The sequence below is a fragment of the bacterium genome (assembly GCA_026708015.1).
Lineage (GTDB): Bacteria > Actinomycetota > Acidimicrobiia > Acidimicrobiales > Bin134 > Poriferisocius.
This window is the reverse complement of record JAPOVT010000055.1, coordinates 14461-72131: the sequence shown is the minus strand read 5'-3', so window position 1 is coordinate 72131 and position 57671 is coordinate 14461. Positions and strand designations below refer to the sequence as shown.

General features: G+C 64.4%; 61 protein-coding genes and 1 pseudogene (1 of these 62 running past the window's edge). 55 read left to right on the top strand and 7 right to left on the bottom strand.

Annotated elements, in window-relative coordinates:
• Positions 1 to 718: the end of a cation:proton antiporter gene (locus tag OXG30_13630; GenBank protein MCY4135933.1), read on the top strand. It extends 1463 nt beyond the left edge of the window; only the last 718 of its 2181 coding nucleotides appear in the window; its start codon lies beyond the left edge, outside the window; its stop codon occupies positions 716 to 718.
• Positions 719 to 737: 19 nt separating this feature from the next.
• Here OXG30_13630 and OXG30_13625 read toward each other — a convergent pair whose 3' ends face one another.
• Positions 738 to 2186, bottom strand: a complete 1449-nt coding sequence (locus OXG30_13625; GenBank protein MCY4135932.1) for an ATP-dependent helicase — start codon at positions 2184 to 2186, stop codon at positions 738 to 740.
• A 69-nt stretch (positions 2187 to 2255) separates the two neighbouring features.
• Here OXG30_13625 and OXG30_13620 point away from each other — a divergent pair, with 69 nt between their 5' ends.
• The 4 genes from OXG30_13620 (at position 2256) to OXG30_13605 (ending at position 5059) form a co-directional block, all read left to right on the top strand.
• Complete coding sequence (locus OXG30_13620; GenBank protein MCY4135931.1) at positions 2256 to 2615, top strand: metallopeptidase family protein; 360 nt, start codon at positions 2256 to 2258, stop codon at positions 2613 to 2615.
• Positions 2616 to 2702: 87 nt separating this feature from the next.
• On the top strand, positions 2703 to 3839 hold the full coding sequence (locus OXG30_13615) for a CaiB/BaiF CoA-transferase family protein (protein MCY4135930.1): 1137 nt from the start codon (positions 2703 to 2705) through the stop codon (positions 3837 to 3839).
• Positions 3840 to 3875: 36 nt separating this feature from the next.
• On the top strand, positions 3876 to 4676 hold the full coding sequence (locus tag OXG30_13610) for a PIG-L family deacetylase (protein MCY4135929.1): 801 nt from the start codon (positions 3876 to 3878) through the stop codon (positions 4674 to 4676).
• Positions 4673 to 5059 (top strand): hypothetical protein, encoded by a 387-nt coding sequence (locus OXG30_13605; GenBank protein MCY4135928.1) that lies wholly within the window; start codon positions 4673 to 4675, stop codon positions 5057 to 5059. Before OXG30_13610 ends, OXG30_13605 begins: the two co-directional genes overlap by 4 nt.
• An 18-nt stretch (positions 5060 to 5077) precedes the next feature.
• On the opposite strand, the gene OXG30_13600 is transcribed toward OXG30_13605, so the two are convergent.
• Positions 5078 to 5314, bottom strand: coding sequence for an Lrp/AsnC ligand binding domain-containing protein (locus tag OXG30_13600; protein MCY4135927.1), 237 nt, complete (start codon positions 5312 to 5314; stop codon positions 5078 to 5080).
• A gap of 92 nt (positions 5315 to 5406) precedes the next feature.
• Between OXG30_13600 and OXG30_13595 the strand changes: the two genes are divergently transcribed.
• The 3 genes from OXG30_13595 (at position 5407) to OXG30_13585 (ending at position 8466) form a co-directional block, all read left to right on the top strand.
• A complete protein-coding gene (locus tag OXG30_13595; GenBank protein ID MCY4135926.1) occupies positions 5407 to 6966 on the top strand; it encodes a hypothetical protein in 1560 nt (519 codons plus the stop codon).
• 48 nt (positions 6967 to 7014) lie between these two features.
• The gene (gene galE / locus OXG30_13590; protein ID MCY4135925.1) at positions 7015 to 8037 is read left to right on the top strand and encodes a UDP-glucose 4-epimerase GalE; all 1023 of its coding nucleotides are present in this window, start codon (positions 7015 to 7017) and stop codon (positions 8035 to 8037) included.
• 102 nt (positions 8038 to 8139) lie between these two features.
• Complete coding sequence (locus OXG30_13585) at positions 8140 to 8466, top strand: hypothetical protein (GenBank protein ID MCY4135924.1); 327 nt, start codon at positions 8140 to 8142, stop codon at positions 8464 to 8466.
• 45 nt (positions 8467 to 8511) lie between these two features.
• Here OXG30_13585 and OXG30_13580 read toward each other — a convergent pair whose 3' ends face one another.
• Positions 8512 to 10170 carry a phosphoenolpyruvate carboxykinase (ATP) gene (locus OXG30_13580; protein MCY4135923.1) on the bottom strand — a complete coding sequence of 553 codons (1659 nt, stop codon included), beginning with the start codon at positions 10168 to 10170 and terminating at the stop codon, positions 8512 to 8514.
• Positions 10167 to 10406, bottom strand: coding sequence for a hypothetical protein (locus tag OXG30_13575; GenBank protein ID MCY4135922.1), 240 nt, complete (start codon positions 10404 to 10406; stop codon positions 10167 to 10169). Before OXG30_13575 ends, OXG30_13580 begins: the two co-directional genes overlap by 4 nt.
• A gap of 108 nt (positions 10407 to 10514) precedes the next feature.
• Between OXG30_13575 and OXG30_13570 the strand changes: the two genes are divergently transcribed.
• From OXG30_13570 to OXG30_13465, 22 genes are all read left to right on the top strand, one after another.
• Positions 10515 to 12173: a DAK2 domain-containing protein gene (locus tag OXG30_13570; GenBank protein ID MCY4135921.1), complete on the top strand. Its 1659-nt coding sequence runs from the start codon at positions 10515 to 10517 to the stop codon at positions 12171 to 12173.
• 56 nt (positions 12174 to 12229) lie between these two features.
• Complete coding sequence (recG, locus tag OXG30_13565) at positions 12230 to 14341, top strand: ATP-dependent DNA helicase RecG (protein ID MCY4135920.1); 2112 nt, start codon at positions 12230 to 12232, stop codon at positions 14339 to 14341.
• A 16-nt stretch (positions 14342 to 14357) separates the two neighbouring features.
• The gene (locus tag OXG30_13560) at positions 14358 to 14987 is read left to right on the top strand and encodes a GNAT family N-acetyltransferase (protein ID MCY4135919.1); all 630 of its coding nucleotides are present in this window, start codon (positions 14358 to 14360) and stop codon (positions 14985 to 14987) included.
• 2 nt (positions 14988 to 14989) lie between these two features.
• Positions 14990 to 15514, top strand: coding sequence for an RsmD family RNA methyltransferase (locus tag OXG30_13555; protein MCY4135918.1), 525 nt, complete (start codon positions 14990 to 14992; stop codon positions 15512 to 15514).
• A gap of 27 nt (positions 15515 to 15541) precedes the next feature.
• Positions 15542 to 16021, top strand: coding sequence for a pantetheine-phosphate adenylyltransferase (gene coaD, locus OXG30_13550; protein MCY4135917.1), 480 nt, complete (start codon positions 15542 to 15544; stop codon positions 16019 to 16021).
• Positions 16014 to 16604, top strand: coding sequence for a hypothetical protein (locus OXG30_13545; protein ID MCY4135916.1), 591 nt, complete (start codon positions 16014 to 16016; stop codon positions 16602 to 16604). The genes coaD and OXG30_13545 overlap by 8 nt, the downstream gene beginning before the upstream one ends.
• Positions 16605 to 16639: 35 nt before the next feature.
• On the top strand, positions 16640 to 17137 hold the full coding sequence (locus tag OXG30_13540) for a DUF177 domain-containing protein (GenBank protein MCY4135915.1): 498 nt from the start codon (positions 16640 to 16642) through the stop codon (positions 17135 to 17137).
• A 70-nt stretch (positions 17138 to 17207) separates the two neighbouring features.
• Positions 17208 to 17387 carry a 50S ribosomal protein L32 gene (gene rpmF, locus OXG30_13535; protein MCY4135914.1) on the top strand — a complete coding sequence of 60 codons (180 nt, stop codon included), beginning with the start codon at positions 17208 to 17210 and terminating at the stop codon, positions 17385 to 17387.
• Positions 17388 to 17419: 32 nt separating this feature from the next.
• A complete protein-coding gene (gene plsX, locus OXG30_13530; protein ID MCY4135913.1) occupies positions 17420 to 18415 on the top strand; it encodes a phosphate acyltransferase PlsX in 996 nt (331 codons plus the stop codon).
• 88 nt (positions 18416 to 18503) lie between these two features.
• A complete protein-coding gene (locus tag OXG30_13525) occupies positions 18504 to 18803 on the top strand; it encodes a phosphopantetheine-binding protein (GenBank protein MCY4135912.1) in 300 nt (99 codons plus the stop codon).
• Complete coding sequence (gene rnc, locus OXG30_13520; GenBank protein MCY4135911.1) at positions 18800 to 19522, top strand: ribonuclease III; 723 nt, start codon at positions 18800 to 18802, stop codon at positions 19520 to 19522. The genes OXG30_13525 and rnc overlap by 4 nt, the downstream gene beginning before the upstream one ends.
• Positions 19523 to 19550: 28 nt before the next feature.
• Positions 19551 to 20396 (top strand): hypothetical protein, encoded by an 846-nt coding sequence (locus OXG30_13515; GenBank protein ID MCY4135910.1) that lies wholly within the window; start codon positions 19551 to 19553, stop codon positions 20394 to 20396.
• A gap of 66 nt (positions 20397 to 20462) precedes the next feature.
• Positions 20463 to 23957, top strand: a complete 3495-nt coding sequence (gene smc, locus OXG30_13510; GenBank protein ID MCY4135909.1) for a chromosome segregation protein SMC — start codon at positions 20463 to 20465, stop codon at positions 23955 to 23957.
• 2 nt (positions 23958 to 23959) lie between these two features.
• Positions 23960 to 25375, top strand: coding sequence for a trypsin-like peptidase domain-containing protein (locus OXG30_13505; protein ID MCY4135908.1), 1416 nt, complete (start codon positions 23960 to 23962; stop codon positions 25373 to 25375).
• A 9-nt stretch (positions 25376 to 25384) separates the two neighbouring features.
• On the top strand, positions 25385 to 26269 hold the full coding sequence (ftsY, locus tag OXG30_13500; GenBank protein ID MCY4135907.1) for a signal recognition particle-docking protein FtsY: 885 nt from the start codon (positions 25385 to 25387) through the stop codon (positions 26267 to 26269).
• Positions 26270 to 26327: 58 nt separating this feature from the next.
• A complete protein-coding gene (gene ffh, locus OXG30_13495) occupies positions 26328 to 27758 on the top strand; it encodes a signal recognition particle protein (protein MCY4135906.1) in 1431 nt (476 codons plus the stop codon).
• Between the two features lie 138 nt (positions 27759 to 27896).
• Positions 27897 to 28493: a 30S ribosomal protein S16 gene (gene rpsP, locus OXG30_13490; GenBank protein MCY4135905.1), complete on the top strand. Its 597-nt coding sequence runs from the start codon at positions 27897 to 27899 to the stop codon at positions 28491 to 28493.
• Positions 28490 to 28900 (top strand): KH domain-containing protein, encoded by a 411-nt coding sequence (locus tag OXG30_13485; protein MCY4135904.1) that lies wholly within the window; start codon positions 28490 to 28492, stop codon positions 28898 to 28900. Before rpsP ends, OXG30_13485 begins: the two co-directional genes overlap by 4 nt.
• A gap of 29 nt (positions 28901 to 28929) precedes the next feature.
• A complete protein-coding gene (locus OXG30_13480; GenBank protein MCY4135903.1) occupies positions 28930 to 29394 on the top strand; it encodes a ribosome maturation factor RimM in 465 nt (154 codons plus the stop codon).
• Positions 29395 to 29408: 14 nt separating this feature from the next.
• Positions 29409 to 30131, top strand: a complete 723-nt coding sequence (gene trmD, locus OXG30_13475; protein MCY4135902.1) for a tRNA (guanosine(37)-N1)-methyltransferase TrmD — start codon at positions 29409 to 29411, stop codon at positions 30129 to 30131.
• Between the two features lie 73 nt (positions 30132 to 30204).
• The gene (gene rplS, locus OXG30_13470; protein MCY4135901.1) at positions 30205 to 30549 is read left to right on the top strand and encodes a 50S ribosomal protein L19; all 345 of its coding nucleotides are present in this window, start codon (positions 30205 to 30207) and stop codon (positions 30547 to 30549) included.
• Positions 30550 to 30595: 46 nt separating this feature from the next.
• Positions 30596 to 30940: a YraN family protein gene (locus OXG30_13465; GenBank protein MCY4135900.1), complete on the top strand. Its 345-nt coding sequence runs from the start codon at positions 30596 to 30598 to the stop codon at positions 30938 to 30940.
• Between the two features lie 7 nt (positions 30941 to 30947).
• On the opposite strand, the gene OXG30_13460 is transcribed toward OXG30_13465, so the two are convergent.
• Entirely contained in the window at positions 30948 to 31076 is a 129-nt protein-coding gene (locus tag OXG30_13460; protein MCY4135899.1) for a hypothetical protein, read from the bottom strand.
• A 2-nt stretch (positions 31077 to 31078) separates the two neighbouring features.
• On the opposite strand from OXG30_13460, the gene OXG30_13455 reads away from it, so the two are divergent.
• From OXG30_13455 to OXG30_13375, 17 genes and pseudogenes are all read left to right on the top strand, one after another.
• Entirely contained in the window at positions 31079 to 31444 is a 366-nt protein-coding gene (locus OXG30_13455) for a cytochrome c (protein MCY4135898.1), read from the top strand.
• A gap of 133 nt (positions 31445 to 31577) precedes the next feature.
• The gene (locus OXG30_13450) at positions 31578 to 33113 is read left to right on the top strand and encodes a YifB family Mg chelatase-like AAA ATPase (GenBank protein MCY4135897.1); all 1536 of its coding nucleotides are present in this window, start codon (positions 31578 to 31580) and stop codon (positions 33111 to 33113) included.
• 7 nt (positions 33114 to 33120) lie between these two features.
• Positions 33121 to 34251: a DNA-processing protein DprA gene (dprA, locus tag OXG30_13445; GenBank protein MCY4135896.1), complete on the top strand. Its 1131-nt coding sequence runs from the start codon at positions 33121 to 33123 to the stop codon at positions 34249 to 34251.
• Positions 34252 to 34282: 31 nt separating this feature from the next.
• Positions 34283 to 35191 (top strand): tyrosine-type recombinase/integrase, encoded by a 909-nt coding sequence (locus tag OXG30_13440; protein MCY4135895.1) that lies wholly within the window; start codon positions 34283 to 34285, stop codon positions 35189 to 35191.
• A 66-nt stretch (positions 35192 to 35257) separates the two neighbouring features.
• Entirely contained in the window at positions 35258 to 35836 is a 579-nt protein-coding gene (locus OXG30_13435) for a M23 family metallopeptidase (protein MCY4135894.1), read from the top strand.
• 143 nt (positions 35837 to 35979) lie between these two features.
• Positions 35980 to 37032, top strand: coding sequence for a 30S ribosomal protein S2 (rpsB, locus tag OXG30_13430; protein ID MCY4135893.1), 1053 nt, complete (start codon positions 35980 to 35982; stop codon positions 37030 to 37032).
• Entirely contained in the window at positions 37029 to 37820 is a 792-nt protein-coding gene (gene tsf / locus OXG30_13425) for a translation elongation factor Ts (GenBank protein ID MCY4135892.1), read from the top strand. Before rpsB ends, tsf begins: the two co-directional genes overlap by 4 nt.
• A gap of 9 nt (positions 37821 to 37829) precedes the next feature.
• Complete coding sequence (gene pyrH / locus OXG30_13420; protein MCY4135891.1) at positions 37830 to 38570, top strand: UMP kinase; 741 nt, start codon at positions 37830 to 37832, stop codon at positions 38568 to 38570.
• 42 nt (positions 38571 to 38612) lie between these two features.
• Positions 38613 to 39170, top strand: a complete 558-nt coding sequence (gene frr, locus OXG30_13415; protein MCY4135890.1) for a ribosome recycling factor — start codon at positions 38613 to 38615, stop codon at positions 39168 to 39170.
• Between the two features lie 12 nt (positions 39171 to 39182).
• Positions 39183 to 40466 (top strand): phosphatidate cytidylyltransferase, encoded by a 1284-nt coding sequence (locus OXG30_13410; GenBank protein MCY4135889.1) that lies wholly within the window; start codon positions 39183 to 39185, stop codon positions 40464 to 40466.
• 30 nt (positions 40467 to 40496) lie between these two features.
• Complete coding sequence (gene dxr, locus OXG30_13405) at positions 40497 to 41672, top strand: 1-deoxy-D-xylulose-5-phosphate reductoisomerase (GenBank protein ID MCY4135888.1); 1176 nt, start codon at positions 40497 to 40499, stop codon at positions 41670 to 41672.
• 105 nt (positions 41673 to 41777) lie between these two features.
• The gene (locus tag OXG30_13400; GenBank protein MCY4135887.1) at positions 41778 to 42989 is read left to right on the top strand and encodes a site-2 protease family protein; all 1212 of its coding nucleotides are present in this window, start codon (positions 41778 to 41780) and stop codon (positions 42987 to 42989) included.
• A gap of 60 nt (positions 42990 to 43049) precedes the next feature.
• The gene (ispG, locus tag OXG30_13395) at positions 43050 to 44273 is read left to right on the top strand and encodes a flavodoxin-dependent (E)-4-hydroxy-3-methylbut-2-enyl-diphosphate synthase (protein MCY4135886.1); all 1224 of its coding nucleotides are present in this window, start codon (positions 43050 to 43052) and stop codon (positions 44271 to 44273) included.
• 2 nt (positions 44274 to 44275) lie between these two features.
• Entirely contained in the window at positions 44276 to 45688 is a 1413-nt protein-coding gene (gene proS, locus OXG30_13390; GenBank protein MCY4135885.1) for a proline--tRNA ligase, read from the top strand.
• Between the two features lie 153 nt (positions 45689 to 45841).
• Complete coding sequence (locus OXG30_13385; protein MCY4135884.1) at positions 45842 to 46324, top strand: ribosome maturation factor RimP; 483 nt, start codon at positions 45842 to 45844, stop codon at positions 46322 to 46324.
• On the top strand, positions 46321 to 47484 hold the full coding sequence (gene nusA / locus OXG30_13380; GenBank protein ID MCY4135883.1) for a transcription termination factor NusA: 1164 nt from the start codon (positions 46321 to 46323) through the stop codon (positions 47482 to 47484). The genes OXG30_13385 and nusA overlap by 4 nt, the downstream gene beginning before the upstream one ends.
• A 67-nt stretch (positions 47485 to 47551) precedes the next feature.
• Positions 47552 to 47707, top strand: a pseudogene (locus OXG30_13375) (translation initiation factor IF-2 N-terminal domain-containing protein).
• 226 nt (positions 47708 to 47933) lie between these two features.
• Here the strand turns inward: OXG30_13375 and OXG30_13370 are convergent.
• Entirely contained in the window at positions 47934 to 48098 is a 165-nt protein-coding gene (locus OXG30_13370; GenBank protein MCY4135882.1) for a hypothetical protein, read from the bottom strand.
• Between the two features lie 323 nt (positions 48099 to 48421).
• Between OXG30_13370 and infB the strand changes: the two genes are divergently transcribed.
• The 6 genes from infB (at position 48422) to OXG30_13340 (ending at position 53997) form a co-directional block, all read left to right on the top strand.
• Entirely contained in the window at positions 48422 to 50272 is a 1851-nt protein-coding gene (gene infB / locus OXG30_13365) for a translation initiation factor IF-2 (GenBank protein MCY4135881.1), read from the top strand.
• A gap of 24 nt (positions 50273 to 50296) precedes the next feature.
• The gene (locus OXG30_13360) at positions 50297 to 50590 is read left to right on the top strand and encodes a DUF503 domain-containing protein (GenBank protein MCY4135880.1); all 294 of its coding nucleotides are present in this window, start codon (positions 50297 to 50299) and stop codon (positions 50588 to 50590) included.
• Between the two features lie 2 nt (positions 50591 to 50592).
• Positions 50593 to 50967: a 30S ribosome-binding factor RbfA gene (gene rbfA, locus OXG30_13355; protein ID MCY4135879.1), complete on the top strand. Its 375-nt coding sequence runs from the start codon at positions 50593 to 50595 to the stop codon at positions 50965 to 50967.
• A complete protein-coding gene (gene truB / locus OXG30_13350) occupies positions 50964 to 51830 on the top strand; it encodes a tRNA pseudouridine(55) synthase TruB (GenBank protein MCY4135878.1) in 867 nt (288 codons plus the stop codon). The genes rbfA and truB overlap by 4 nt, the downstream gene beginning before the upstream one ends.
• Positions 51831 to 51900: 70 nt before the next feature.
• Positions 51901 to 52854: a bifunctional riboflavin kinase/FAD synthetase gene (locus OXG30_13345; protein MCY4135877.1), complete on the top strand. Its 954-nt coding sequence runs from the start codon at positions 51901 to 51903 to the stop codon at positions 52852 to 52854.
• A 6-nt stretch (positions 52855 to 52860) separates the two neighbouring features.
• Entirely contained in the window at positions 52861 to 53997 is a 1137-nt protein-coding gene (locus OXG30_13340; GenBank protein MCY4135876.1) for an LLM class flavin-dependent oxidoreductase, read from the top strand.
• Here the strand turns inward: OXG30_13340 and OXG30_13335 are convergent.
• A complete protein-coding gene (locus OXG30_13335) occupies positions 53960 to 54829 on the bottom strand; it encodes a ribokinase (protein ID MCY4135875.1) in 870 nt (289 codons plus the stop codon). The genes OXG30_13340 and OXG30_13335 overlap by 38 nt on opposite strands.
• A gap of 138 nt (positions 54830 to 54967) precedes the next feature.
• Between OXG30_13335 and rpsO the strand changes: the two genes are divergently transcribed.
• Both rpsO and OXG30_13325 read left to right on the top strand, forming a co-directional pair.
• Positions 54968 to 55237, top strand: a complete 270-nt coding sequence (gene rpsO, locus OXG30_13330; protein MCY4135874.1) for a 30S ribosomal protein S15 — start codon at positions 54968 to 54970, stop codon at positions 55235 to 55237.
• Positions 55238 to 55413: 176 nt separating this feature from the next.
• On the top strand, positions 55414 to 57671 hold a 2258-nt coding region (locus OXG30_13325), incomplete at its 3' end, for a polyribonucleotide nucleotidyltransferase (protein ID MCY4135873.1).

Genomic DNA, 57671 nt, shown 5'->3' with positions numbered 1-57671 from the left:
GGGTGACCGTGACGCCGAAGTGGACATCACCCCACTGCGCAATGTGCTGCACGACCGGGCGATGGAGCACCGGCGGGTGCGCGGAGACGACCCGGTGCGGGCCATCATCGACGAGAGTCGGCTGGGGTTCGGCGTTATCGGGCTGGGCGCTCTGGATTACGCCGACACCATGCAGGTGATCTCGCCTCTGGTTGACGGGGTCTTGTCGGAGAGCCCCATTCCGGTCGTGGTGGTGCGCCGGGCGAGAAACATGGATCGGCCGCTCCCGGGGGCCTATAGCCGGGCGGTGGTTCCGGTTACCGGCAGCCCGGTGTCGCGGGCCGCCCAGGAGGTGGCCTTCAACCTCAGCGCCCAACTCGGCACCGAACTACACCTCACCCACGTCAATACCATTAGGAGCGAACCCGCGGGGCTGCCGTCGCTGTTCAGCCGCCGGATGATTGCCCGCACCGGCAGCATCGTCGGCGTGCAGGTGGTAGCCCAAGCCGAGACGCTCGCTCTAGAACTGGGGGCAACCACTCAGACGGTAGTGATGGAGGGCACCTCGCCGGCCGATGAGATTTTGAAGCTGCAACGAGACATTGAGGCCGACCTGGTGGTCATGGGGGCCAACCTCAGACGGGTTGGAGATCGACCATTCCTAGGCCACCGTGTAGAGCAGGTGCTTCGAGACTGCGATGCCACCGTGGTGGTGGTCCTCATCCCGTTTGATCTCTAGCCCGCGGGGGATGCACAGCTCAGGGCGCACTGAGGATGGCGTTCAGATAGGGAGAGGGGGAGCGGGCTGACGTCCGGTCTCCGAAAGCCCGCTCCGCGGCCCAGTGGCAGTGCAGCTCTCTCTCGGCCCTGGTGATGGCCACATAGAGCAGCCTTCGCTCCTCAGCGACCTCGGCTGAAGTCTGAGCCCGGCTGATGGGCACTAGTCCCTGCTCCAGGCCAGCCAAATGCACGATGGGCCACTCCAATCCCTTGGCCGCATGGAACGTGGCCACATCCACTGCGTCGGAGCCTTTGGGTGGGGCTGCTCCCGCGCCGTCATCGGTTCGGTGGGAGTCGATGCGAACTCGACAGGGGATCTGGGCCTTTTCCAGTGCGGTGGCCAGCTTGGCGGTCTGGGCATTGGTGCGGGCCAGCACGGCCATCGACGACCACGCCATTTCGGGGCCCTTGGCGTCGCGCAAGGCGCGAGCGATGGTTGCCGCCTCATCGAAATCGTCGACATGGGTGCTCACCGTCGGCCGGGGACCGTCCAGGCTGTGGGACGCCAATTTGGCCGCCCCCGCAGGCAAAACCGCCCGTCCCGCGGCCAATATCTGGGGAGTGGAGCGGTAATTGTCCACCAGGTCGAGCACCTCAGCACCGGGGAACCAGGTGGCGAACCGCTCGATGTAGTCGGAGTTAGCGCCGTTCCAGCTGTAGATGGCCTGGTTGGGGTCGCCCACCGCGCATAGGTCGTTGCCGTCTCCCAGCCAGGCTCGCAGCAAGTCGAACTGGAGTTGGTTCACATCTTGGAATTCGTCGACGAAAAGGTGCCGGTAACTCCAGCGGCGGGCCTCGGCGTAGTCGGGGTCTTCGGTCAAGTCCCTCAGTGCCAGGATCAACAGGTCGTCGAAGTCCACCACTCGCCGCTTGTCCTTCTCGCTCTCGTAGCGTTGATAGAGGTCGGCGACGACGCCGTGGTCCAGTGCCGGCCGCCGGCGGAGGCCGGCAGCCCTTTCGCGATAGTCACCGGGGGTGATGCGGTGGGCCTTGGCCCACTCGATTTCGGTTACCGCATCTTGCACCTCGGCCTTGGCCAGACGCAGTCCTGCTTGTCTTGCCGCCCGGGCGACCAGGCCCCGCTTGTCCTGCACCAATTCTGGTGGCCTGACCCCCCTCTCGGCCCAGCGAGTGCGCAGCTGGGCATAGGCGGTGCTGTGAAAGGTGCCTGCGCTTACCGAGTCCCGCAGCCCCAGTCCAGCCAGGCGCTCGCGTAGCTCATCGGCCGCCTTGCGGGTGAACGTGATGGCCAAGGTGCGCTTGGGGTCGATGTTGCCGATGCCAGCTTGGTGGGCAATTCGGCGGGTGAGCACCCTGGTCTTGCCGGTGCCCGCCCCGGCGCGGATGCACAGCGGTGTCCCCGGCGCCTCTACCGCGGCCCGCTGCCGCTCGTTCAGCCCCTCCAAGAGCCCTTCAAACACGCTCACCCCACCAAGGTATCGACGCCGGTGACACTTCTATTGCACCAGGTCAAGAGGCCTCATCCTTGTGGGAGGATGTCGGGGATGGTTGTGGTGTCGCGGGAGCGGTTTGAGGCGTTGGTGGCTCAGGCGTTGGATGAGATTCCCGATGACCTGGCCGAGTTGATGGACAACGTGGCGGTGCTGGTGGAAGACGAGGGGGAGGAACCGGACATCTGGGGGCTGTACGACGGGGTGCCGCTCACCGACCGAGCCGACTACGGCGGGGGTGGGATGGTGATGCCCGACCGCATCTACATCTACCGGCTGCCGATCTGCGAGGGGTGTGAAACCGAGTCCGAGGTAGTGGAGCAAGTGTGCATCACCGTCATCCACGAGATTGCCCACCACTTCGGCATCGAAGACGATCGCCTCGACGAATTGGGCTGGGGCTGAGCAGTCGGACTACGACCGGCATCTTGGGCTGCCCCGATTGAGAAGATCGCGGGTACTGTCCCAGCGGTGAAGACCTCAGGAGGCAGCATGGGACCGCTGAAGGGCATTCGCGTAGTAGAGATCGCGGGGATTGGGCCGGGGCCGTTCGCGGCGATGATGCTGGCCGATCTGGGGGCCGACGTGGTGCGGATCGACCGGGCGGACCGGGTCCGAGACGAAGTCCCCGACACCCCTCATCCCGATCTGTTGAACCGGGGTCGCCGCAGCGTGGGCGTCGATCTCAAGCACCCCGAGGGTGCCGAGACCGTGCTCAAGCTGGTGGAGGGCGCCGACGGGCTGATCGAGGGATTCCGCCCCGGCGTGGCCGAGCGCCTGGGCATCGGACCCGACGCCTGCCTGGCCCGTAACCCCAAGCTGGTGTACGGGCGGATGACCGGATGGGGCCAGGACGGCCCCTACTCGTCCATGGCCGGCCACGACATCAACTACATCGCCCTGTCGGGCGTGCTGGGGGCCATCGGCCGGGAGGGGGAGGCACCTGTGCCTCCGGTGAACCTGGCCGGAGACTTCGGCGGGGGAGGGATGCTGCTCGCCCTCGGGATGCTGGCCGGGATGCTGGAGGCTCGCACTTCGGGCCAAGGCCAAGTAGTCGACGCCTCCATGGTGGAGGGCTCCGCCCTGTTGATCACCATGATCTATGGCATGCAGGCCATGGGGGCATGGGGGCCGCGGGGCACCAACATGCTGGACACCGGTGCCTGGTTCTATGACGTCTACGAGTGCGCCGACGGGGAGTACATCTCGCTGGGCTCGCTGGAGCCCCAGTTCTTCGCCGAGATGGTGGAGAAAACAGGCATCGACGCGGACGGGATCGACCAGAACGACCGCACCACATGGCCGGAGATGCGTGACCGACTGGCCGCCGCAGTCAAGACCAAGACCCGGGACGAGTGGTGCGAGATTCTCGACGGCTCCGACGTCTGCTTTGCACCGGTTCTCAGCCTGGCCGAGGCCCCGGAGCATCCCCACAACATCGCTCGGGGCACGTTTGTGGAAGTGGGCGGCGCTCTCCAGCCCGGCCCTGCTCCCCGTTTCAGCCGTACCCCGGCCCAGATTGACCGCCCCGCCCCCAACCCCGGCCAGCACACCGACGAGGTGATGTCCGACTGGGGTTTCGATGCTGCCGCGGTGGCCGCACTGAGAGCATCAGGGGCCGTCAAGTAGATGGGAGAGATCGAGCGGATGGGAATGGTCAACTAGATGGCCACCATGGTGAACTTTCACGCCCATCCCGATGATGAGGCAATTGCTACTTCCGGCACGATGATGAAGGCCGCCGACGATGGCCACCGAGTGGTGTTGGTAGTGGCCACCAAAGGAGAGCAGGGCGAGGTGGAGCCCGATGCGCTCAGCCCGGGCGAGACGCTGGGAGAGAGGCGGGCAGCTGAGACCCTGGATGCGGCCAAGATCATCGGCGCCCATCGGGTGGAGTTTCTGGGCTACGAGGACTCGGGCATGGCCGGCGAGGAGTCCAACAACAATCCCGCCTGCTTCTGGCAGGCCGACTTCGAAGAGGCGGTGGAGCGGGTGGCCCGCATCCTGGTGGAGGAATCGGCCGATGTGCTAACCGTGTACGACGACCACGGCGGCTACGGCCATCCCGACCACATCCAAGTTCACCGGGTAGGGGTGGACGCAGCCCGCAGAGCCGGTGTCGGAAAGGTGTTCTACGCCACCATGAACCGCACCCAGATCCTGCGGCAAATGGCCGAGGTGGAGTCATTTGCCGAGGCAATGGAGGAGATGGACATCGAGCGGGCGGAGCGGTTCAGGGAGGAGGAGTTCGGGACTGAGGAGGCGGACATCACCCATGCAGTGGATGTGAGCCCCTACCTGGAGCGCAAGCGGGCCGCCATGCTGGCCCACACCAGTCAGATCACCGCCGACTCCTTCTTCGGCTCCATGACCGACGAGCAATTCGCCGACGCATTCGCTACCGAGTGGTACGTGGCCCCCGGACCACCGCGCACCGGCGAATTTGCCGCCGACTTGTTCAGGTGAGCTCAGGTTCGAGCTTGTTGGCCGCGTCGCTGGCCGGCTTCCACGACTGGTTCTCCTGGGTGGTGATGCTGGCCAACGCCGCCGCGGGGGGGTGGGCTCTGGGCGCCCACTTTCGACCGCGGTTGCGGGGCTGGCCGCTGTGGGCGTTCATCGCGGTGGCCCAATGCATCATCTTCGCCCAGGTGATCGTGGGTGTCGTGTACGAGAACCGCTCGGGGGCCGATCCGGGAGACTTGCACCGCCTCTACGGTTTCGCTGCCATCGCCGCGGTGGCCATCGTCTACGCCTATCGAATGCAACTCGCCCACCGCCGCGAGCTGCTTTATGCCGGCGGCAGCTTCTTTCTGGCCGGCCTGGCCATTCGGGCCATGATCCTCAGCTAATTGAAGGCCAAGCCTGGGCTAAAGGTTTACAACGGGGCAGGTGAGGGTCCGGGTAATGCCGTCCACCATCTGGATCTGGCTCACCACCAGGCGGCCGAGCTGGTCCATGGACTCAGCCTCGGCTTTGGCGATCACATCGTACGGGCCGGTCATGATCTCAGAGATCACCACGCCATCGATCTCGCGTATGGCCTCGGCCACCTGGCGGGCCTTGTCCATTTCGGTCTGGATCAGAACATAAGAGCTGACACCCACGTGACTACACCTCCGGTCGGTTATCCCGCATCGTACTCAAAGTCGCGCTCGAATGGGCTAGCGGGTCAGGCGCAGCGCAATGATGTAGGCCCATGAACGGTGCTCCCGCCAATCCGTATCTCGCCGATTCCTCCTACGGCATTGCCCATGGCCGGTGCGACCAGCAGGACAACGTGCCCTGGCGTGGGCCAGAGGGCCCCACCGAGACGCTCAACGAGACGACCGACCTCCAGTACGCCTGGCTCGGTCCGTGCCATTTCGGCCATTTGATTTCGGGGCTGTATCCCGACGGCCGACGGGTGGTGTGGAGCAACGGCCGCCAGAACATCGCCAAGCTCGACTACGAGACCCTTGAGTTGCTGGCCGACCACGAGATTGTAGGCGGGGAAGGTCGCACTCCCATCGAAGATCTGGAGGTCAATTTGCTCGGCCTCGACAAGAAGGACGGCTGGGAGGCCGTCGAACACGCCATCGAGCTCTCGATGAGATTCATGACCGGCATTGACGGGGTCTATGCGCTGCTGGATTGCGACCACACCCTGTTTCTCGGTCGCAAAGACCACGCGGTGGCCTATGTGGAGACCGATCCCTCCGATCCTGCGGCGCCCATTGTGGAGCGAGACCGATGGAACAAGCCCGACCACATCGAGGGCTTCTTCGTGGGGATGAACATGACCTTCGACGGCAAGCTGGTGATGACCACCGATCACGGCTGGGTCATAGTTCTGGAGCGCGACTTCAGCGCCTATCACGCCCTTCAGATAGCAGGCGGGGCCGAGATCGGCGCTGAGTATTGCGCTCGGCGGGCTGCGGAGCGGGGCAATACCGGCTACGGCTGGGTTCGCACCAGCATCTGCGTGGACAGCGACAACGGCATCTACGTGTCGTCCAACGACCACCACCACAAGCTGCGCTGGACGGGCACCGAGATCACCGACGATCCTGCTCACGGCTGCTGGACGGCGCCCTATCGCAACGGCGGCGGTCACGGCTCGGGCACCACGCCATCGCTCATGGGTTTCGGCCCCGACGAGGACAAGTTCGTGGTTATCGGCGACGGCGACGAGGTGGTCAACATCACCCTGTTGTGGCGCGACGAGATCCCCGACGACTGGGAGCAGCTGCCCAACGCGCCGGACCGCCGCATCGCCGGCATCGGGCCGGCCAACATGGGCAACCCCGACCGGGCTGAGATCAAGACCGAGCAGTCGATCACCGTGTCGGGATACGGCGCCATGACGGTGAACAACGAGCCGGCCTCGATCCCCGACGGCTATCCCGCGCAGGCGGCCCGAATGCTGTGCTTCATGCTCGGCCACAAGCCGGAATACCAGCCCCACGGCCTCCACAAATACGAATGGGATCCGGCGTCCCGAGAGCTGAAGGAGGCGTGGGTCAACCTCGACATCTCCTCGCCCAACTCGGTTCCCTTCGTGGCCGAGGAGAGCGGGCTGGTCTACACCTGCGGGGTTCGCGACGAGCGCTGGACGATCGAGGCCGCCGACTGGGCTACCGGAGAGTCGCGGTTCCACTACGTCCTGGGTGGTTCCAAGTTCAACACCATCGGTGCGGGGGTAACCGTGGACGACGACGGCCGGCTGCTGTTCGGCTCCATGTACGGCAAGACCCGCGTCCTGCGAGGGCCGGGCTAGCCGCAGTCTGCTGCTCTGCCCCAACAACACGCCGCTAACGTGCCCAACATGGCAACGGTGCTGGTGGCAGGGGGAGCGGGTTACATCGGCAGCCACACCTGCGTCGCCCTGCTCGAGGCCGGCTACGAGGTGGCGGTGCTGGACAGCCTGGCCAACTCCTCCTCCGCCGCCATCGACGCGGTGGGGGAGATCGCCGGCCACCGCCCTCGTCTCGACATAGCCGACTGTCGGGACGAATCCGCGCTGGAGAAAGTCGTGGTCGACGTCCGCCCCGACGCGGTGTTGCACTTCGCGGGCCTCAAATCCGTGCCCGACTCGGTGGCCAACCCGCTGCGGTACTACCGCCATAACCTGGAGTCGGCCGCCGTGCTCTTGGAGGTGATGCAGCGCTGCGGCGTCCGCCGGATCGTGTTCTCTTCCTCAGCCACGGTTTATGGGCTGCCTGACGAACTGCCGGTACCCGAGACGGCCACAACCCGCCCGGCCAATCCCTACGGCTGGACCAAGCTCCTCATCGAGCAGATGATTGCTGACGTGGTCCGGGCCGACCCCCGTTGGTCGGCGGCTTTGCTTCGCTATTTCAACCCGGTGGGCGCCCACCCCAGCGGATTGATCGGGGAGGATCCCGAGGGCATTCCCGGCAACTTGATGCCTTACCTGCTCCAAGTGGCCGTAGGGCGCCACTCCCAACTGCCGCTCTACGGCACCGACTATCCCACTCCCGACGGCACCGCGTTGCGCGACTACATCCACGTGATGGACTTGGCCGGTGGTCATGTGGCCGCCTTGGAGCAATTGGAGGCCTCTTCCGGGGAAGCGCACACCTACAACCTGGGCACCGGCCGGGGTGCGTCGGTGCTAGAGGTGATCGCCGCCATGCGGGAGGCCACCGGCCACCCCCTGCCCTATGAGGAGCTAGACCGCCGCCCGGGCGACGTGCCCGAGTTGTGGGCCGATTCCAGGAAGGCCCGCTCGGAGTTGGGCTGGTCGGCTACCCGGTCGCTAGCCGGGATGTGTCGAGATGCCTGGGCCTGGCAATCCACCCATCCCAAGGGCTATCGCGGTCATTAGTGCTTGCCTGGGGTTTTGGTGGTTGTGTTTGGTAGGGGGCGGGTTTAGGATCACAGATGCCGTCGGCACCGGCTTCGTAGTGTGCCCTTTCTGGTCTTATTCATGGAAAAGGGCGTTGAGATGTCGGTGAGCGAAGTTGAGCGTAGGCAGATGGCAGCCAGTTTGGCTGTCGCAATCGGCGAGGAGGCCACGGAGACTCTAATGAGGTGCATCCTCCCCGAGGGGCGCGACGAACTGGCCACCAAGGCCGATTTGCAAGTCGGGCTAGCCGAAGCGCGAGCAGAGAGGGCCGAATTGGGGTCCAAGATGGAGATCGGGTTCGCCAGGCTGGAGTCCAAGTTGGCTAGGCAGGCACGCATCCACTTCGGCACGCTGTCAGCCTTCATCCTCAGCGTCTGGGCCGTGTTTGTGGCCCAGATTTTCATGTAGTCAGGTGTCTCCGGCAGATCCCGGGGAATTGCAGTTCTGGACGCGTTAGAGCATCTCCTGGATGCCCAGCGCGGCGTAGTCCTGATCTTGGAAGTTCTGGCGGAACAGGTCGCGCAGCCGAACGGCGGCTTCGTCGTAGGCGTCGGGATCGCTCCAGGTGTTCCGGGGGTTCAACACCTCATCGGGGACACCCGGGCACGAGACGGGGACTCGCAGCCCCAAGATGGGGAGCCTGACGGTGTCCACGGTGTCGAGGTCGCCGTTGAGGGCCGCGTTGAGCAGCGCCCGGGTGTGGGAGATGGACATGCGGTTCCCCACCCCGTAGGGCCCTCCTGACCAGCCGGTGTTCAACAGGATGCAGCGGGCCGAGTGGGCATCCATGCGATGGGCCAGCAGCTCGGCGTACACCGATGGCTTGTGCGACATGAACGGCGCTCCGAAGCAGGCGCTGAACGTGGCCTGCGGCTCCACCACGCCCACTTCCGTGCCAGCCAGCTTGGCGGTGAACCCCATCACGAAGTGGTACATCACCTCGTCCCGATCGAGGATCGACACCGGGGGGAGCACGCCGAAAGCATCGGCGGTCAACAGCACGATGGTGCGGGGGTGAGGCCCTTTGGCGCCAGGGGCCACGTGGGGGTTGCACGAGAGCGGATAAGCGAACCGGGTGTTCTCAGTGATGGAGTCGTCGGCGAGGTCGAGCTCTTGGGGGTCGGTGTCGGCCAGATCCCGGCCGGGCAGGGCGGGAACGTTCTCGATGAGGGTTCCCCCCCTCGACAAGGCGGCGGCGATGATCGGTTCGGCCTCCTTGTCCAAGTCGATGAGCTTGGCGTAGCAGCCGTCCTCAAAATTGGCGATCCCCGATTCGGTCCACACATGCTCGTCGTCGCCGATCAGGCTGCGGTCGGGGTCGGCCGACAGGGTTGTCTTCCCGGTGCCCGACAGGCCGAACAAGATGGCGCTGTTGCCGCTGCTGTCCACGTTGGCCGAGCAGTGCATGGTGAGCTGCTTGGCATCGGGCAGAACGAAGTTCATCACCGTGAACATGGTCTTCTTGACTACGCCGCAATAGTCGGACCGCCCGAGCACCAGCCCCAGCCGATTGCGCAGGTCCATGATGACCGCCCGGTCGGTGCGGGTGCCGTCGCGGTCGGGATCGCAGCGGAAGCTGGGGACGTTGATCATGGTCCAGCCGACGGCATAGCGGTCGGCGTCGTCGCGCACGCCTTTGGGGAACATGATGTTGGCGAAGTAGGCGTGGGTGGCGTATTCGCTGACCAGCCGATAGGGGATGGCGAACTCGGGATCCCAGCCGCAGAACACGTCGGCGGTGTACAGCACAGCCTGCCGCTCGTTCAGATGGGCCAGCACTCGCTCCAGCAATCCCGAGTAGTGGTCGCCGTCCAGCTTGTTGAAGTCCGCCTTCCACCACACGTCGTCCACCAACTCGGGCCAGGCCACCGCAAAGGTGTCCTGAACGGGACGGCCGGTACACGTGGGATCGGAGTAGAAGATCAGCGGCCCGTCGGTGCCCAAAGCGGTGGCGAACGCCTTCTGGTCGTGCTCGCCTCCATCGATGCGGGTGCGGCCCCGGTCTCCGGCGATGGCGGCGGCGAACAGATCGTCTTGGGTCAGCCCGGCCCGGATGTCCACCGAGTCCAAGCCGAAGCGAGCGCCTAGCTGGTCGGCAACCGAAGGGCTCACGCGGGCTCCGGGTCGCCGGCGGCGGTGAGGAAGGATGGGGTGCCCATGTCTACCTCTGAGCCCAACCGCAGACGGGTGGCTTGCCCTTCATCTAGATCGAACAGCACTCGCTGGCCTTGGCGCAGCATCCGGAACACCGATCCCTCTAGCGCATCGGCAGCCAAGTCGAACTCGGCCAGGTCGGTGTCTCGCACCACAACGCCAAGACCGGTTGCGGGATCGTATGCCTTGATCACACCCTGCACAGGGACTCTTTCTGACAGTGATCGGGGATTACGGCAGGGTAATGGCTGGTCCAGACGGTTCGCGAGTCGGGCAGGCTCGACTAGGTAGCATCGAGGAGCATGACGGCAAACCGGCTGGGTGCCGATGGATTGCGGGCGGCGATGGAGCGGTACCGAGACGTCCTCGGCATGCACCGGGACGTCATCAACCAGCTCAACGTTTACCCGGTTCCCGATGGCGATACCGGCACCAACATGGCGCTCACCCTGGAAACGGTGGTGGCCGAGGTGACCGGCGCTGGTGAGGGGATGGCCGAGGTGTGCCACGCCATCAGCCACGGATCGCTCATGGGGGCTCGGGGCAACTCTGGAGTGATCCTGTCGCAGATCTTGCGCGGCTTGGCCGACACGGTGGCCGCTGCTGGCCATATGGATCCCCCTGTACTGGCCGGTGCGCTGAAACAGGCTTCGGCCGCGGCCGATGAAGCGGTGTCTACCCCGGTGGAGGGGACCATCCTCACCGTGGTGCGAGATGTGGCCAACGCGGCTGCCGAAGCGGTCGAGGAGGGCGTCGACGGCCTCATCCAATTGGTGGAGGGATGCCAGCAGGCGGGACGGGCGTCGCTGGATCGCACGCCGGAGCTGCTGCCCCAGTTGGCCCGGGCCAACGTGGTGGACGCCGGGGGAGCGGGATTTCTGCTCTTTCTGGATGCGCTGATCACCGCGATGGACGGTCGGCCGCTGCCCGACCCGCCGTCGGTGGACCCCACGGCGGGAGTGGGTGCGGCAGTGGCCGGGGCCGACGATCCCCACGGAGTCGATGACGATGCGGACGGCACCCGCTATGAGGTGATGTTCTTCCTGGAGGCCGACGACGACCGTATCGGCGACTTCCGCTCCGCGTGGGAGGCCCTGGGCGATTCCATCGTGGTGGTGGGCGGCGACGGCTTGTGGAACTGCCATATCCACAGCAACGACATCGGTGCCAGCATTGAGGCGGGCATCGGCGTCGGTCGTCCGTACGACATACGGGTGACCGACTTGTTCGAACAGGTCAGACATGTGGAGTCGCTTGCCGCCGCCGAGATCGGCGGGACCGTCACCACCATTGCCGGCGAGCCGGTTCACACCGCAGTGGTGGCCGTGTCGGTGGGGGCGGGGGTGCGCCGCATTTTCGAGTCGCTCGGGGTTCGAGCCGTCATCGCCGGGGGCCAGACGATGAATCCCTCCACCGAGCATTTCGTGCAGGCGGTGGAGCAACTCGACGCCGCCGAGATTGTGCTTCTCCCCAACAACAAAAACATAGTGCCGGTGGCCGAGCGGGTGGACGACTGCACCGATGCGGTGGTGCGGGTCGTGCCGACCAAGGGGATCGCTGAGGGCTTGGCCGCCTTGATGGCCTATGACCCGTCGGCCACCGCCGATCAGAACCAGGAGGCCATGGCCGACGCCGCCTCCGAGGTGGTGACCGGGGAGGTCACCCAAGCAGTGCGCGACACCGAGAGCGAGTTGGGACCCATCGCCGCGGGTCAGTGGCTGGGCCTGGATCGCGGTGGGTTGCGGGTGGTGGCCCAGGGCGCGGCACAGGCGGCCACCGGGCTGCTGGCCGAGATCATCGACGACGGCCATGAGCTGGTGACGGTGATCGCCGGGGCCGACGCCGTATCGGCCGATGTCGGAGAAGTGTCCTCCTGGTTGGCCGAGCATCATCCTGCGATCGAAGTGGAGATCCACGAGGGCAACCAGCCGCTCTATCCGTTCTATTTCGGAGTGGAGTGACCACGCCGCCCTCGGACAGCTCTGAACAGGGAGTGGCCAGTCGGTCTCCGCTCACGATGGCCGACTTCGAGGCTATGAATGTCGAGGTGCTGAGCGGGGTGGGACGGGCCAAGGCCAAGGCACTGGCTTCAGTCGAGGTGGAGTCGGTGCTGGATCTGTTGACCTACTACCCCCGTCGATACATCGATCGGACGAACCGAGCCTCCATCTCAGATTTGGAAGACGGCGTGGAGGCCATGGTGATGGCCCAAGTCGACAGCGTGTTCTCCAAGCGGCTCCGAGGCAGCCGAACGCTGGTCAGGGTGACGGTCAGCGATGACACCGGCCGCCTGGGCCTGATCTTCTTCAATCAGCCCTGGCGGGACCGCCAGCTGTCCGAGGGCCAGGAGGTGGTGGTATTCGGAAAGCTGGACCGATATCGGGGTCAGAGCCAGATGACCAACCCCATCGTGGATCTGGTGGGCGATGAGACCGGTCGCATCGTGCCGGTGTACCCCCAGTCGGGCAAGGCCGGACTACAGACCCGGGAAATCAGGCGGTGGGTGGACGAAGCCTTGCGGCGATCCGAGCAGCGGGGGATCAGCGATCCGGTTCCCGAGTCGCTGCGGCAGCGCCACGGCTTGATCGGCCGCCATCAGGCCATAGAGGGCATCCATCGACCCGACTCCATGGACGCCCAGTACACCGCTCGCGATCGGCTGGTGTTCGACGAACTGCTGCGTCTCCAGCTCAAGCTCATCATGCGCAAGCGGGCGGTGGAGCGGGCCGCAGTCGGCATCTGCCATGACACCGGCGGAGAGCTGGTCGACCGGTTCACAGCCTCGCTGGGGTTTTCCCTCACCGGTGCCCAGCGCCGGGTGATCGCCGAAGTGGTGGCCGACATGGCCCGTCCGGTGCCGATGCACCGCCTCTTGCAGGGCGATGTGGGGGCGGGCAAGACCGTGGTCGCGGTGGCCGCGATGCTCACCGCGGTTCAGGGCGAGCACCAGGGAGCGCTGATGGCCCCCACCGAGGTGCTGGCCACCCAGCACTTTTTGGGGATTCGCTCTCTACTGAAGGACCTGGCCGTACCTGCATCTGGAACTCTGCTGGCCGAGCGGCCCCTGAAGGTGGCCTTGCTCACCAACCAAACGCCGAGAGCCGAGCGGGCTCATATCCAGGAGTCCTTGGCCAAAGGGACCATCGACATTGTGATCGGCACCCACGCCCTCATTCAGGAGGGGGTGGGCTTCTGCTCGCTGGGAGTGGTTGTGGTGGACGAGCAGCACCGCTTTGGGGTGGAGCAACGTGCCGCGCTGCGGGCCAAGGGCTCCCAAGCAGCCACTCCTGATGTGCTGGTCATGACGGCCACTCCTATCCCCCGAACCGCGGCCATGACCGTGTACGGCGACCTGGACGTGTCCACGCTCAATGAGATGCCCCCGGGGCGAACCCCGATCGCCACCCATTGGGCTCGATCTGCCGCTGAGGAAGCCGAAGTGTGGGAGCAGGTCAGAGCGGAAGTGGGCAAGGGCCGCCAGGCGTATGTGGTGTGCCCGCTGATCGACGAGTCAGACAGCATCGAGGCCCGCTCGGTCACCGAGACTTACGAGCGCCTGCAAGGAGACGAGCTGGCCGGTCTGCAAGTCGGCTTGCTCCACGGGCGGCTCACCCCAGCCGAGAAGGAGTCGGTGATGGACCTGTTTCGAAGCGGGACCATCGATGTGCTGGTGGCCACCACCGTGATCGAAGTAGGGGTGGATGTGCCCAACGCCACCATCATGGTGATCGTGGACGCTGATCGGTTCGGGATAGCGCAGCTTCACCAGCTCAGAGGCCGAGTGGGCCGGGGCGAGCAGGAATCTTCCTGCTGCCTGCTGGCCGCCGATGCGGTGGGGGTGGCCGCGGAGCGGCTCCGGGCCTTGGTGGACACCACCGATGGGTTCGAATTGGCCGAGGCCGACTTGGAATTGCGGGGCGAGGGCACCATCTTGGGAGAGCGCCAAAAGGGCCGGAACGATTTGCAACTGGCCTCCCTGCGCCGGGACAAGGACTGGGTGGTGTGGGCCCGTCAAGCCGCCGGGGAGATGCTGGACGATGATCCAGACCTTCAACAAAAAGCAGAGCTGCGGGCCGAAGTAGAACTGCTATTGGTAGACGACGACGCCGACTACCTGCTGAAGAGCTGAGGTTCGAGGAGGAACCGTGTTGGAGATCGTGCGAATGGGTATGGAACGACGGGACCGAATCGCCGAAATCTGGGCCGACGCCTTTGAGCAGGATCCGCTGATGAAGTGGGTGTTTCCCGACGATGCCTCCCGGCTGGAGTGCTTGACCCGCTGGTGGGGCTTCTGTCTCGACCATCTACCCTCCGGCTCTGAGCTGCACGGAACCCGGGCCGACGGATGCGTGGCCTACTGGCAACCCCCCAAAGACCAGGACGGCCAGACAACGGGAAGCGACGAGGCTGATCCAGGCGAGTCTGAGGGCCAAAGGGCCTTCATCGCCATGATGACCGAGCTGGTAGGGGATCTGGCCCCATCCCGAATGGAGGCTTTGGGAAAGATGCAACGGGCCCGGTTGGACGAGCCCCACTGGTATTTGGCGGTGTTGGGCACGTCATCGCAACAGCAGAGCAAGGGTCTGGGAAGCAAGGTACTGGCGCCCATGCTTGATCGCTGTGACCGGATCGGCGCCCTGGCCTATCTGGAGTCGAGCAACCCGGCCAACGTGGGCTTCTATCGACGCCACGGTTTTGAGCCCTACGACGAGTTCACGCTGGGCGACGGGGTGCTGATCACCCCGATGGCCCGAGAACCCCGCCCTCCCGAATAGCGATGACGCTTCGGATCATCGCCGGGGAGGCCCGGGGGCGGCGGTTGAGCACCCCCGAGGGCATCGAAGTGCGGCCCACCACCAGCAGGGTTCGGGAGGCGGTCTTCAACTCGCTGCACAGCCAGGGCTGTCTGGAAGGCGCCAACGTGCTGGACCTGTTTGCCGGCTCCGGGGCGCTAGGGCTGGAGGCCGTGTCCCGAGGAGCAGCCTCGGCCACGTTCGTGGAGTCGGCTCCGGCTGCGCTGGCCGCGCTGAAGGCCAACATCGATATCACCGGGTTCAACGACCGCTGCCGGGTGGTGCCCGGCGATGTCATGAGAGAGCTTGCCGGGCTGGGCTATGGCTTCGACGTGGCTCTGTGCGATCCCCCCTATGGGTTCGATGCCTGGCCTGAATTGGTGTCCCAGCTCCCCTCGGACACAGTGGTGGCTGAGTCCGATCAGGCAGTGGAGCTCGGAGCCCACTGGGATGTCGTAAAACAGCGGCGCTACGCGGGTACCGTTGTGGTGATTGCCACCCGGCGATAGCAACCAAAGACCCCAGGAGACCCCTTCGTGACGCGTGTCCTGTTCCCCGGATCGTTTGATCCCATACACAACGGTCATATGGAGATCGTGGAGACCGCGGCGCGCCTGTTCGAAGAGGTGATCGTGGCCGCGGTACACAACCCTCAGAAGACCCCTTTGTTCAAGCTGGACGAGCGTCAGGCGATGCTGGAGGAGTGCTTTGCCCACCTGCCCAATGTGCGGACCACGAAGTTCGCCAGCCTGGTGGTGGACCTGGCCAAAAGGGAGGGCGTTGACTTCATCGTAAAGGGCCTCAGGGCGGTATCGGATTTCGAGAACGAGCTTCAGATGGCCCAGATGAACCAAGCCGTCTCCGGAGTCCACACGCTCTTCATCCCCTCAGCCAGCAAGCACTCGTTTCTGGCTTCCAAGCTGATACGCGAGCTCGCCCGCTTCGGCCAGCAGATTGACTCCATGGTCCCCCCGCCGGTGGCCGAACGACTGATCGAGAGGTACCCAGATGACTGATATCGACCCCAACTCAACGGCAACGCACCAAACGACCGCCGGGACGTTCGTGGATCCCGAGTTTGATCTGCTGTTGCGCCGAGCGATCGAGTTGATTGACGCGGCCCGGCCGATGCCCCTGTCGGCATCTTCCATGATCAACAAAGAGGAAGTCCTCGAACTGCTTCAAAACTGCCTGAACCGTCTTCCCGAGGAGATGCGGGCGGCTCGCTGGCTGCTCAAAGAACGTGAGGACTTCCTGAAGAGGGTTCACCGAGAGGGAGACGAGATCTTGGTGGCCGCCCGAACCCAGGCAGAGGCCATGGTGCAGCGCACCGAAGTGGTCAAGGCAGCCGAGCAGCGGGCCCGGCGGATGGTGGAAGAGGCCGAAGCCACCGCTCGACGACTGCGCTTGGAGACCGAGGACTATTGCGACACCAAGCTGGGCAGCTTCGAGAACGCCCTAGAGCGAATTCTGAACACCGTCAAGGAGGCGCGGACCCGACTCCAGGGAGACCCGCTGGCCGATCTGGTTCGAGTCTACGGCCCCGAACCGGAACCGGAGCCGGACGACGGTTTCTTCGACCAGGACACCTTGGGCTGATCTGCGAGGGAAGAGGCCATGTCGAGCCGGTTGCCATGTCGAGCCAGCTGAGAGTACCGGTTGCGGAACTGCTGCGCCGTCCCGGTTCGCACCGCGAGCTCTCGATCCACGTAGATGTCGACGGCTGGGCAACCTCGGATGCCGCGGTTCGCGGTCCGGTTGACATCCAACTCCAACTGGAGTCGGTGGTCAGCGGACTGGAGGTGACCGGCTCACTGGAAGCGGGATGGCAAGGATCGTGCCGGCGGTGTTTGGAGCCCATTGAGCAGACGGTGCAGCAGGAATTGCGGGAGATGTTCAGCACCGCCCCAGATGATGAGGAGACTTATCCGATTCAAGACGGCGAAGTAGACCTGACCCCCATGGTTCGCGACTGCGTTGTCCTCGCCCTGCCCATCGCACCGCTCTGCTCCGAGGATTGTGTCGGGCCGGCGCCCGATGACTACCCCATGAACCAGCCTGAGCCCTCACCCGAAGACCGTCCCAAAGACCCTCGCTGGGCTGCGTTAGACGCGCTGCGCACCGGCAAGTAGATTTGTCCGTTGCGTTCGCGCCGATTCCGATCATGGCGCGGCATTTCCCTTCCCCATGTAGGACCGTTCGATGGCTGTACCCAAGAAGAAGACATCCAAAGCCAAGGGCCGCAGCCGCCGGGCCGCGGCCTGGCGAGTGTCCGCGCCAGCTCAGAGCACATGCCCCCGCTGCGGAGCGGTCAAACGGCCGCACCGAGTGTGCAAGGTGTGCGGCTGGTACGCCGGGCGTGAAGCGGTTGAAGTGGCCTGAGCCACTCTCCGCAGTCACATAAGGGGCGTCAATTGACTTCGCTTCCCGTTGCCGTGGACGCAATGGGGGGTGACGATGCCCCTCAGTCGGTGTTGGCCGGTGTCCAAATCGCCGCTGAGCGGGGCATTCCCATACTGCTGGTGGGACAACCCGAGCAGCTGACTGGGTCTGGGGACTTCGAGGTAATCCCTGCATCGCAGGTAATCGCCATGGGGGCCGAGGGAGCTTCCAGCGTCCGCAAGATGAAGGACTCTTCGGTCGTTCGGGCCGCCGAGGCGGTGCGCGACGGGCGGGCCGCGGCCATGGTCAGCGCCGGTAATACCGGAGCGGCAATGGCCGCATCTCTGCTGAGAATGGGCCGGATCCGGGGGGTGTCCCGGCCTGCTATTGCCACTCCGATTCTCGTTCCGGGCCGGGCCTGGCCCAATGTGCTGCTGGACTCAGGGGCCAACACCGAGTGCAGCGCCGGGTGGTTGGTGCAGTTCGCCCAGATGGGAGCGGTTTACTGCCGCGACCGGTGGGGGGTCGAAGTGCCCAGGATCGGTCTCTTGTCCAATGGCGAGGAGGCTGGCAAGGGATCGCCCCTGGTCAAGGAGGCTTTCGATCTGTTGGGGGACCGGGACTGGCAGGATCGGACAGGAGCGGTGTTCGCTGGCAATGTCGAGGGGCGAGACCTGTTGGAAGACCTCGTGGACGTGATCGTGACCGACGGCTTTACCGGGAATGTGGCCCTCAAGACCGCCGAGGGGGTAGCCAAGCAGTTGATCGGCGCACTGCTGGGCGCCCTCGACTCCTCTGATGAGGCCCGTCAGGGGGCCAAGCTGCTGGCCCCGGCGCTTGGACCGCTTTATGAGGAGTTCAGCCCCGACTCAGTGGGCGGCGCCATCCTGCTCGGGGTGAGCGGTGTGAGCATTATCAGTCACGGGGCCTCGTCACCGAGGGCGTTGGCCAACGCCATACAGGTGGCTCATGAGCTGGCCGAACGCGACACCGTGGGCTCCTTGCACCGAGTCCTGTCACCTGAATAGGGGTTACATCTGCGTCCAGTGGGTGGGAACAGCGGCAAGCTGGCTTATACTTTTCGGGCGCAGTATTGCTGAACCGCCCGGAGAAGACGTGCCATCCGAAACCCATGTCGAACAGAGTCCGCTGGATCGCGACGGGGTCTTGAGCCTCGTCACCGAGTGTTTGGCCGACATTTTGGAGATCTCTCCCGACCGGATAAGCGAGGGCCAGGCCTTTGCCGACGATCTTGATGCCGACTCACTCGCCCTCATTGAGTTGGTTGAGACTCTGGAAGAGGAATTGAGCGAGAGGACGGTCGGATTCAGCATCGACGATGAAGATCTGGAGGATCTCAAGACGGTGCGAGACGCCGTCGACTATGTCCACGGCCGTCTGAGCCGAAGCTCCTGACTTCCGATCCCGACCTCGCAGCTCTAGCCGAACGCCTCGGCTACAGCTTCACCCAGCCCAGCTTGCTGGTGGAGGCGGTGACCCATCGATCTTGGTGTGCCGACCACGCCGGGGCTTCCTCCAACGAGCGACTGGAGTTCTTGGGCGATGCAGTGTTGGCCCTGGTGGTGACCGATCACGTATACGCCGCCTACCCCCAGATGGCCGAGGGCCAATTGGCTCCCCTGCGAGCTGAGGTGGTCCGAGCCGAGACACTGGCCGATCTGGCCATTGAGCTTCAGCTGGGCAAGGCTCTCCGCCTCGGGCGGGGTGAAGAGGCGTCTGGAGGGCGGGAGAAGCAGTCGATTCTCTCTGATGCCATGGAGGCGGTGATCGGCGCGGTCTACCTGGATGCTCCCTGGGAGGTTCTGACCGATCTGGTCCGGGGATGGCTGGCCGATCGCATCGCTGCGGCGGCCGAGGGCCCCGGTATCCGAGACTTCAAGACCAGATTGCAGGAGTACTGCGCCCGCAGCGGCTTAGATGCCCTGGAGTATCGCCTGTCGGAGAAGGGTCCCGACCACGCCAAGCAATTCCTCGCCGTTGTGTACATGAACGGCGTGGAGCGGGGAAGAGGCGAGGGCCGGTCCAAGAAGCAGGCCGAGCAGGCCGCAGCGGCCTCAACCTGGCAGACCCTGGACTCTGGGGCGGTCGCCGCCGGGGCCGGAGCAGCCTCGTGATCTCATCAGTACGAGTAGGAGTGACCCGATGATCGCATTGCCGGAAATCGAGACCATCCGCCGCGACCTGGACAGGGAGCTGTCCGGTCTTCGCATCAAGTCGGTGGAGGTCATGGAATCGGGGTATGCCAAGCGATCGGGAGGACCGAAGAAATTCGTCAACCGGTTGGAGAAGCTGAAGATCACCAGTGTGCGCCGTCGGGGGCTGTTCTTGATCATGAGCCTGGACAGCGAAGATGTGGTGGTGGCTCACTTGGGCACCGGCGGCCAGCTGCGACGCCACGCCAACCGGGACGAGGTCGACTCCAACACCGCCCTGTCGATCACCTTCACGAAGAGCGGGCAGCTCCGGCTGGTGGATGAGCCGGGAGACGCTGAGCTCTTCCTGGCCAACGCCGAAAAGCTGGTCGAGGAAGTCCCCGAGTTGGACGGGCTGGGCATCGATCCCCTCGATCAGCCGGTGCCCTGGCGCATGTTCGGCCAGATCCTCTTGGCTCAGGACGCCAAGTTGAAGGCCGTGCTGACCGATGATCGCGTTGTGGTCGGTTTGGGCGAGATGTACTCCGATGAGATCCTGTTCGCCGCCGGTTTGCGATTCGACCGCCTGCCCAACTCGTTGGGGCCCCAAGAGGTGCGGCGGCTGCACCGGGCGATGGTGGAGACGCTTCACGACGCGGCCAAGCACCGGGGGGCGTCGTTGGAGGATGGCCACTACTTAGATGTTCACGGCCAGCCGGGCGGCTACGAGGAATACCTCAACGTGTTCAAGCAGGCGGGCCAGAAGGGCCGGCCCTGTCCCCGCTGCCACCGCCCCATCCAGAAATATCGCTTCCGTCGTCGGTGGACGTACTATTGCGAGCAGTGCCAGATCTGACCTCCGAAGCGCATTTGGGCAAGTAGTTCCACTAATCACGGCCCTCCGCTGGGTAGGGTCGCATAGGTGTTCTTGAAGGCGTTGACGCTCAAGGGGTTCAAATCCTTCGCCGATTCCACCACGCTGGTATTCGAGCCCGGTGTGACGGTGATCGTGGGGCCGAACGGCAGCGGCAAATCCAATGTGGTTGACGCGGTGGCTTGGGCACTGGGGGCTCAAGCCCCGACAACGGTGCGCTCGGCCAAGATGGACGACGTCATCTTCGCCGGGACCACCTCCCGGGCGGGCTTGGGCCGAGCAGAGGTGTCGCTGAGCATCGACAACACGTCTCGTCTCCTGCCCATCGAATTCGAAGAGGTGACCATTACCCGCACGCTGTTTCGCAGCGGAGACAGCACTTACGCCATCAACGGGGTGCCCTGTCGCCTGCTTGACATCCAAGAACTGCTGAGCGACTCTGGCGTGGGCCGCCAACAGCATGTGATCGTCTCCCAGCACCAGATTGAGGGCGTCCTGAGCGCCCGACCCGAAGACCGACGGGCGGTTATCGAAGAGGCCGCCGGCGTTTTGAAGTATCGCCGCCGCAAGGAGAAGTCAGAGCGGAGGCTGGCCGCATCCGAGGCCAACCTCACCCGTCTGTCCGACGTGGTTCGGGAGATCCGGCGCCAGCTTCGACCGCTGGAGCGACAAGCCGAGGCCGCTCGGCGCCATGGCGACTTGGTGGCGGAACTGAGTGGTCTTCGCCGCTATCTTGCTGGTCAGGAGATTGATCAGCTGCGCCGACGGGTTCGCCAGCTGACGCAGGATCAGGCCGCGGATCGCCGCGAGATGCAGCAGCTTTCAGTGCAGGCGGAGGCCTTGGATCGGGATCTGGCCGCTGCCGAGGCCCAACTCTCGGCCGCCGACGGACAAGACATCAGCGATGCGCTGATGCGATTCGAGGGGATCACCGAGCGCTTGCGGGGACTGGAGGCCTTGTTGTCGGAGCGTCGTCTTCGCTTGCAGCGCGATCGCAACGCCGGAATGGACGAGGACGTGGTGGCCACGCTGGAGGCCGAATCGAATCGCCTCGGCAGAGAACTGCTCGAGGTAGAAGATTCGGCGGCAGCCCTGGAGCCCGCGGCGACAGCCGTAGCCGGTGCTGAAGGTGAGTTGGAGCAGCTCCGCCTGTCGTTCGACGAGCGATGGGGCGATCAGGGCGTTCCGGATCCGGAGTCGGATGTTCCCCGGATCAAGGGCGAGATAAGGATCTTGGAGGCGTCGATTGATCGGGACCAGGTCGAGTCGGATCGCCTGGGCCAGAATCTGGAGGCCTTGGAGGAGCGCCGACAAGAACTGGTCGAAGAGTTGGACCGATGTTGGGCTGAGGCCAAGGACGCGGAGATCGCTCGACAGGCGCGGGAGCAGGAGCAAGATCGGGCAGAAAAGGCCGTCAGGGAGGCTCGCGCGGCCCGCGAGCAGCAGAAGTCCGCTCTCGGGGAGGCGGTCGGAGAACTTCAAGCTTGGGAGGCCCGTCGGGAGGCCCTCTCCCTGGCTCTGGATGAAGCACGCGATCAATCCGGAGCCCAGCGCCTGGTTGGTATCGAAGGCGTGCTGGGCACCTTGGTCGAGTTGGTGGAAGTGGACCGGGGATGGGAGGCCGCCTTTGAAGCCGCGGCTGGCGAGGCAATCGCTGCGGTAATCGCCACCGACACTGAAGTTGCCATGAGAGCAATCGCCACCCTGGAGGCCGACAGTGTGAGCGGTGCGGTCTTGGCTCTGGGCGGATCAGTCCCCGAGGCGGAGATTCCGGGCGTCGGCGATCCGTTGCGCCCCCGTGTGCGCTCGTCGGTGGCCGGGGTGGACCAGTTGTTGGACGCCTTGGTCGGATTAGTCGGGGTAGTCGAAAGCAGCGACCAGGCGGCCGAGGCGGCGATCGCCGATCCTGCCGCAGTGGTGGTTACCCGCCGGGGCGACCGGTTCTCCTCTACCGGGTGGCGAGTGGGTGTTCGCCGTTCTGGGGCCACCAGGGGACTGCTCGAGGAGGCCATTGAGGCGTCGGCCGGGGCACAGGAGGCGGTCAACGCCGCTGAACAGCAGTTGGCTGTGGCCGATAAACGGTTGGATGAGGCAGGGCAAGAAGAAGCCCGGACCCGTGAGGCGGCCCGCGGCCATCTCGAAGCCCGAGATGCGGTTCAGGCTCGGGCCAATGCGGTAGAGCGAGAGCTTCGCGACGCGGAGGTGGGAATTGGGGCTCTCGGCCCTCGGTGCTCAGAGCTGGATGCCAGGATTGACGAGGATCGCCGTCGGCTGGGCGATCTCCACCAGGAGTTGCCCCAACATCAGGCTAAAGAGGTCGAGCAGCGAGCCCGTGCCGAGAGCTTGAACCGAGACCGCGATGAGCTGGCCCAGAAGTCCCAGGCGGTTGGCAGCCTCCGCTCCGACTTTCGGGTGAGGGCGGCCGGGGTAGAAGAGCGACGCCGGATCCTGACTGCGCAGCGAGACGAAGTCGAGCGACGATTGAGCCAGATGACCCAGGCCCGGGCCGAAGCCGCCTCTCGTCGAGAGGCTGTCGACCAGCGTCTCGCCATCGTCGACCAGATGATGGACTTGGTGGTTGAGCGTTTCCAGGAGGCCAGCCGTCAGCTTGAAGAGCTACGGCAGCGGCGGGCCGAGGAATCTGAGGCGGCTCGGATCGCTGCCCAACGGCTCGAGAGCTTGCGCAGCCAGAGGGCACAGGCCGAAGCGCAGTTGGGTCAGTGCAGGGAGAGAGACCGCAGCGCGGAGATCGAGTTGGCCGAAGCAGGGATCAGGCTGGAAGCAGCCACAGATCGGTGTCGCCGCGAACTGGACTGCGAGCCCGCCGAGGCAGTGGCCACCCAATGCCCTCCTGCGGAACCAGGCGTCGCCCCCGCCGACCGAGTCAGGGCTTTGGAGCAAGAACTACGCATCATGGGACCGGTCAATCCGCTGGCGTTGGAGGAGTATGAGGCGCTCTCGGAGCGATATGAGTTCACCCAGGCCCAGATCGACGACATCCGCCAGAGTCGCCGGGAGCTTCGCAAGGTGATTCGCAAGATCGACGAGGAGATCGTCAGCGTGTTCTCGTCGGCCTATGCCGACGTGGCCCGCAATTTCGCTGATCTGTTCCAGACGCTCTTTCCCGGCGGCGAGGGCCAGTTGCGGCTCACTCAGCCTGATGCGCTGCTGGACACCGGGGTGGAGATCGAGGCCCGCCCATCAGGCAAGAACATCAGGCGTCTGAGCCTGCTCTCGGGCGGGGAGCGCTCGCTTACCGCGCTGGCCTTCTTGTTTGCCGTGTTCCGCAGTCGTCCTTCGCCGTTCTATGTCATGGACGAGGTGGAGGCGGCCCTTGACGACGTCAACCTGCACCGCTTCCTCCAGCTTGTCGACGAATTCCGGGCCGACGCCCAGCTACTCATCGTGAGCCACCAGAAGCGCACCATGGAGGCGGCCGACTGCCTGTACGGAGTGTCCATGAAACCGGGAGGAAGCTCGAAAGTGCTTTCCGAAAGAGTGGTGGTAGCCTCTGAACCGAAGGTTTTGGTCGAGCAAGGCTGAGGATGAGCAACGGACCGGAAGATCCCCGGTCGGAGTGGGATCCCCTAGGGTGGGAACTGGAGGACTCAAACGAGCAACCCAGGAATGTGCCTGCGCCGCGCGAGGTAGAAGTGGTGGAGTGGCTGCCCCAAGCCAGCCCACCGCCTCAACCCCGCAATCCCGCAGTGATCATGCTGGTGGCTTCGGTGCTGCTGGCCGTATTGGGTCTGGTTGGCATCGGAATCGGCGTGGGCAGCATCTTCTTCAACCGGGACGCTCTGCCTCCTGAGATTGTGGTGGTCTCGGGTCCGCAGGTGGTGAGTGCCCCAGCCGGAGGGCCGACCTTGCAAGCTCCGCTGGTGGTTGCGCCCTCCGACCAGACACCGTCAGGCGAATCCCCTGGCGCCGACCAACTACCTAGCCCGCTGGTACCTGATGACCCGGTGGTGGCGGTAGCCCGAGCGGTCATTCCCTCGGTGGTGCTCATTCAGGTGAAGGGACCTGATTTCGAAGATCCCGAGATTGCTCCCGAATTTCCCCCTGAGGACTGGGAGCCTGGGGACGAGCTTCCTGAAGAATTCGAGCTTCCCGATCCGGAGCCAAGGGGTGGACAGGGTTCTGGGATCATCTACGACTCGTCCGGTCATATTCTGACCAACGCCCACGTTCTGGGCGATGCTGAGACGGTGAGAGTGCAGTTTGCCGACGGCACCCGAGCTGAGGGCGTCGTCGTGGGAACCGCCCCGGCGATCGATGTCGGCCTGATACGGGTTGACACGGAAATGGCACTGACGCCGGCAGTCTTTGCCGATCGCACCACCGTCGAAGTGGGACAATTGGCGGTGGCTGTGGGCAGTCCGTTCGGGTTGCAGCAGTCGGTGACCTCGGGGATTGTCAGCGCGGTGGGCCGGGCCATCAGAGAGGGGACCGGTGACGGTGCCTTCGTCGAGATGATCCAGACCGATGCCCCCATCAACCCCGGCAACTCAGGTGGCGCTCTGGCCAATCGAGCCGGACAGGTCATCGGAGTGAACACTCTTATTCGAACGGGTGGTTCGTTCGGCAACATTGGTTTGGGGTTCGCCATCCCCTCCGACATCGCCCTCAATATCGTCCAGCGCATCCTGAACGGTGAGAGCACCGAACTGGGGTATCTGGGCGTCTACGGGACTGATCCCGAGATAGGCCACCCCGGAGCCCTTGTGGTGGAAGTGGAGCCGGATACTCCCGCCGAGCGAGCCGGGATGATGGAGGGGGATTTGATCATTCTGATCGACAATGAGGTGGTTTCGACGTTCACTGAGCTAGCCGCCAAGGTTCAGTTCCGCGTTCCGGGAACGGAAGTGGAATTGGAGGTGGTCCGCGACGACGAGCACATCACGCTTACCGTGGTCATCGGCTCTCGGCCATCTGTCGAAGATCCCGAAGACGAAGAATAGGGTCTTGTGGTGTCTCGCCGACGCTGGCCCACCGCTCGGGGGACGTTCTCGGGTTTTTTGGCCTCGGTGGTTTCTCGGGGAGTGGACGACGCCACCTGGGAGGAACTGGAGGACGCGCTGATTCTGGCCGACGCCGGTGTGGGCACCACCACCGCGCTGCTGGATCGGCTCAAAGAGCAGGCTAAAGCGAAGAAGGTCAGCGATCCTGAGCAGTTGGTGGCCCTGCTGAAATCCCAGATAGCCGAAGATCTGGGGGGCCGAGACCTTGAGCTGGGTACCGAGGGAAACCCTGCGGTATGGCTGTTCGTGGGTGTGAACGGGGTGGGCAAAACCACCACCATCGGCAAGCTGGCCGACCGGGAGGTTCGAAGCGGACGCAAGGTGGTGCTGGCCGCGGGGGACACGTTTCGAGCCGCGGCCGCTGAGCAGCTTGGCCAGTGGGCCGATCGATCAGGGGCCGAGCTGGTGCGGGGCGCAGAAGGCGCAGATCCAAGCTCGGTCATCTTCGACGCCGTCGAGCACGCGGCCGCCTCAGGGGTTCCGCTGGTCATGGCCGATACCGCCGGCCGTCTGCACACCCGAGCCAACTTGATGGAAGAGCTGGCCAAGATCCACCGAGTGGCCGGCAAGGGGCCGGGAACGGTCACCGAGGTGCTGTTGGTGATCGACGCCAGCACCGGCCAGAACGGGCTGGCCCAAGCCCGCCAGTTCACCGAGTCGGCTGAGCTGACTGGGGTGGTCCTTACCAAGCTCGACGGGTCGGCCAAGGGCGGCATCGTCATGGCCGTGCAAGATGAACTGGACATCCCGGTGAAATTGGTGGGCTTGGGGGAAGGCATAGCCGACTTGGTGGAATTCGATGCCGACGAGTATGTCGAGGCCCTGTTCTCCTAACCCTTCCCTTCGTGTCGGATATCCAATCTGTTGCACAAGGGCGTAGTCTGGGCAGCCCATGTTCGACACGCTGAGCAACCGGTTCGAGGGCATTTTCAAGCGCATGCGGGGTCTGGGGATCTTGCGGGAGAGCGACGTCGACGAGGTGCTGCGGGAGATCCGCTTGGCCCTGTTGGAGGCCGACGTCAACCTCCATGTGGTCCGGGGCTTTCAGGACAGGGTCCGCCAGCGGTGTGTGGGGGCTGAGGTTCACAAGGCACTGAACCCGGTCCAGCAGGTGATCAAGTTCGTCCATGAGGAGCTGATTGCCGCCCTGGGCGGTGAAACCCTGGAAATCTCCCATCCGGCCAAGGCTCCCACGGTGGTGCTGTTGGCCGGGCTTCAAGGCTCGGGCAAGACCACCAACGCGGCCAAGCTTGCCTCCTGGTTCAAACAGCAGGGTCGCAACCCGATGCTGGTGGGCGCCGATTTGCAGCGTCCGGCTGCGGTAGAGCAGCTCCGCACCCTGGGGGCCTCCATTGAGGTACCGGTGTTCAGCGAGCCCTCCGACCCCGTAGCAGTAGCCCGACAGGGGGTTGCTGAAGCGGTGGCAGCCAACCGCGACGTGGTGATATGCGACACCGCCGGTCGGCTGGCCATCGACCAGGAGATGATGGACCAGGTCGGACGGATATCCGACGCCATCGAGCCCCACTACACCTTCTTGGTGGTCGACGCCATGACCGGTCAGGACGCGGTGACCACGGCAGAGTCGTTCCATGAGATTCTGGAGCTCGACGGGGTGATCCTCACCAAAGTGGACGGCGATGCCCGCGGCGGCGCCGCGCTGTCGGTGAAAGAGGTGGTGGGCCGGCCCATCGCCTTCTCCTCCACCGGTGAGAAGATCGACGAGTTCGAGCTGTTCCACCCCGACCGGGTTGCCAGCCGGATTCTCGGCATGGGCGATGTCTTGACCCTGGTGGAGAAGGCCGAGCAGGTCTACGAGGAGGCCGAGGCCGAGGCAACCGCGGCCAAGCTGCTGGAGGGGGAGTTCACGCTGGCGGACTTCCTGGAGCAGATGCGCCAGCTCAAGAAGATGGGCTCGCTCCAGAATCTCGTGGGAATGCTCCCCGGCGTATCTCCCGAATTGCGCAATGCTGAGATCGAGGATGATCAGATCGCCCAGGTCGAGGCCATCATCTGCTCGATGACCCCGCAGGAGCGGGCTACCCCCCGGATCGTTGACGGCTCTCGCCGGCAGAGGATCGCCGCCGGCTCCGGTACTCGGCCCTCCGAGGTCTCCCAACTCCTGCGTCAGTTCAGCGAGGTGCAGCGGATGATGAAGCGAATGGGGGGCAAAGGGCCGGGTTCGGGCCGCAAGAAGTCCAAGAAGGGTCGAAAGGGCAGTCGGGTGACCCCGCCGGGTGGCCAGCAGAGGAAACCGGGAAAGCCCAAGCTGACCCTGCCGGGGTTGGAGGACGGGGAATTCGATCTCTCATCCCTGAGGTAGCCCGTAGGGATTTTGGGCGGGTAGAGTTTGCCCATTCCGGCGGTCGGCGCCGGTTCGTGCCTGCACCGGCACTGATGACGGGCCAATTGGGCTCAGAACGTCCAATGGACCCAAGTAGACAGAAGGGCTGACCGGCTAGTGGCAGTAAAACTCCGGCTGATGCGGATGGGCAAGAAGAAGCAGCCCACGTACCGCGTGGTGGCCGCCGACTCCCGCAAGGCCCGAAATGGGCGATTCATCGAGATTGTGGGCACCTACAACCCTCGCCAGGAGCCGTCTCTGATCGAGATCGACAACGAACGGGCCCTGCACTGGCTTCGCCATGGCGCCCAACCCAGCGAGCGGGTGCAGAAGCTGCTGGTTATATCGGGTGCGTGGGAAGAGTTCACCGGAGAAGCCGCCCCCGCGATCAGTGTACCGGCGAAAGTGACCAAGGCCGCCTCGGCGGAGGCGGTGGATGCCCCAGCCGAAGATGCCTCGGCGGAGGCGGTGGATGCCCCAGCCGAAGATGCCTCGGCGGAGGCGGTGGATGCCCCAGCCGAAGATGCCTCGGCGGAGGCGGTGGATGCCCCAGCCGAAGATGCCTTGGCGGAGGTGCCCGATGCAGGGTCCGAGCCTGGTGAGGATTCCGAAGCCGCATCCGCAGAGGAAGAGTCAGACTCAAACGCTGAAACAGCTGAGGCTGAGGAGGCCGCAGAGGAAGACGCTGAGAAGGCCGAGGACGGGGAATCGTGAGCGACACCGACTTTGACGCCGAAGGCGACGACGCTATGAACGACGATCCTGAGAACGAGGTCCCTGTGAACGAAGATGTCAGGAACGACGACTTCGAGGACGACGACTACCGCGAAGACTTCGAGGACGACGATTTCGACGAGGATGACGACATCAACACCATCGAAGTCCCAACCGCTCGAAATGTCTTGGAATTCCTGGTCAAGTCGGTGGTGGAGAACCCCGACGACGTGGAAGTGGAAATAGTCGAGCGTCAGGGTTCGGTCACGCTGGAGGTCACGGTGGCCGAAGGGGACATGGGCCGGGTTATCGGACGCCGGGGCCGGGTAGCCAACTCCATTCGCACGCTGGTGCGGGCTGCGGCTAGCAAAGACGGCAGTTCCATCGACGTTGAATTCGTCGACTGACCGGCGGGCGTGCCCCCTCGGCTAGTGGTGTGTCTCAACTTGAGGTAGGCCGTATCGACCGGGCCCACGGGGTCCGGGGGGAGACGGTGGTCACGCTCTGGACCAACCGCACCGAACGCCTCGAAGCCGGATCGGTGCTGACGTCCGATTCCGGTCCGCTCACGGTGGTGGAGGCCCGGGCCTTCCAGCGCCGATGGATAGTTCAGTTTGCCGAGGTTTTGGGCCGGGACGCTGCCGAGTGTCTGCGGGGTCAGGTGCTTCGGGCCTCGCCCATTTTCGATCCCGACGAGCTTTGGGTTCACGAGTTGATCGGCAAGATGATCTGTGAGACCGACGGCACAGAGCGGGGGAGGGTTGAGGCAGTGCAGCAGAATCCGGCCAGCGATCTGCTGGTTTCGGAGTCCGGCGCCTTGGTCCCGCTTACCTTTCTTGTCGAGCAGTCCGGGGATCGGCTGATCGTGGATGTCCCGAGCGGCCTGTTCGACGAGACTTGAGGGTTCAACGAGCCATGAGAGTCGACGTATTCACCATCTTTCCCTCGATGTTCGAGGAGTTCTTGGACTTCGGGGTGATCGGCAGGGGGGTGGAGCAGGGCCGCCTTGTCGTTCGGATTCACGATCTGCGGGCTGGTGCGGGCGACCCCCATCGCTCAGTGGACGACGCCCCATTCGGAGGCGGTGCGGGAATGGTGATGATGCCGGAGCCATTGTTCAGAGCGGTGGAGCAGGCCGATCCCCCCCGTCCCCTGTTTCTTCTCGGTCCCGCTGGCCGCCGATTCGATCAGACCATTGCCCGCGAGCTGGCCTCCGGAGAGGGATTCTCACTGTTGTGCGGTCGTTATGAAGGGGTAGACCAGCGAGTTCGAGATCATCTTGTGGACGATGAGCTGTCAATGGGCGACTTCGTATTGGCCGGAGGGGAATTCGGGGCCATGGCGGTAATCGAGACCGTCGGGCGGCTGGTCCCCGGCGTGTTGGGAAACGAGCTTTCGTCCGCCGAGGACTCCTTCAGCGACGGGTTGTTGGAGTATCCCCACTACACCCGGCCTGCGGAATTCAGGGGCTGGCCGGTGCCGGACGTGCTGTTGTCGGGAGATCACGGCCGTGTAGAGCGCTGGCGGAAGGCCCAATCCCTCGCCCGGACGGTGGCCTTGCGGCCCGACCTCGTCGACGCCCGGGGCGGCCTGAGCGACGAGGAGCGATCGCTCCTAGATGAGTTCGGCCTTTCATAAACGGGCCGGATATAATTTCTCGTCGCGCCCCGATGCCAGAGTTGGGCGCTGAAGTACTCACAAGAGGCGTGCCATGAATCCCACCGACATCGTTGATCGCGATACCAGACGCTCTGACATTCCTGAGTTCAGCCCCGGCGACGCGGTGAAGGTCCATGTCCGGGTGGTGGAGGGCAGCCGCGAGCGGGTCCAGATATTCGAGGGAGTGGTCATCCGCCGACAGGGCAGCGGAATACGGGAGACATTCACCGTTCGAAAGGTCAGCTTCGGTGTGGGAGTAGAGCGCACTTTTCCGGTTCACTCGCCCATCATCGCCAAGATCGAGGTTGGAGCCCGCGGCGATGTGCGCCGAGCCAAGCTCTACTACCTGCGAGATCGGATTGGTCGGGCCGCCCGGGTCAAGGAGAAGCGCTTCTAGCCAAGCCCTTGGCCAAATTGTCACCCACCGTGTTTACGGTGCAGGCATGGCATACAGACAGGCGCTGGGCCGTTGGGGCGAAGACCGAGTGGTGCGGTGGTATCGCCGCCAGGGGTTTCAGGTTCTCGACCGCAACTGGCGGTGCAGCAGGGGCGAATTGGATGTGATCGTGCAGCGGGGGTCGATCGTTGCCGTATGTGAGGTGAAGACTCGGACGTCGCTGGCGTTCGGCACTCCCGCCGAGGCCGTTGGATGGCAGAAGCAGCGTCGGATACGCCGATTGGCTGCCCAGTGGTTGGCCGAGCAGGAGCGGTCAGGACCAGTGCAGCTTCGATTCGACGTTGCCGAGGTGATGGGGCGCGAGCTGCGGGTGATCGAAGCGGCGTTCTAGGTCGCAGTCAGCCCAGCAAGGCCCACAGAATCAGCCCGACGCAAACCAGCACACCCGCGGCCACGTACCAGTAGTCGAATCGAGTCCGACGCTGCTTTCGTGTGGGATCGAAGCCGATATCCCAGTATGTTCCCACTGGTGGCTGCAAGGAAAGCCGTTGTCGTTTGGGTTGTGGTTTTGGCCTTGTTCTCGGCGGTAGGCGTCGGATGCGGGTCGGGTTTCTCTCCTGAGGTGGAGGCTGGTCCCGATGGGACCCCCGATCCCGTGTTGGTGGCCGGACGGGGAGTGTTCGTTGACCGGTGCGCGTCTTGCCACGGAGCCGATGGCAGCGGGACCGGCGACGGTCCCCGCCTGAACCGTGGTCGGCTGTTGCAGGAATATCCTGATCCCAACGGAGCTGTCGCCGTGGTCTCAGAGGGGAAGAACCGCATGCCGGGTTTCAGCGGCCTGTTGACCTCGGACGAAATCGACGCGGTCCTCCGCTATATCAACGAGGTGCTCTGAGGGGATCTGTCCCTCCGGACTGCCGAAGACGGTGAAGTTGTCACCGGCTGTGGCTATGGTCGGAGAACGCTCGTGACCAGCGAAACGGGTCTCTCTTCAGGCACGAGGAATCATCCTCGAGAAAGCACTCGCCGTGCTTGCAACCATTCCCGCCTCCGTTCTCGCCGGCATTACCGGATATCCGGTTTCCGTGGAGGTCCACGTGTCGTCGGGCTTGCCCACCTTCACGGTGGTGGGCTTGCCCGATGCCGCTTGCCGGGAGGCCCGTGACCGGGTTCGCGCCGCGCTGTTGTCCAGCGGCGTCGATTGGCCCCCGGGCCGCATCACCGTCAACCTGGCTCCCTCGGGCATCCGCAAGGAAGGCTCTGGTCTCGACCTGGCCATCGCTATAGGAGTTCTGGTTGCCGATGAGCAACTGCCTGCTGATGCCGTGGAGAATATGGCCTTTCTGGCCGAACTGGGGCTCGACGGACGGCTCCGGTCGGTTCCCGGCGTTCTGCCCCAGGTGCGCTCTCTGGAGACTGCCGCCATTGTCGTAGCTCCGGAGAGCGCCGCGGAGGCTGCGCTGGCCAACGGTCCTGTGGTAAGGGCGCCCACCACGCTGACAGAGCTTGTCGCCGCTCTCCGAGGCAAGGACTCGTGGCCGGAACCGCCCCTGCTGGGGTCGGCTGACTTGCGGGAGGACGGCGCGGATTTGGCTGATGTGAGAGGACAGCACATGGCCCGTCTGGGATTGGAAGTGGCTGCCGCCGGTGGGCACCACTTGCTGTTGATCGGTCCTCCAGGAGCGGGCAAGACCATGCTGGCCCGCCGGCTCCCCGGCCTGCTTCCCCCGTTGGATGAGAACACCGCCATCGAGGCCACAATGGTGCACTCCGCCGCTGGCTTGGACTTGCCGTCCTCGGGCTTGATTCGCCGAGCTCCTTGGCAGGCCCCCCACCATTCGGCGTCGATGATCGCCTTGGTCGGCGGGGGGAGCCATACTCTGCGTCCTGGGGCGATCAGCTGCGCCCATGGGGGCGTGCTGTTTCTGGACGAGATGGGGGAGTTCGGGCCCCAAGCCCTGGATGCGCTGCGCCAGCCCCTTGAAGAAGGGTCGATTCGGGTCAACCGGGCTGCGGCCATGGCTACATTTCCCGCTCGGTTCCTATTGGTCGGGGCGATGAACCCGTGTCCATGCGGAGAGCTTGGACAGCCAGGCATGTGCCGGTGTACGCCAGTGGCCCGTTTGCGCTACGCCCGGCGGCTGAGCGGACCGCTCCTGGATCGATTTGACCTGAGGATTCATGTAGGCCGGCCGGAGGTGAGCGATCTCTTCGACGCCCCGCCGGGTGAATCCTCGGCGCAGGTTCGCGACAGGGTGGATCAGGCCCGAGCTGTCGCCCGCGACCGCGGCGTGGCCTCCAACAGCGAGCTGCCCGATGGTGCCCTGGATCAATTCGCTCCCCTGGACCCAGATGCCAAGAACCTGTTCAGCCACTCCATTGCCGAGGGCCGTCTTACTGCCCGAGGATTCCAGCGGGTGCGAAGGGTCGCCCTCACCCTGTGCGACTTGGCCGGTCAGGGGCCGCCGCTTACCGGCGGCATCGTCGCCCAGGCGCTGTTCATGCGGACTGAGCCGGTCACAGTGGTTCACGATCCATGGAGCTGCTCCAGTGCCCGCCGATGAGTTCTCCGTGGCCGGACCCCATGGCGAAGAAGGGGGCGAGTTGCCCGTGGAGGCCTGGCTTGTGGCGCTGGTATCGCTGCCCGCGGTGGGGCCAGCCCGATTGCGGGCGCTGCTCGAGATCGGGAGCCCGCCCGTGGTGTGGGCCCGCTTGCAGGTACCGGCATCACCTGAATTGGCCCAGATAGCCGGCAAGCAAGACCTGTACAGCCAGTGGCAGCGCACCGCGGCTGGCTTGGATGTGGCGGCGTTATGGGCGCGGCACCGCGAATACAGGGTGGGTGTGGCTGCACTGGGCACCCCCGGATACCCATCTGCTCTGTCTGATGACGTGGATCCGCCCGCGGTCGTGTTCCACAAGGGAGACCCCCAGGTGGTCGGCGGTCCACGAGTGGCCATCGTCGGGACGCGCCGATGCACCCGCTACGGCAGTGATGTGGCCTTCGAATTGGGCCGGGACTTGGCCTCAGCAGGCGTGGGCGTCGTCTCCGGACTAGCGCTGGGCATCGATGCCGCCGCTCATGCCGGGGCACTGCAAGCCAGAGCAGCGCCACCGATAGCAGTGGTGGGCAACGGCATGGACCGGGTCTATCCCGAGCGCAACCGAGCCCTGTGGCAAGCGGTGGCCGAACAAGGAGTGCTGTTGGGAGAGGCCCCTTTGGGAGCCTCGCCCGAGCGGTGGCGGTTTCCGGCTCGAAACCGGATCATCGCTGCGCTGGCCGATGTGGTGGTCGTGGTGGAGTCCCACGCCTCGGGCGGCGCCATGCATACCGTGGCTGAGGCTGCGGCCAGGGATCGGGCGGTGCTGGCGGTACCCGGTCCGGTCCGCAGCCCGGCATCCGATGGATGCCTTGAATTGCTGGCCGACGGCTGCGCCCCCTGCCGCGACGCTGATGACGTCCTCTTGGTCTTGGGCCTGTCCGGCGCCGAGACCGCCCCGTTGGACACCCGCCCCGACCCCGGCGATGCCGGGCAGCGAGTGCTGGAGGCGCTGGGCTGGCAGCCCGCCGATGCCGAGCAGATCAAAGGGCGTACCGGTTTGACCATGTCAGAAGTGGCCGGAGCAGTGGAGGAACTGCGGGTTGCGGGCTGGGTGGCAGTATCGGGCCGCTGGATAGAGCGGGTGGGCATTCCCCGGTGAGTCGGCCAACAGCCCGTAGTCTTGAGAGTTGATGGGGTGGGATCTGGACGCGTTTGCCGCGTCGACCGCTTCGGTCAGCGACGAAACCGCGGCGATGTACTGCCGTGAAATTGCCGCGTTCTCCGGATGGCTTGCCGACAGCCGACACGGCTCCGGGGCAGCGGATTCCTGGGATCCCAGTCCCGCAGACGTCGACCTGCGCATGGTCCGCAGGTATCTGGCCCACCTGAGCACCAAGGGCTATGCCCGCAAGACGGTGGCCCGCAAGGCTACGTCCTTGCGACGCTATTTCGGTTGGGCGGAGCGCACCGGCCGGGTCGCCGCAGACCCCACTGTTGGGGCGATGACACCGACACGAGAGCGACGGCTGCCCCGCGTACTGCGCGCCGAGGAACTGGGGACTCTGCTAGACGAGCCGCGTGCCGTGGTGGCCGACGACAGCCGCGTTCGGCAGGCTCGCGACATTGCGGTGCTGGAGCTGCTCTACGGCAGTGGCCTGCGGGTCAGCGAAGTGTGCGCCATGCGGGTTGGGGACATTGATCTGCCCCGTCGGCGCCTGATCGTGTACGGAAAGGGATCGAAGCAACGGATCGTGCCGCTGAGCGAGCCGGCGGCCGTCGCCCTGGAGGAGTGGTTGGACCATGGGCGGCCGGAGATGGCTGATCCATCCACAGCCGGTGATGCCGTGTTCGTGAACCTGTACGGGCGACCGCTGAACACTCAGGCCGTGCGGCGGCTCGTCAACCGTCGAGCGAGCACTCAAACCAACCCCCACGCACTGCGGCACACCTTCGCCACCCATCTGCTCGACGGCGGGGCGGACCTGCGGCAGGTGCAGGAGCTGTTGGGCCACGCTGATCTGGGATCCACGCAGATATACACCCACGTCAGCCGTGATCGGCTTCGACGGGTGGTGGAGAAGAGCCACCCTCGGGCCTGACAACCGCGGTTTGCCGGTAGCCTGGCAGCCGGCTTCCCCCTGGCTTCAGAAGACTGAGGACAAGCCATGGTGCTGGGTATGCGCATCGGCGGCTTGGCTGCTGTAGCGGTGTCGGCCTGGCTGGCACTCAGCCCTGCTCAGCCCGCGCCGGATACGTCCCTACCGCCTGCTCTGAATGAGGCGGCGGCGCTGTCACCCGTGATGTACCAGCCTCCGGTGGGCGCCGAGGTTGTCGATTCCTTTCGACCTCCGGCCCATGTGGGCGCACCGGGTAATCGGGGCTTGGAGTACGATCCTGAGCCGGGCCAGCCGGTATGGGCTTCAGCCGGAGGCGAGGTGGTGTTCGCCGGTCAAGTGGCCCGCAACCGGTTTGTGACTGTGCTTCACCGCGACGGGCTGCGCACCTCATATGGATACCTGGGCTGGATAGCAGTTGACGAGGGCGACATGGTGTCTCCTGGTCAGTTGCTGGGCACCACATCGGAGCGGTTCTTCTTCAGTGTTCGCACCGGAGACCAATATCTTGATCCTGCCCAGGTTTTGTCATCGGGACGCGTGCGGTTGGTGCCCCATAGTGAGCCGGATGGCCGCGGTCGGCTTCCTGCGAAGCAGAATACCCAGACCAATTTGCAGCCGGACCACTAGGGTTCGAAGCCATCGTCCGGCTATCGTTGATCCCGGCCTGAAAGCAGTTTCCGGCCGTAGACAAATTCCACCCGGGGCATCCCACGGTCGCCAATTGGTGCTGACCCCGGGTCTCGAAGAACCGCTGGGAGAGGAGAAACACCATGGCGCCAGTCGTGACGATGCGTCAGCTGCTCGATGCTGGAGTCCACTTCGGACACCAGACCCGCCGTTGGAATCCGAAAATGCAGAGGTTTATTTTCGGCGAGCGCAACGGTATCTACATCATCGATCTGACCCAGACGCTTGCCCATATCGAGGCGGCCTACACCTTTGTTCGAGACTTGGTGGCCAAGGGCGGCCAAGTGCTGTTTGTGGGAACCAAGAAGCAAGCCCAAGACAGCGTGCAGAGTTACGCCGAGCGGGTGGGCATGCCCTATGTGAACGAGCGTTGGCTGGGTGGTCTCCTGACCAACTTCGAGACGATCTCCAAGCGCATGGGCAAGATGAAGGAATTCCAGCGGATGCGCAGTTCGGGCGAGCTTGACGTGATGCCCAAGAAGGAGGCGTTGCTCATCTCCCGGGAATTGGCGAAGCTTGAGCGCAACTTGAACGGCATTCGCGACCTGACTCGACCTCCCGATGCGGTTTTCGTGCTCGACACGAAAAAGGAACACATTGCGGTGGCCGAGGCCAACAAGTTGAAGCTGCCGGTAATAGCCGTAGTGGACACGAATTGCGATCCCGACGTCATTCAATTCGTCATCCCTGGAAATGACGACGCGATCCGGTCAGGAGAGCTGATGTGTCGAATCATCAGCGATGCGGTACTCGAAGGCCGCTTCATCGCTCAGGGAAATGCCTCCGCCAAGTCCCAACCGACGGAAGATGCTCCGACGGAAGACGACACATCGGCCGCTCCCGCTGAGGAAGCTCCGGCGGTGGCGGAATCGCAGTCGGATGAGGGGGCTCCGGCGGCTTCGGAGGCTGCTCCCGCTGAGGAAGCTCCGGCGGTGGCGGAATCGCAGTCGGATGAGGGGGCTCCGGCGGCTTCGGAGGCTGCTCCCGCTGAGGAAGCTCCGGCGGTGGCGGAATCGCAGTCGGATGAGGGGGCTCCGGCGGCTTCGGAGGCTGCTCCCGCTGAGGATGTCCCGGCGGTCGAGACTGCTGAGCTAGCTGTTGATGCCGAATCGACCGAACCCCAGGAGCAAGTGTGAGTTCGTTTACCGCCCAAGACGTCAAGTCCCTTCGCGATGCCACTGGCGCCGGAATGATGGACTGCAAGCGCGCCCTCACTGAGAATGAGGGCGACATGGAGGCCGCCACCCAATGGCTCCGCGAGAAGGGCATGGCCAAGGCTGCGGCCCGAGCAGATAGGGCCAGCGACCAGGGAACAGTGGCCCTTGCCGCCGACGGTGAGGCAGCCGCCATTGTGGAGCTTCAATGCGAGACCGACTTCTCAGCCAAGGCGAACGACTTCACCTCTATGGCCGAAGAGCTGGCCCAGTTGGTGTTAGCCGAGGGGGAAGACTCGGTGGAGTCCCGCAAGGCTGAAATCGAGGATCTCAGTCTGGCCAAGAAGGAGAACGTCCGGTTGGGCAAGGTGGTCAAGGTTCAGGCCGCTGATGGGAACATTCTGGACACCTACCTCCACACCCAGGACGGCCGGGGGACCAGTGCGGTCGTGGTGGAGGCCCGCGGCATCAGCCAGGAGCTGGCCCATGAGATCGCCCTTCATATTGCCTTCGCCAAACCCTCGGTCTTGCACCGAGATGATGTCGACCCCGAAGAGGTTGAGAGGGAGCGCGTTGCGCTGACCGAGATGACCAAGGCAGAGGGCAAGCCTGAACAGGCCTGGGACAAGATCGTCACCGGCCGACTCAGGGCGTGGTACGCAGAGCGGGTGTTGCTGGAACAGGGCATGTTCGGGGAGAAGGAGACTGTGCAGTCCCGGTTGGGGGACGGCGAGATTGTCCGGTTCGAGCTGGCGACTATCGGCAGTTAGCTAAGAGGCATGACCAGCGAGCGCACCAAGAGGTCGGGCCGGTGGGACCGAATCGTCTTGAAGCTCTCCGGCGAGGCCTTTGCCGGAGAGGCTGGATACGGCATTGACGGGGAGATCGCCGCGCAGATCGCCACCGAGATCGTCAAGGTCAGGGCTGAGTTCGATGTGGATGTGGCCGTGGTGGTGGGCGGCGGGAACATCTGGCGGGGGATGACCGGGGCGGGCGCGGGAATGGACCGGGCCCAGGCCGACTACATGGGGATGCTGGCCACCGTCATCAACGCGCTTGCGCTGCAAGACACCCTCGAAAGGCTCAATCAGCCCACTCGGGTGCAGACGGCCATCGGCATGGCCCAGGTGGCCGAGCCATACATCCGCCGCCGGGCAATTCGACACTTGGAAAAGGGCCGTGTGGTCATCTTCGCCGCTGGAACCGGCAATCCGTTCTTCACCACCGATACCGCAGCCGCGCTGCGGGCCGTGGAAATCGAGGCCGGAGTTCTCCTGAAGGGCACCCATAGCGGAACCGACGGGATTTACACCGCCGATCCCCGCACCGATCCCAATGCCGAGAAGCTCGATGAAGTGCAGTACTTGGACGTGCTGTCCCAGGGCCTGAGGGCCATGGACAGCACCGCGGTCTCTTTGTGCATGGATAACAAGTTGCCCATCGTGGTGTTCGACCTGATGAAGCCGGGAAACGTAAGCGCCATACTCGACGGGCAGTTGATCGGTACTCTGGTGTCATGAGGGATGCCCCTAGGCATCGAAATTATGACAACCGGCGATGAGCTGACCGATTTGGTGTTGGACGAAGCCGGTGGGCGCATGGACTCCGCCGTCCATCACACACGCCAGCAATTTGCCTCCGTCAGAACCGGGCGGGCCTCTCCGGCGCTGTTCGAACGGTTTCTCGTGGAGTACTACGGCACCGAGGTGCCCTTGCAACAGCTGGCCAGCTTCAGCGTTCCCGAAGCGCAGCTGCTCGTCATCTCCCCATTCGACAAGAGCTCCATAGCGGCCATCGAGAGGGCCATCATCCAAGCCGACCTCGGGCTCAATCCCAGCAACGACGGCAATGTTGTGAGGCTCACGTTCCCACCTCTGACCGAAGAGCGCCGCCGCGAGCTAGTCAGATTGGTTAAGCAGATGGCTGAAGAGGGGCGAGTGGCGATTCGAAACACCCGCCGCAGCAGCCGCCACGACATCGACCAGCTCAGCAAAGACGGGGATGTCTCCGAGGACATCGCCGCCCGGACCGAGAAGGAGCTCGACCGGCTAACCCACGACCATGAGCAGCTGATAAATGATGCCTTGAGTGTCAAAGAACAAGAGCTGCTCGAGATCTAGCCTGGAGGGGCAGTGGACGACGACAATCCTTTCCAACGACCAAATGACCAGTCCGAAGAGGTGCCTGAAGACGATCAGGCCACCTTCTTGGACGATCTGACTTCCCTGTTCGACGAAGAAGAGGATGAGTCCGAACTTGCTGTTTGGGATGAACCTGCCGACACCGGCTCCGACGCCGACGAGGGCTGGGACAGCCTGACCGAGGCCGCGCCCCGGTGGCGCGAAGACTCGGACGAGCATACTTTTGCCGACCTAGCTGATCCCGTTGGAGGCAGCCCAATTGATGTCGGCGGAGCAACCGAAGGGGCAAGCGTCTTCGAAGACCCTGAGCCCACCGAGGCGGTGGAGTTTCCCTCGGTGGACCGGGTGGATGAGGTGCTGTCTTTGGACGTAGCCGATTCTCCGTCCGTTGCAGAAATGCCGTCGCCCCTATCGGCACCGCATTCGACGGGTATCCACCCGAGGGCTGCTGGCGCCAACGGCAACCTGATGAGGGCCGTAGTGGTCGGATTGCTGCTGGGCGGCATCGTGCTAGGCGCGATCGCCCTGGGAGAGCGGGTCGCCCTTGCGGTGCTGGTCATAGCACTGCTCATCGCCGCGGCGGAGTGGTTCACCACGCTTCGCCATGCTGGCTATCAGCCCCCAACGCTGGTGGGATTCGCCGCGGTGGTTGCCCTGCCTATAGCTGCCTTTTGGCGGGGTGCCGACGGCATGGTGATGGTATTGGTATTCGCTCTGTTCGGAGCCGGGCTCTGGTATTTGGGCGGTATTGGCCGTGACCGTCCGCTGGCCAATCTCGGGGTCACCCTGCTGGGCATCACCTACATCGGAGTCACCGGGGCGTTCGGCGGGCTCCTGTTGGACAGACCGGATGGAGCGGAACTGTTACTGAGCGCGGTGATTTTGACCGTGGCCCACGATGTGGGGGCGTTCGCCGTCGGGCGGGCCGCAGGCCGCACGCCGTTGTCAAAGTCCAGTCCGAACAAGACAGTGGAGGGCTTGATCGGCGGCACGATTCTCACCATTGCGGTCGCATTGGTGTTCATCTCCATTCTGGAGGTCGGCCCCTTCGGGGAAGAGCCCGGGTCGCGCTCCGATGGCGTCATCCTGGGCATCGTGGTTGCCGCGGTTGCCCCGCTCTCCGATCTTCTGGAGTCGGCCCTCAAGCGAGACCTCGGGATCAAGGACATGGGATCTTTGCTGCCCGGCCATGGAGGCATGTTGGACCGGATCGACGCCCTGCTCTTCGTCCTGCCGGCCACCTACTTCACCGCTCTCATGCTTGGGGTGATCTGAGCCTCCGGTCGATACCGACGTGATTCGCTTATGACCTCCCTGTCATTGCTTGGTTCCACTGGCTCAATCGGCGTTCAGACGCTGGACGTGGTTCGGGCCGAACCTGAGGCCTGGGACGTGGTGGCTCTGGGAGCGGGACGCTCCGTCGAGCAATTGGTGGCCCAAGCCCGGGAATTTCGCCCCCGCCTTGTGGTGGTCGGCGATGACGGTCTGGCCCCCGAAGTACAGGAGGCGCTGCCGGGGGTGACCGTGGCCAGCGGCTCAACCGCACTGGCCGAGGCAGCTGCCATGGGGGATGTGGTTGTCAACGGGGTTGTCGGATTCGCCGGTCTGCCAGTGACGCTGGCCGCCCTGGAGAATGGCCGACGCCTGGCACTGGCTAACAAGGAGTCGCTGATCGCCGCCGGCCCGGTCGTCCAGCGGGCCCGACAGACCCCGGGCGCCGAGCTACTGCCGGTGGACAGTGAGCATTGCGCGGTCCACCAGTGCCTGCGGGCCAACGATGTGTTCACCACCGAAGCGGGAATGGAGCGCGTTCACCGCATAGTGCTCACCGCCAGCGGCGGGCCGTTCCGTGGCCGAACACGGAGCGAGTTGGTCAATGTGACCGTGGAGCATGCATTGGCCCACCCCACTTGGAGCATGGGCCCCAAGATCACGGTGGACTCGTCCACGCTGATGAACAAAGGCTTGGAAGTGATCGAGGCCAACGAGCTGTTCGGAATGGGGTATGACCGCATAGAGGTGGTGATCCACCCCCAGTCGGTGGTCCATTCCATGGTGGAGTACACCGATGGCGCCACCATTGCCCAGCTCTCCCTGCCCGACATGCGGCTGTGCATCGGCTACGCCATGGCCTATCCCGACCGCATTGCCACCCCATTTGGCCGCATCGACTGGGCCGAGCTGCGCCGCTTGGACTTCGAGCCCCCCGACACCGAGGCGTTTCCCTGTCTGGAGCTGGCCTACGCCGCCGGGCGCATGGGCGAGACCGCACCCGCTTTGCTGAATGCGGCCAACGAGGTGGCCGTGCAGGCTTTTCTCGATGAGCGGATACGATGGACGGCAATTCCCGAGATTCTGGAGACGGTCTTAGGCGACCACGACGGCACCGAGGCCGACTCCCTGGAGGCGGTCATGGAGATCGACGGCAAAGCCCGAGCCGCGGCTGAGCAAGTTGTCGCTAGCCAACCCGACCGCACCTAAGCGATGACCTTCCATCAAGTCGGCTCCACGGGGAGCAGTCAGCCTCCGGCGACCCCGCTCGGCAATTTGCGGGCATCGCGCGAGGGTTGGGGAGGTTTGGCGCTGGTGGCCGGCTTGCTCGCCCTGGTGCAGGTGGTCTGGGGACTTCCGATGCTCATCGTCGTGCTGGCCGTTATCGGCATGATCTTCCTGCACGAGATGGGCCACTTTGTCGCTGCCCGGGCGGCGGGCATGAGGGTCACCGAGTTCTTCTTGGGATTCGGGCCTCGCCTGTGGTCAGTCCGCCGGGGCGAGACCGTCTACGGCATTAAGGCGATACCGGCCGGTGCCTATGTGCGGATCATCGGGATGAACAATCTGGAGGAAGTTCCCCCGGCTGACGAACACCGCACGTATCGCAGCAAGCCCTACTGGCGGCGGATGTCGGTGGCCGTGGCCGGTTCGACCGTGCATTTTCTGCTGGCGCTGGTTCTGATCTTCTCCTTCCTGGTTATTGGGGGCAAGCACGAAGACGTGCCCTCACCCGATTGGACGGTGAACTTCGTGGCTCCCGGCTCACCGGCTGGGAGGGCGGGGCTGCTGCCGGGCGATCGCATTGTCTCGGTCGACGACAGTCCGGTAGCCACCATGAGCGAGATGGTGGCGGTATTGCCCGAACCGGGTACTCCGGTGAGCTTGGGGGTAGTCAGGGGAGACGAAGAGCTAGTCCGCACGCTGACGCTGGGCACTCATCCTGATGACTCCAACAGGGGGTTTATCGGCATCTCATCTGCTTCAGCCTGGTCGCGTCATCAGGTGGAGGTCGGATACCTTGAGGCCGTACCTGACACGCTGGATGAATTCGGTTTCCTGGTCAAGGAATCAGTTTTCGGCATCGGCAGATTCTTCTCCCCCAGCGGGCTCAATGACTTCTTCCGCGATGTGGCCGACGAACCATCCCAGCAGAGCACAGTTCCGTCCGGAAGGGGATTCACCACGGCGGCCCCCGTCGACGACGGCGACCGAGTGGTATCGATCTTCGGCGCGCTCAAGATAGGCGCTGACCTCACCGAGAACGGCTACGGGAATCTGCTGCTGTTCTTGGCTCTGTTGAATGTGTTCATCGGGGTCTTCAACATGATCCCGCTTCTTCCCTTTGATGGCGGCCATGTGGTGATCGCCACCTACGAGCGACTGCGGTCCTGGCGAGGCCGTCGATACAGCGCCGACGTCTCCAAAATGGTGCCGGTGGCCTATGCCGTGATCTTGATACTGGCCTTTGTCTTCATCGGGTCGGTCTATCTCGACTTCACCGATCCGGTGGAGATTCCGAGTTGATGAACGTGATGGCCGCTAACAATTGCGAACGCCACGCGCCGGGCGTGCCAAGCTGAGGGCATGGAAGTAGAGGCAGCTTTCGAGCGGCGTCCCACCCGCCGAATCCATGTGGGGGATGTGGCCGTCGGCGGTGGCGCGCCCATCACTGTCCAGTCCATGACCACTACTCGCACTGCTGATGTGGAGGGCACCCTTCAGCAGATATACGCCCTGGCTGCGGCGGGGGCCGATATTGTCCGCTGCACCTGCAATGAGATCGAGGCTGCCGAGGGTTTGGCCCAGATCGTGCCCCGCTCTCCGGTGCCGATCGTGGCCGACATTCACCACCAGTACCGCATGGCGCTGGCCGCGCTGGACGCCGGCGTCCAGTGCCTGAGGCTGAATCCCGGAAATATCCGCAAGCCCGAGCACATCCGGGCGGTGGCCTCGGAATGCCGAGATCGAGGGGTTCCCATTCGCATCGGGGTGAATGGGGGATCACTGCACCCTGACCTGTACCGAAAGCACGGCGACCGAGTTACCTCGGAAGCCATGGTGGAGTCGGCCCAGATGGAGCTCGACTACTTCCGGGAAATGGACTTCAACGATGTCAAGATCTCGGTCAAGGCGTCCAGCGTGCCTCTCATGATCGAGGCCTACCGCCAGTTATCCGAGGTCACCGACCATCCCCTGCACCTCGGGGTGACCGAAGCGGGGCCGCCCCCCGTGGGGTTGATCAAATCCACTGCGGGCATCGGCACGCTGTTGGCCGATGGCATAGGCGACACCATCCGGTACAGCCTCACCGCCGACCCGGTGCAAGAGGCCAAGGCCGGCCGCCAGCTCCTTGAGTCCATGGGGCTGCGGGAGCGCAAGAACGTGGACTTGATCGCCTGCCCGAGCTGCGGTCGGGCCGAGATCGACGTGTACGCCGTAGCCGATCAGGCCATGGAAGCGTTCGGCGACCGGGAGATCCCCCTGCAAGTGGCGGTCATGGGCTGTGTGGTCAACGGACCCGGCGAGGCGCGCGACGCTGACATCGGCATCGCGGCTGGCAACAAGCGGGGCCACCTGTTCGTCAAGGGCCGCAACGTGGCCGTGGTGGCTGAGGAGGAAATGGTGTCCTCCCTGGTTGAGTGGGCGGAGTTCATTCACGAGCATGGTGCTGAGGCCGCGCTGGAAAGGGCCGACACAGTGGCCGCGGCGCGAGAAGCCGAGCGGGACAGGAGCCGCTTGCTGGTCGATCAGGGTGATGATGCCAACCAGGCGAGTCAGAAGATCGAAATGATCCGCAGGAGAGCGTGAGAATGGCTGACAAAGGGGTGCTTACCTCGCAGACCGAGGACTTTCCCCGCTGGTATCAGGACATCCTCAACAAAGCGGAGTTGGCTGACAACGGGCCGGTGCGGGGCACCATGGTGATCCGGCCCTATGGGTATGCCCTTTGGGAGCGGATGCAGGCGGAGGTGGACCAGCGGATCAAGGCTGCGGGGGCCGACAACGCCTACTTTCCGCTGTTCATCCCCGAGAGCTACCTGAACCGGGAGTCAGACCACGTCGAGGGTTTCAGCCCCGAACTGGCTGTGGTCACCCAGGGCGGAGGCCGCGAGCTGACTGAGCCGGTGGTGGTGCGCCCCACCAGCGAGACCATCATCAATGCCTATTTCTCCAAGTGGGTGCAGAGCCATCGCGACCTGCCGCTGCTGATCAACCAGTGGGCCAACGTGGTCCGCTGGGAGATGCGCCCCCGGATCTTCCTGCGGACCACCGAGTTCTTGTGGCAGGAGGGCCACACCGCCCATGCCACTCGCCAGGAGGCCCGTGACTATGCCGCCCGAATCCTCCACGAGGTGTATCGGGACTTCATGGAGTCGGTGCTGGCCATCCCGGTGCTCATCGGATACAAGACCGAGGCTGAGCGGTTTCCCGGGGCCATCAACTCGATGTGCCTCGAAGGGATGATGCGAGACGGCAAGGCGCTCCAGATGGGGACTTCCCACGAGCTGGGTCAGAGCTTCGCCACCATGTTCGACATCACGTACCTAGATGGCGAGGGAAACCAGTCACATGTGTGGCAGACCTCGTGGGGAGTGTCGTCTCGAATGGTGGGTGGGTTGATCATGGCCCACGGCGACGACCGCGGCTTGGTCGTCCCGCCCCGTTTGGCACCCATTCAAGTCGCGGTCATTGCGGTGCGGGATGCCGAGGGGGTGGTGGATGCCTGCCGCCGGCTGGCCGATGAACTCGGCGCGGCCGGAATGCGGGCGAGGGTGGACGATCGCACGGGAACGGGATTTGGCCGCAGGGCCACCGACTGGGAGCTGAAGGGCGTGCCCGTCAGGGTGGAGATCGGCCCCCGCGATTTGGAGCAGGGACAGGCCATCCTGGTGTCTCGGATTGGCGGCGAGAAGGTGGCGGTCAGCCTCTCTGAGGCGCCGAAGAGGGTGGAATCGCTCCTGGAGGCCATCCAGCAAAGCGTCTACGACGATGCCATGGCGTGGAGGGACTCCCGAATTTCCGAGGCGACAACAACAGATGAGGTCCGGGAGGCGGCCGTTATCGGGTTCGCCCGCATTCCCTGGGCCAAACTCGGGCCTGAAGGCGAAGCTGCCCTGGCCGAGGAAGCGATAACCGTGCGGTGCTTGCAACGCCCCGACGGGACTCTGCCCCAGGCGGGCGACGAGCCCGATCTGGTGGCTGTCTGCGGCCGCAGCTACTGAAATATGCCCCGCCTGTGCAGCGACATGCCTGCGTTCAGCGGGTAAGATTGACGGCGTATCGTCGATCTCTTTAGTCGGGTGAGGCGTGGGCTGGGGCCCACGCCTTCTGACTTTGGGGAGGGGCAGAAGACCACCAGCCAGGAAAGGGGCGAGATGTCGGTAGCAGACAACGTGTACGACCTGCTCGCGCCTCTTTTCCAGGGTAGGGGCCTGGAGGTGTACGACATCACTTACGGAGGCGGGGTTTTACGCATCATCGTGGACAAACCCGGCGGCATCAGCCTGGATGAAGTGGCCGACGCCTCCAAGGTGGCCTCTCGACTGCTGGATGACAACGACCTCGTTCCCGGCCGCTACACCCTGGAGATAACCAGCCCTGGCTTGGAGCGGCCGCTGCGGCGGCCAGAGCACTATGCCCGGGCAATTGGCGAGGCCATTAGCGTCAAACTCGGCCCCCAAATCGAGGGGCAACGCCGGATCCAGGGTGTGCTGATGGGATGCGATGATGATGGGATTACCATAGAAGAGGACGGAGTTCCTCGTAGGTTTTCGTTCAGCGACATCACCAAGGCCAGGACCGTTTTTGAATGGGGTCCGGAGCCGAAGAAAAAGATCAAGGAGAAGAGCAGCCGATGAATCCTGACATGCTGGAAGCCCTGCAAGCGCTGGCCGCAGACAAGGGAATCTCGGTGGAAGCCCTGCTGGCTGCGCTGGCCGATGCCCTTGAATCGGCCTATAAGCGCATGCCCGACAGCGAGGAATACGCCTGGGTCACGATCAATCCTGAGACGGCCGACATCCAGGTCTTCGCGCAAAAGCTGGATGACGACGGTGAGCCCATCGGAGAACCGTTCGATGTTACTCCCGACGGCTTCGGACGCATCGCGGCCCAGACGGCCAAGCAGGTCATGATGCAGCGGATTCGAGAGGTGGAGCGCGAGCTCAAGTACGAGGAATATGCCGGCCGCGAGGGTGACATCGTGACCGGGATCATTCAGCAGAACGATGCCCGCTACACCCTCCTGGATTTGGGACGCGTGGAGGCGCTCTTGCCCCAGGCCGAGCAGGTGCCCTTTGAGCGCCCTGACGCCAACAGCCGGCTCAAGGCCTACATCGTGGAGGTCCGCAAGACGGCCAAGGGCCCGCAAATCGTGGTTAGCCGAACCCATCCTGGACTGATCAGACGGCTGTTCGAACTGGAAGTTCCGGAAATCGCCGATGGCGTGGTGGAGATCAAGGCATGTGCCCGAGAACCCGGTCACCGGACGAAGATCGCAGTGTCGTCCAATGACACCAACGTGGATCCCGTTGGAGCGTGCGTGGGGGCTCGAGGTGCCCGGGTGCGGATGGTGGTCAACGAGTTGCGGGGGGAGAAGATCGACATCGTTCCCTTCGCGGATGATCCGGCCGACTTCGTGGCCAAAGCGCTGTCTCCGGCCAAGATCAAAGAGGTGTCCATTGACGAGGAGTCCGGGGTTGCCGAGGTCGTCGTGCCCGACTACCAGCTTTCGCTGGCCATCGGCAAAGAAGGCCAGAATGCGCGCCTGTCTGCCCGATTGACCGGATGGCGAATCGATATCAAGAGCGAAACCCAGTTGGCCCAGGAAGCCGCCTATGAGGCGATGGACTGGGCCGAGGGAGAATGGGTTGTCGACGAGACAACCGGCGAGCAGGTTTGGCGGCCGGCTGAAGGGGGCCCCGCGCTTTCGGCCGAGGAATGGGCAGCTGAGGGCAGTGAAGGGGGCCCGGTTGAGGAGTTGGGGGAACCAGTGGAAGGCGGTCCTCCAACGGGGTAAAGACCAGCGCCTCAGATTGACTTCGAAATCTGACGGCTGGGCGTGAGAAAATAAAATCCCGACCCAAATGGGTCGGCCGCGCATTGCGGACGGACCAAGAAAGAACCATTTGCCAGCAAAAATTCGGGTGTACGAGCTTGCCCGCGAGCTCGGCCTCACGAACAAGGAAACGCTTGATCTCTGCATGAAACTGGGGATCGGCGTCAACAGCCACTCCTCGAGCATCGTGGATGCTCAAGCTGACCGCGTCCGGCGGCGAGCGGATCGTGATGGCCTGATTCGGCCCCCCGAGCCCGAACCGGAGCCGGAGCCCGAACCAGAACCCGAGCCCGAACCGGAGCCGGAGCCCGAACCGGAGCCGGAGCCCGAACCAGAACCCGAGTTCAAATCGGAGCCTGAGCTTGAGCCCGAGCCCGAGTCCGTGGAACCCCCGAAGCCGACGCGGGTGGTCACCTCCAGCGGCGGGATGTCACCTCGCCCCCGTCCAGCAGCGCCCCCAGCTGAGCCTCCCTCCGTTGCCCCGACCCCGTCACCCCGAACTGCCCCCAAACCGGCAGCCGAACCACCTGCTGCTCAGCCAGCAGCCTCTGCTCGAACCATTCCACCAGTCTCACGCTCGGGCAAGCCGATTCCCCCACCCCCCGGCCGACCGCCTACGTCTTCTTCGGGCAAGCCGATTCCCCCACCCCCTGGTCGGGGCGGTCGGGGTCCGTCGCCGAGTCCGCGCCGGGGCCCACGCGGTCCAGTCCGCCCAGCGGCCGGAACCCAAGGACCCGGGGTCGTAACGCCTGGTCGGTCTCCGGCACCGTTGCCGGCACGCGGCCCGTCTGGAGCCCTAGGAGGTCCGCCCAGCGGCCCCGGAGGCCCAGCAGGTCGGGGTCGAGGGGGTCCCCAGCGCCCTCAGCAGAGGCGGCGCAAGAGCCGGCGGCGTCGGCGGGTGGCCGAAGACCTCCAGCCCATGAACATCCCCGACTACACCCCGACGGATGCGGCTGCACCCACGGGTGAGGTGGTGATCGAGCGGGCGTCGACTCCGCTGGAGGTGGGTCCGAAGCTGAATCAGACGGCTGCTGATGTAGTCCGGTTTCTCATGCAGCAGGGAGAGATGGTCACCGCTACCCAGTCTCTGACCGACGACATGATCGAGCTCTTTGCCGCCGAGGTAGGCGCCGAGATCCGACTGGTGGATCCCGGGGAGGAGCAGGAAAACGAACTGCTCAAACTGCTAGAAGCCGACTTCGACCAAGGTGAGCTCACAGAGGACTTCCCCATCCGACCTCCGGTGATCACCGTCATGGGCCACGTGGATCACGGCAAGACCAAGTTGCTCGACCAAATCCGCAACGCCAACGTGGCCGAGGGCGAGGCCGGGGGCATCACCCAGCACATCGGCGCCTATCAGGTGGACAAGGAAGGGCGAACCCTGACGTTCATCGACACCCCCGGCCACGCCGCCTTCACAGCCATGCGGGCCCGGGGCGCCGACGCCACCGACATCGTGGTGCTGGTAGTGGCAGCCGACGACGGCGTTATGCCCCAGACACTGGAGGCCATCAACCATGCCCAGGCGGCGGATGTTCCCATCGTCGTGGCCGTCAACAAGATCGATCGCAACAACGCCGATCCCAATCGGACCATGCAGCAGCTCTCCGAGCACGAGCTGGTGCCCGAGCAGTGGGGTGGCGAAACAATCATGGTGGAGATCTCTGCTCTTCAGAATCTCGGTATCGACGACTTGCTCGAACAGCTGGCCGTGGTGGCCGAAGTGGAGGATCTGCGGGCCGATCCGGAGGGTCGGGCCCGAGGAGTGGTATTGGAATCCAACTTGGATATCGGACGAGGCCCCGTAGCCACATTGTTGGTCCAGCACGGAACCCTAAGGCGAGGGGATCCAGTGGTTGCCGGGGCATCTTGGGGACGGGTCCGGGCATTGCTCGACGACCGCGGCAACCAGATTAAGGAGGCTTTGCCATCGAAGCCGGTGCAGGTGCTTGGCCTCTCCGACGTGGCCAACGCCGGGGACGCCTTTGTGGTCGCTCCCAACGAGAAGGTGGCGGCCAAGGTCGCCCAAACACGAGAGCACTCCCAGCGGATCGCCAGCCTGGGCCGGGACGCTGCCGCCACCGCGGGCGGCGCCCGCCTAGAGGACATTTTCAACCAGATCCAGGCCGGCGAGACCGCCACGCTGAACCTCATCGTCAAAGCAGATGTGAACGGGTCGCTCGAGGCAGTTGTGGACAGCCTCCAGCGACTGGGGCGCGACGAGGTGAAGCTGGCCTTTGTCCACCGGGGTGTGGGCGGGGTGACTGCCAATGACATCCAATTGGCCGCCGCGTCCAACGCCACCATCATCGGCTTCAACGTCAGGCCCGATCGCAAGGCCAGAGAGCTGGCTGAGCTGGAGAAAGTGGAAATCCGCACCTACGAGATCATCTACAAGCTGATCGAGGACGTGGAAAACGCCATGGTGGGGATGCTCGCCCCGGAGTTCGAGGAAGTCGTCACCGGCGACGCCGAGGTACGGGAGATCTTCCGGATTCCCCGGGTCGGCGCGGTGGCTGGCTGCTATGTGCTCAACGGCGCCATCTCCCGAGGCTCCAAAGTCCGGTTCTTGCGGGATGGCGCGGTCATCTGGCGGGGCACAGTCTCCTCACTCAAGCGATTCAAAGAGGATGTGCGCGAAGTGCAGTCCGGTTTCGAGTGCGGCATCGGCTTGTCCGACTTCCAAGACCTCAAGCAAGGCGACATCATCGAGACGTTTGAGGAGCGGGAAGTCGCCCGAGTCTGAAAACACGAGGGGTGAGGTGAACCGATGCACGTTCTCGCCGTGGTCTATGACTTGCACATCCCGGGCTGCCAATCGCTGAAGGAGCGTCGCTCGGCATTGCGTCCGGTTCTGTCGGGCGTGGCCCGCAAATTCGGCATCTCGGTGGCGGAGACCGGGCACACCGATCTCTGGCAGCGAGCCGAGGTGGGAGTGGCTTTGGTGTCGGGACAGCCCAGCCAGTGCCGGACAATGGCCGATGAGGTGGATCGGTACATGTGGTCGATTCCCGACATCGAAGTGGTGGACTCCACGGCCCATTGGCTCAACACCGACGAATAGGCATGGCCCGCAGCCGGTCGTCGCGACCCTTCCGCTATTCACGGTCAGCCCGCCTCGGGGAGTTGCTGCGCGAGATTGTGGCCTCTGAGCTGGCCCAACTGGACGATGAGCGATTAGCGCTGACCAGCGTTACCGGAGTGGAAACCAGCGTCGAGTTGAGCCGGGCCACGGTGTACATCAGCGCCTTGGACGATGACGCGGCCACCGAGGCCCTGGAGGCGTTGGAGGAGCATCGCTACCAGCTCAAACAGGCGGTTGCCCGCTCCGCCGCCGTCCGGAGGGTGCCCGACCTGTCGTTCGCCCTCGACCCGTCAATATCAGCCGGTGAGAGGGTCGACCAGATTCTGCGGAATCTGGCCGACGAGGCCGAAGAGTGACAACCGTCGATGGGCTGGCTGTCATCGACAAAGAGGCGGGTTGGACCTCCCACGACGTGGTGGCCAAGGCCCGGGGGATCCTCGGCACTCGCAAAGTAGGGCATTCCGGGACGCTGGACCCCGACGCCACCGGGGTACTGCTTTTGGGAGTGGGTCGGGCCACCCGGCTGCTGCGATTCCTCACACCGCTTCCCAAGCAGTACGTGGGCGAGCTGGTATTGGGCGCTGAGACCACCACGCTGGACGCGTCTGGCGAGGTCACCGCACTCCACGATATGGCCGAAGTCACCCCGAAGCAGGTGGCTGAGGCCGCTTCCCGATTCGTCGGCGACATCATGCAGGTGCCGCCCATGGTCTCGGCCATCAAGATCGGGGGCCGCCGGCTGCACGAGTTGGCCCGAGAGGGCATCGAGGTCGAGCGGGAGGCCCGGCCAGTGACCGTCCATGAGCTGGCCGTTGCCCCACTGGACGCTCCCGCGGGGGTGTACCGGATGGAGGTGAGCTGCTCGTCGGGAACTTATGTCCGATCGCTGGCTGCCGATATCGCCTCTGCGCTGGGCGGCGGCGGGCACCTGCGGGCATTGCGCCGGGTGGCGGTTGGCTCCTTCGCCGTTGATGAAGCTCAACCGGTTGGCGCTCCAGAGCTGCTGTCAATGGTGGAGGCTTTGCGCGACTACCCCTTGGTCACGGTCGACGTCAACCTGGGCCGAAGGGTGGCCCACGGACAGGTGCTGAGATCCGAGGAGATCGCGGCGGAGGGCGATGGCCCCTGGGCCGTGCTCGGGGCGCAGGGACAACTCTTGGCCGTCTACGAAGCGCACAGTCCGGGCATGGTCAAACCAGCGGTGGTCATCCCCGCTTGATTCACATTGAGCGGCCCGCAGTCGAGCGGGATTGTCCAGTTTGACGCTGCGGCCACTACCGTGCAGCACGGTGCAGGTCATCGAAGACTTTGGTCGCCTAGAACGCATTGAGGAGACCGCCGCCAGCATCGGGGTGTACGACGGCGTCCACGTCGGGCACCAGGCCGTTATCAATCAGCTCCTCTCCGAGGCGGATCGGCTGGGAGCGGCCCCCGCGGTAGTCACATTCGACCGCCACCCAGCGCTGGTCTTGCGGCCCGAGAACGCCCCCAAACTGCTGAATTCCCTAGACCAGAAGCTGGAACTTCTCGAGGCGGCCGGCATTGAGTACGTGTACCTGATCGAGTTCTCCCCAGATAGAGCCCACACCATGCCGGAGGAATTTGTGCGCCAGGTCTTCGTGAACAGGCTTCGTGTGCGAAGCGTGGTGGTGGGGGAGGACTTTCACTTCGGGCGGTCGCGTATGGGAAACATCGATACGCTGCGGAAATTCGGCATGGAGATGGGCTTCGAAGTGCACGCGGTGAAACTGCTGCATCATGACAAGAAGTGGCCCGAGCCAGTGTCATCCACTGCCGTGCGCCGTGCGCTGGCCGGGGGGGATGTTCGCACCGCGGCGGCCATGCTGGGGAGGTACCACGAGATCAGGGGCAAGGTGGTGCTGGGTGATCGGCGGGGCATGGCCATTGGGTTTCCCACCGCCAACATCCCGGTTTCCATGGTCATGGCCTGGCCGGCCGACGCGGTGTATGCCGGCTGGTACACCCGTCCCGACGGATCCCGATACATGGCGGCCATCAATATCGGCCGTCGGCCCACCTTCTACGAGCACGCCCAGCAGTCGCTGTTGGAGGCGCACCTCCTGGACTTTGAGGGCGACCTGTATGGCGAGGAGGCCAGAGTCGAGTTTGTGGAGCTGCTGCGAAGCGAGCATCGCTTCGACGGCATCGAATCCCTGGTGAAACAGCTCCGCATCGACGTTGCCTTGTCTCGGGAAATCCTGATGGCGGAACCTTCCCGCTAGTCAGAAATGGAGCTAGCCCTATTCTCTGAGATCCCGGTACCTCGACCGTGGCACGCCGATAGCGAGATGCTGCGCTACCGGGAGCTGATCCAGCAGGCCGTGCTAGCCGACCAGCTCGGATACCACAGCTTTTGGACAGTGGAGCACCACTTCCTCGAGGAGATGTCGCACAGCTCCAACCCCGAGGTGCTCTACGGAGCAGTGGCTGCACTCACCGAGCAGATTCGATTGGGCTATGGGGTGCGCCTGACCCCGAAGCCCTATAACCACCCGGTCCGCAGTGCCGAGTCGGCGGCCACGCTCGACGTGATCAGTGGGGGACGAGTGGAATTCGGCACCGGCCGCTCCACCACCCGAGCCGAACTGGAGGGTTTCGGAATCGATCCCCGGGAGACCAGGGCCATGTGGGCCGAGGCGGTAGGGCACATCGCGGGCTGTTGGCTGAATGACGAATACGAGTTCGAGGGCCAATACTGGTCGATGCCTCGTCGCCGGGTTCTGCCCAAGCCGGTGCAGAAGCCCCATCCCCCGATTTGGGCTGCCACTGGCAGTCGGGAGACCCATCAGCTGGTGGGGGAGATGGGAATGGGCCTGCTGTCGTTCAGTGCCGGCGTGTCGCTGGAGGAACTGGAGCTTCGGATCAACCTTTACCGCGAGGGATTGGAGGCATGTCAGGACCCGGTGGGCGGTTACGTGAACGACCGGGTGGCCACCTTCGCCATGTTCCACTGCGCGCCCACCACAGCCGAGGCCTATGACAACGCTCGGGAGTCGTTTTGGTGGTACCCCACGGTGGCGTTCAAGTTGGTGGGCAGCGTGGCCGAGATGCTCCAAGAAGAGGGGGCCGACCTCGGCGACTGGAACTACCTCCGGTATCTGCCCGGCATGACCGCAGACGCCGATTGGGATACCACATTCAATATCGAGGACCTGGTTGAGCAGGGTGTCTCCATCGCCGGAGACCCCGACCAGTGCATTGAGCTATGTCAGGGCTTCGCCGACCTAGGCGTCGACCTGCTGCTGTGCATGATGAACCCCTACAACATCCCCCACGACAAAGTCATGGAAAGCCTGCGCCTCACCGCCACCCACGTCCTGCCCGCTCTCAAGGAGGGTGCGGACGGCCGTCGAGCAGGGCGTTGACCTCGGCCCGGGTGGGCATGGAGGGTTGGGCGCCGGGGGTTTGCACCGCGAGAGCGCCGGCGGCGTTGGCGAATCGGACGGCCTCGATCAGCGGGAGACTTTCGGCTAGGGCAACGCCCAAGGCACCGCAGAAGGCATCGCCCGCCCCGGTGGGATCCACGACTTCTGCGGGGTAAGAGGGGACCAAGACATCGTCAATCTGGGCTCCTCGGCCGCCCAAAGTGACGACTGTGTCGCATTGGCCGGTTTCCGGGCCGATCGCACCGATCTGGGCTTGCTCGGCCCGGTTCACCACCAGGACATCGGTAAGGGGCACGACGGCCTCTACGAGGAATGGATCGACCGGAGCGGGATTGAAAACCACGGTGGTCCCCCCCGAACGGGCCGCCTGGGCCGCCCTCCTAGCGCCGGCCGCCCCCACCTCTCCTTGCAACAGCAGCACATCGGCCGCGGCTATGACTTCAGCGGCGCCGTCAGCGTCGGCGACCCCGGTGCTGGCGTTGGCGCCGGCGACGATCACGATAGATACGTCGGCCGGGGAGATGAGCGGCACCGCGGTGCCGGTGGGCTCCTCGGCGATACGAACCAGGCTGGTGTTTACGCCACTGTCGTTGAGCACTTCCAGCAGCCAACGGCCCCGGTCGTCATCGCCCACGCAGCCCACCATGTGCGTGTCGGCCCCCAGCCGGGCTGCGGCCGTCGCCTGGTTGGCGCCCTTTCCCCCGGAAAATGCCTCCATCCGTTGGGCCCGCAGGGTTTCATCCGGGCCAGGAAGCCGTTCCAGCCAGATAGACAGGTCGTAGTTGAGGCTCCCGAAGGACACAACCCTCACGCCACCAGTATTCCGCAAAAGCTCTCAGGTAGGTGTTCGGGCCTTCAGGGTGGTAGCTTGAATGGGTCCCCCGGGCTCAAGTACGGCAAGGTGCCATGCAATCGCCCGTTTTCTGACCGACGGACACACTGAGTAGGGATGGCCGAGAAGCTACTGTCAAAGACCGCGACGATCGAACAGCACCGCCTGCACGACACCGACACAGGCTCGCCTGAGGTCCAGATCGCTCTGCTTACTGAGCGCATCAATCACCTCACCGAGCATCTGAAGGTGCATGAGAAGGACCACCACAGCAGGCGGGGCCTGCTGATGATGGTGGGTCGTCGGCGACGGCTGCTCGACTACGTCAAGGACAACGACGTGGAGCGGTACCGCGGCATAATTGCCGAACTCGGCCTTCGACGCTAAGTGGGTTGCGCTGCTGAGAAGCGGGTGTCGCCCAGGCGACCAATGGAAAACACATAAGCGGGCCTAGAGAATGGCCAGCTGCCAGTTGAAGGGGCCGAGCAGCCCTGGGCCTCTCCAACTGGGAACTGGCTCCGTCCGGCCCGCTCGGACCTTGCGTGGTCCGGAGAGGAGAAAAAATGGCGGAAGCCATCACCGTATCGGCCGTTGTCGGCGGTGCGGAAAACAAGACCCTGTCCTTTGAGGCTGGCCGTCTGGCCGGCCAAGCCGACGGAGCGGTAGTCGCCCGAATGGGCGACACCACCATCCTGGTGACCGCAACTGCGGCTCGTCGTGTCCGGGAAGGCGCCGACTTCTTCCCCCTGACCGTCGACATCGAGGAGAGGATGTACGCCGCGGGCAAGATCCCCGGCTCGTTCTTCCGGCGCGAGGGCCGGGCCCCGGAGTCGGCGATCTTGACGTGCCGGCTGATCGACCGGCCGCTGCGACCCTCTTTCCCCGACGGGTTTCGCAACGAGATCCACATCGTGGGAACCGTTCTGGGGGCTGATCAGGAGAACCCCTATGACGTGATTGCCATAAACGGGGCATCGGCCGCTCTGAGCCTCTCGGGAATACCGTTCGCAGGGCCGATCGGCGCAGTCCGAGTGGCCCACAGCGCCGATGGGGAGTGGATTCCCCACCCGACCTACGCCGAGGGGACCGACTCCACGTTCGAGATGGTTGTAGCCGGCCGAGTCCTGGACGACGGCGACGTGGCCATCATGATGGTGGAGGCCAACGGAACCGAGGCAAGCTGGTCGCTGTACCAAGACGGTACTCCCAAGGTCGACGAAGCCGCGTTGGCGGAGGGCTTGGAGAAGTCCAAGGAATGGATCAAAGAGGCGGTGGGCCTACAGCGTCGCCTGATCGCCACGGCGGGGGTGAAGCCCCCCATGGAATTCGATCTCCAGGTGGACTACAGCCCCGAGGTAGAGGCGGCGGTGGCCGAAATCGGTTCCGAGAAGCTGGCCGCGGCCATGTCCATCGCCGACAAGGCTGAGCGCCAGGAGGCTGAGACGCAGGCCAAAGAAGAGATCATTGCCGCCCTGGCCGACCGGTTCGAGGAGACCGATGGGGCCGACAAGCAGGTCTCCGCGGCCATCCGCTCGCTTACCAAGAGCATTGTCCGCAACCGCATCGTGAGCGAGGGCGTCCGGATTGACGGCCGGGGTGCGGCAGACCTCCGACCTCTGGGGTCAGATGTCGCGGTGGTCGACACCGCCCATGGGTCCGGGCTGTTCGAGCGGGGCGAGACCCAGGTGCTGAACATCACCACGCTGGGCACCGCCCGCATGGATCAGATGATCGACGGGATCGACCCCATCGACAAGAAGCGGTACATCCACCACTACAACTTCCCGCCCTACTCCACTGGGGAGACCGGCTTCATGCGGGGTCCCAAGCGCCGGGAGATCGGGCACGGGGCCCTGGCCGAGAAGGCGCTGGTCCCCGTCATCCCCGACATGGACGAATTCCCGTACACGCTGCGGCTGGTGTCGGAGGTGCTCTCGTCCAATGGATCGACTTCCATGGGTTCGGTGTGCTCGTCCACGCTGTCGCTGATGGACGCGGGAGTGCCCATCAAGGCCCCGGTGGCTGGCATCGCCATGGGATTGGTCTTCCACGAGGGCCAATACACCACCCTTACCGACATCCTTGGTGCCGAGGATGCCTTCGGCGACATGGACTTCAAGGTTGCCGGCACTGCTGAATTCGTGACCGCACTGCAACTCGACACGAAAATCGACGGTCTGCCCGCCGACGTGCTGGCTGGCGCATTGAACCAGGCTCGCGATGCCCGGATGAAGATCCTTGAGGTCATGGCCGAGGCCATTGACGCCCCCCGAGACGATGTTGGGCCTACCGCCCCCAAGATCGTCAAGTTCGAGATCCCTCTGGACAAGATCGGCGAGGTCATCGGGCCCAAGGGCAAGGTGATCAATTCCATTCAGGCCGAGACCGGGGCCGAGATCAATGTGGACGACGGCCAGGACTCAGGGATCGTCACCATCTCATCGCCCGACCGCAATTGCGTGGACGAGGCCGAGCGCCAAATCCGCTTGATTCTGGATCCTCCCACCGCCGATGTGGGAGAGGTTTACAACGGGAAGGTGGTGAACATCACCGCGTTCGGTGCGTTCGTGAACATCCTTCCGGGCCGCGACGGCCTTGTACACATCTCCAAGCTGGGCCGAGGTCGACGGGTGGAGCGCGTTGAGGACGTGGTTGCGCTGGGCGACGACCTTGAGGTTGTCGTGGAAGACATCGATCCAAACGGAAAGATCAGCCTCAAGCTGGTCGGTGACGAGAGCGGCGGCGACCGCGATTCTGGTTCTCGTTCAGATGATCGGGGCGGCCGGGACCGCGACGATCGTCGGGATGACCGGGGTGGCCG

Excerpts from the sequence above, each read along its gene's own strand:
- OXG30_13620 (MCY4135931.1), top strand. The coding sequence starts at position 2,256 with ATGTCGGGGATGGTTGTGGTGTCGCGGGAGCGGTTTGAGGCGTTGGTG.
- OXG30_13615 (MCY4135930.1), top strand. The coding sequence starts at position 2,703 with ATGGGACCGCTGAAGGGCATTCGCGTAGTAGAGATCGCGGGGATTGGG.
- OXG30_13610 (MCY4135929.1), top strand. The coding sequence starts at position 3,876 with ATGGCCACCATGGTGAACTTTCACGCCCATCCCGATGATGAGGCAATT.
- OXG30_13595 (MCY4135926.1), top strand. The coding sequence starts at position 5,407 with ATGAACGGTGCTCCCGCCAATCCGTATCTCGCCGATTCCTCCTACGGC.
- galE (MCY4135925.1), top strand. The coding sequence starts at position 7,015 with ATGGCAACGGTGCTGGTGGCAGGGGGAGCGGGTTACATCGGCAGCCAC.
- OXG30_13585 (MCY4135924.1), top strand. The coding sequence starts at position 8,140 with ATGGAAAAGGGCGTTGAGATGTCGGTGAGCGAAGTTGAGCGTAGGCAG.
- OXG30_13570 (MCY4135921.1), top strand. The coding sequence starts at position 10,515 with ATGACGGCAAACCGGCTGGGTGCCGATGGATTGCGGGCGGCGATGGAG.
- recG (MCY4135920.1), top strand. The coding sequence starts at position 12,230 with ATGGCCGACTTCGAGGCTATGAATGTCGAGGTGCTGAGCGGGGTGGGA.
- OXG30_13555 (MCY4135918.1), top strand. The coding sequence starts at position 14,990 with ATGACGCTTCGGATCATCGCCGGGGAGGCCCGGGGGCGGCGGTTGAGC.
- OXG30_13545 (MCY4135916.1), top strand. The coding sequence starts at position 16,014 with ATGACTGATATCGACCCCAACTCAACGGCAACGCACCAAACGACCGCC.
- OXG30_13540 (MCY4135915.1), top strand. The coding sequence starts at position 16,640 with ATGTCGAGCCAGCTGAGAGTACCGGTTGCGGAACTGCTGCGCCGTCCC.
- rpmF (MCY4135914.1), top strand. The coding sequence starts at position 17,208 with ATGGCTGTACCCAAGAAGAAGACATCCAAAGCCAAGGGCCGCAGCCGC.
- OXG30_13515 (MCY4135910.1), top strand. The coding sequence starts at position 19,551 with ATGATCGCATTGCCGGAAATCGAGACCATCCGCCGCGACCTGGACAGG.
- OXG30_13505 (MCY4135908.1), top strand. The coding sequence starts at position 23,960 with ATGAGCAACGGACCGGAAGATCCCCGGTCGGAGTGGGATCCCCTAGGG.
- ffh (MCY4135906.1), top strand. The coding sequence starts at position 26,328 with ATGTTCGACACGCTGAGCAACCGGTTCGAGGGCATTTTCAAGCGCATG.
- trmD (MCY4135902.1), top strand. The coding sequence starts at position 29,409 with ATGAGAGTCGACGTATTCACCATCTTTCCCTCGATGTTCGAGGAGTTC.
- rplS (MCY4135901.1), top strand. The coding sequence starts at position 30,205 with ATGAATCCCACCGACATCGTTGATCGCGATACCAGACGCTCTGACATT.
- OXG30_13465 (MCY4135900.1), top strand. The coding sequence starts at position 30,596 with ATGGCATACAGACAGGCGCTGGGCCGTTGGGGCGAAGACCGAGTGGTG.
- OXG30_13440 (MCY4135895.1), top strand. The coding sequence starts at position 34,283 with ATGGGGTGGGATCTGGACGCGTTTGCCGCGTCGACCGCTTCGGTCAGC.
- OXG30_13435 (MCY4135894.1), top strand. The coding sequence starts at position 35,258 with ATGGTGCTGGGTATGCGCATCGGCGGCTTGGCTGCTGTAGCGGTGTCG.
- rpsB (MCY4135893.1), top strand. The coding sequence starts at position 35,980 with ATGGCGCCAGTCGTGACGATGCGTCAGCTGCTCGATGCTGGAGTCCAC.
- pyrH (MCY4135891.1), top strand. The coding sequence starts at position 37,830 with ATGACCAGCGAGCGCACCAAGAGGTCGGGCCGGTGGGACCGAATCGTC.
- dxr (MCY4135888.1), top strand. The coding sequence starts at position 40,497 with ATGACCTCCCTGTCATTGCTTGGTTCCACTGGCTCAATCGGCGTTCAG.
- ispG (MCY4135886.1), top strand. The coding sequence starts at position 43,050 with ATGGAAGTAGAGGCAGCTTTCGAGCGGCGTCCCACCCGCCGAATCCAT.
- proS (MCY4135885.1), top strand. The coding sequence starts at position 44,276 with ATGGCTGACAAAGGGGTGCTTACCTCGCAGACCGAGGACTTTCCCCGC.
- OXG30_13385 (MCY4135884.1), top strand. The coding sequence starts at position 45,842 with ATGTCGGTAGCAGACAACGTGTACGACCTGCTCGCGCCTCTTTTCCAG.
- nusA (MCY4135883.1), top strand. The coding sequence starts at position 46,321 with ATGAATCCTGACATGCTGGAAGCCCTGCAAGCGCTGGCCGCAGACAAG.
- OXG30_13360 (MCY4135880.1), top strand. The coding sequence starts at position 50,297 with ATGCACGTTCTCGCCGTGGTCTATGACTTGCACATCCCGGGCTGCCAA.
- rbfA (MCY4135879.1), top strand. The coding sequence starts at position 50,593 with ATGGCCCGCAGCCGGTCGTCGCGACCCTTCCGCTATTCACGGTCAGCC.
- OXG30_13340 (MCY4135876.1), top strand. The coding sequence starts at position 52,861 with ATGGAGCTAGCCCTATTCTCTGAGATCCCGGTACCTCGACCGTGGCAC.
- rpsO (MCY4135874.1), top strand. The coding sequence starts at position 54,968 with ATGGCCGAGAAGCTACTGTCAAAGACCGCGACGATCGAACAGCACCGC.